Annotated in this window: 48 protein-coding genes (1 of these 48 only partly in view); 22 read left to right on the forward strand and 26 right to left on the reverse strand. The window is 73.3% G+C overall.

Features of this window, described 5'->3' with window-relative positions:
- Positions 1-147: 147 nt before the first annotated feature.
- The gene (locus tag ACZ50K_RS15730) at positions 148-1,587 is read right to left on the reverse strand and encodes a pyridoxal phosphate-dependent decarboxylase family protein (RefSeq protein WP_468902889.1); all 1,440 of its coding nucleotides are present in this window, start codon (positions 1,585-1,587) and stop codon (positions 148-150) included.
- A gap of 377 nt (positions 1,588-1,964) precedes the next feature.
- Between ACZ50K_RS15730 and ACZ50K_RS15735 the strand changes: the two genes are divergently transcribed.
- The gene (locus tag ACZ50K_RS15735) at positions 1,965-2,399 is read left to right on the forward strand and encodes an ATP-binding protein (RefSeq protein ID WP_468902892.1); all 435 of its coding nucleotides are present in this window, start codon (positions 1,965-1,967) and stop codon (positions 2,397-2,399) included.
- Positions 2,400-2,437: 38 nt separating this feature from the next.
- Here ACZ50K_RS15735 and ACZ50K_RS15740 read toward each other — a convergent pair whose 3' ends face one another.
- From ACZ50K_RS15740 to ACZ50K_RS15750, 3 genes are all read right to left on the reverse strand, one after another.
- Positions 2,438-3,619, reverse strand: a complete 1,182-nt coding sequence (locus tag ACZ50K_RS15740) for a helix-turn-helix transcriptional regulator (RefSeq protein ID WP_468902894.1) — start codon at positions 3,617-3,619, stop codon at positions 2,438-2,440.
- Entirely contained in the window at positions 3,616-4,431 is an 816-nt protein-coding gene (locus ACZ50K_RS15745; RefSeq protein WP_468902895.1) for an AAA family ATPase, read from the reverse strand. Before ACZ50K_RS15745 ends, ACZ50K_RS15740 begins: the two co-directional genes overlap by 4 nt.
- Positions 4,432-4,505: 74 nt before the next feature.
- Positions 4,506-5,225, reverse strand: a complete 720-nt coding sequence (locus tag ACZ50K_RS15750) for a hypothetical protein (protein ID WP_468902898.1) — start codon at positions 5,223-5,225, stop codon at positions 4,506-4,508.
- 367 nt (positions 5,226-5,592) lie between these two features.
- Between ACZ50K_RS15750 and ACZ50K_RS15755 the strand changes: the two genes are divergently transcribed.
- The 3 genes from ACZ50K_RS15755 to ACZ50K_RS15765 all read left to right on the forward strand — a co-directional run bounded on the left by ACZ50K_RS15755 (position 5,593) and on the right by ACZ50K_RS15765 (position 9,042).
- Positions 5,593-6,822 (forward strand): styrene monooxygenase/indole monooxygenase family protein, encoded by a 1,230-nt coding sequence (locus ACZ50K_RS15755; RefSeq protein ID WP_468902901.1) that lies wholly within the window; start codon positions 5,593-5,595, stop codon positions 6,820-6,822.
- Positions 6,823-6,915: 93 nt separating this feature from the next.
- Positions 6,916-8,238: a cytochrome P450 gene (locus ACZ50K_RS15760; protein ID WP_468902903.1), complete on the forward strand. Its 1,323-nt coding sequence runs from the start codon at positions 6,916-6,918 to the stop codon at positions 8,236-8,238.
- Positions 8,239-8,370: 132 nt separating this feature from the next.
- On the forward strand, positions 8,371-9,042 hold the full coding sequence (locus tag ACZ50K_RS15765) for a hypothetical protein (protein WP_468902904.1): 672 nt from the start codon (positions 8,371-8,373) through the stop codon (positions 9,040-9,042).
- Between the two features lie 38 nt (positions 9,043-9,080).
- Here the strand turns inward: ACZ50K_RS15765 and fabI are convergent, their stop codons facing one another.
- The 9 genes from fabI to ACZ50K_RS15810 form a co-directional block, all read right to left on the reverse strand.
- Positions 9,081-9,848, reverse strand: a complete 768-nt coding sequence (fabI, locus tag ACZ50K_RS15770) for an enoyl-ACP reductase FabI (RefSeq protein ID WP_468902907.1) — start codon at positions 9,846-9,848, stop codon at positions 9,081-9,083.
- Positions 9,845-10,102: an acyl carrier protein gene (locus ACZ50K_RS15775; RefSeq protein WP_468902909.1), complete on the reverse strand. Its 258-nt coding sequence runs from the start codon at positions 10,100-10,102 to the stop codon at positions 9,845-9,847. Before ACZ50K_RS15775 ends, fabI begins: the two co-directional genes overlap by 4 nt.
- A 69-nt stretch (positions 10,103-10,171) precedes the next feature.
- Entirely contained in the window at positions 10,172-10,441 is a 270-nt protein-coding gene (locus tag ACZ50K_RS15780; protein ID WP_468902911.1) for a MoaD/ThiS family protein, read from the reverse strand.
- Between the two features lie 5 nt (positions 10,442-10,446).
- Entirely contained in the window at positions 10,447-11,286 is an 840-nt protein-coding gene (locus tag ACZ50K_RS15785; protein WP_468902913.1) for an acyl-CoA thioesterase family protein, read from the reverse strand.
- 13 nt (positions 11,287-11,299) lie between these two features.
- Positions 11,300-12,307 (reverse strand): HpcH/HpaI aldolase/citrate lyase family protein, encoded by a 1,008-nt coding sequence (locus tag ACZ50K_RS15790; RefSeq protein WP_468902915.1) that lies wholly within the window; start codon positions 12,305-12,307, stop codon positions 11,300-11,302.
- A 14-nt stretch (positions 12,308-12,321) separates the two neighbouring features.
- The gene (locus tag ACZ50K_RS15795; RefSeq protein WP_468902916.1) at positions 12,322-13,551 is read right to left on the reverse strand and encodes an acyl-CoA reductase; all 1,230 of its coding nucleotides are present in this window, start codon (positions 13,549-13,551) and stop codon (positions 12,322-12,324) included.
- Complete coding sequence (locus ACZ50K_RS15800) at positions 13,548-14,594, reverse strand: LuxE/PaaK family acyltransferase (protein WP_468902919.1); 1,047 nt, start codon at positions 14,592-14,594, stop codon at positions 13,548-13,550. Before ACZ50K_RS15800 ends, ACZ50K_RS15795 begins: the two co-directional genes overlap by 4 nt.
- Entirely contained in the window at positions 14,591-15,997 is a 1,407-nt protein-coding gene (locus ACZ50K_RS15805; RefSeq protein WP_468902921.1) for an AMP-binding protein, read from the reverse strand. The genes ACZ50K_RS15800 and ACZ50K_RS15805 overlap by 4 nt, the downstream gene beginning before the upstream one ends.
- Positions 15,994-16,809 carry an SDR family NAD(P)-dependent oxidoreductase gene (locus ACZ50K_RS15810; RefSeq protein WP_468902923.1) on the reverse strand — a complete coding sequence of 272 codons (816 nt, stop codon included), beginning with the start codon at positions 16,807-16,809 and terminating at the stop codon, positions 15,994-15,996. The genes ACZ50K_RS15805 and ACZ50K_RS15810 overlap by 4 nt, the downstream gene beginning before the upstream one ends.
- Positions 16,810-17,235: 426 nt before the next feature.
- Between ACZ50K_RS15810 and ACZ50K_RS15815 the strand changes: the two genes are divergently transcribed.
- Positions 17,236-17,961, forward strand: a complete 726-nt coding sequence (locus ACZ50K_RS15815; protein WP_468902926.1) for a hypothetical protein — start codon at positions 17,236-17,238, stop codon at positions 17,959-17,961.
- A gap of 55 nt (positions 17,962-18,016) precedes the next feature.
- Here ACZ50K_RS15815 and ACZ50K_RS15820 read toward each other — a convergent pair whose 3' ends face one another.
- From ACZ50K_RS15820 to ACZ50K_RS15835, 4 genes are all read right to left on the reverse strand, one after another.
- A complete protein-coding gene (locus tag ACZ50K_RS15820) occupies positions 18,017-20,776 on the reverse strand; it encodes a LuxR C-terminal-related transcriptional regulator (protein ID WP_468902928.1) in 2,760 nt (919 codons plus the stop codon).
- 59 nt (positions 20,777-20,835) lie between these two features.
- The gene (locus ACZ50K_RS15825; RefSeq protein ID WP_468902930.1) at positions 20,836-22,062 is read right to left on the reverse strand and encodes a cytochrome P450; all 1,227 of its coding nucleotides are present in this window, start codon (positions 22,060-22,062) and stop codon (positions 20,836-20,838) included.
- A gap of 62 nt (positions 22,063-22,124) precedes the next feature.
- Positions 22,125-22,565 carry an SsgA family sporulation/cell division regulator gene (locus ACZ50K_RS15830; RefSeq protein ID WP_468902932.1) on the reverse strand — a complete coding sequence of 147 codons (441 nt, stop codon included), beginning with the start codon at positions 22,563-22,565 and terminating at the stop codon, positions 22,125-22,127.
- 163 nt (positions 22,566-22,728) lie between these two features.
- On the reverse strand, positions 22,729-23,373 hold the full coding sequence (locus ACZ50K_RS15835; protein ID WP_468902933.1) for a hypothetical protein: 645 nt from the start codon (positions 23,371-23,373) through the stop codon (positions 22,729-22,731).
- A 286-nt stretch (positions 23,374-23,659) separates the two neighbouring features.
- Between ACZ50K_RS15835 and ACZ50K_RS15840 the strand changes: the two genes are divergently transcribed.
- From ACZ50K_RS15840 to ACZ50K_RS15850, 3 genes are all read left to right on the forward strand, one after another.
- Positions 23,660-26,530 (forward strand): helix-turn-helix transcriptional regulator, encoded by a 2,871-nt coding sequence (locus tag ACZ50K_RS15840; protein WP_468902935.1) that lies wholly within the window; start codon positions 23,660-23,662, stop codon positions 26,528-26,530.
- A gap of 214 nt (positions 26,531-26,744) precedes the next feature.
- A complete protein-coding gene (locus ACZ50K_RS15845; protein ID WP_468902938.1) occupies positions 26,745-27,947 on the forward strand; it encodes a cytochrome P450 family protein in 1,203 nt (400 codons plus the stop codon).
- A 5-nt stretch (positions 27,948-27,952) separates the two neighbouring features.
- The gene (locus ACZ50K_RS15850) at positions 27,953-28,330 is read left to right on the forward strand and encodes a hypothetical protein (protein ID WP_468902939.1); all 378 of its coding nucleotides are present in this window, start codon (positions 27,953-27,955) and stop codon (positions 28,328-28,330) included.
- Here ACZ50K_RS15850 and ACZ50K_RS15855 read toward each other — a convergent pair.
- The 5 genes from ACZ50K_RS15855 to ACZ50K_RS15875 form a co-directional block, all read right to left on the reverse strand.
- Positions 28,323-31,148, reverse strand: coding sequence for a helix-turn-helix transcriptional regulator (locus tag ACZ50K_RS15855; protein ID WP_468902941.1), 2,826 nt, complete (start codon positions 31,146-31,148; stop codon positions 28,323-28,325). The genes ACZ50K_RS15850 and ACZ50K_RS15855 overlap by 8 nt on opposite strands.
- An 83-nt stretch (positions 31,149-31,231) precedes the next feature.
- Entirely contained in the window at positions 31,232-34,096 is a 2,865-nt protein-coding gene (locus tag ACZ50K_RS15860) for a helix-turn-helix transcriptional regulator (protein ID WP_468902943.1), read from the reverse strand.
- Positions 34,097-34,186: 90 nt separating this feature from the next.
- Positions 34,187-34,996: a hypothetical protein gene (locus tag ACZ50K_RS15865; RefSeq protein ID WP_468902945.1), complete on the reverse strand. Its 810-nt coding sequence runs from the start codon at positions 34,994-34,996 to the stop codon at positions 34,187-34,189.
- A gap of 72 nt (positions 34,997-35,068) precedes the next feature.
- Entirely contained in the window at positions 35,069-35,593 is a 525-nt protein-coding gene (locus ACZ50K_RS15870) for a flavin reductase family protein (RefSeq protein ID WP_468903228.1), read from the reverse strand.
- Positions 35,594-35,642: 49 nt separating this feature from the next.
- Positions 35,643-36,521, reverse strand: a complete 879-nt coding sequence (locus ACZ50K_RS15875; RefSeq protein WP_468902947.1) for an LLM class F420-dependent oxidoreductase — start codon at positions 36,519-36,521, stop codon at positions 35,643-35,645.
- Positions 36,522-36,884: 363 nt separating this feature from the next.
- On the opposite strand from ACZ50K_RS15875, the gene ACZ50K_RS15880 reads away from it, so the two are divergent.
- Positions 36,885-37,622, forward strand: a complete 738-nt coding sequence (locus ACZ50K_RS15880) for a class I SAM-dependent methyltransferase (RefSeq protein WP_468902949.1) — start codon at positions 36,885-36,887, stop codon at positions 37,620-37,622.
- 123 nt (positions 37,623-37,745) lie between these two features.
- Positions 37,746-38,726, forward strand: coding sequence for a hypothetical protein (locus ACZ50K_RS15885; protein ID WP_468902952.1), 981 nt, complete (start codon positions 37,746-37,748; stop codon positions 38,724-38,726).
- A gap of 3 nt (positions 38,727-38,729) precedes the next feature.
- Here ACZ50K_RS15885 and ACZ50K_RS15890 read toward each other — a convergent pair whose 3' ends face one another.
- Positions 38,730-39,161 carry an SsgA family sporulation/cell division regulator gene (locus tag ACZ50K_RS15890; RefSeq protein ID WP_468902955.1) on the reverse strand — a complete coding sequence of 144 codons (432 nt, stop codon included), beginning with the start codon at positions 39,159-39,161 and terminating at the stop codon, positions 38,730-38,732.
- Positions 39,162-39,671: 510 nt separating this feature from the next.
- On the opposite strand from ACZ50K_RS15890, the gene ACZ50K_RS15895 reads away from it, so the two are divergent.
- Entirely contained in the window at positions 39,672-40,955 is a 1,284-nt protein-coding gene (locus ACZ50K_RS15895; protein ID WP_468902957.1) for a S1 family peptidase, read from the forward strand.
- Positions 40,956-41,168: 213 nt separating this feature from the next.
- On the opposite strand, the gene ACZ50K_RS15900 is transcribed toward ACZ50K_RS15895, so the two are convergent.
- Together ACZ50K_RS15900 and ACZ50K_RS15905 are read right to left on the reverse strand one after the other, a co-directional pair.
- Complete coding sequence (locus ACZ50K_RS15900) at positions 41,169-41,600, reverse strand: DUF6197 family protein (RefSeq protein ID WP_468902959.1); 432 nt, start codon at positions 41,598-41,600, stop codon at positions 41,169-41,171.
- Positions 41,597-41,803: a DUF5999 family protein gene (locus ACZ50K_RS15905; protein WP_468902961.1), complete on the reverse strand. Its 207-nt coding sequence runs from the start codon at positions 41,801-41,803 to the stop codon at positions 41,597-41,599. The genes ACZ50K_RS15900 and ACZ50K_RS15905 overlap by 4 nt, the downstream gene beginning before the upstream one ends.
- A 226-nt stretch (positions 41,804-42,029) precedes the next feature.
- Between ACZ50K_RS15905 and ACZ50K_RS15910 the strand changes: the two genes are divergently transcribed.
- From ACZ50K_RS15910 to ACZ50K_RS15945, 8 genes are all read left to right on the forward strand, one after another.
- Positions 42,030-42,734 carry a hypothetical protein gene (locus ACZ50K_RS15910; protein WP_468902963.1) on the forward strand — a complete coding sequence of 235 codons (705 nt, stop codon included), beginning with the start codon at positions 42,030-42,032 and terminating at the stop codon, positions 42,732-42,734.
- Positions 42,735-42,975: 241 nt separating this feature from the next.
- Complete coding sequence (locus tag ACZ50K_RS15915; RefSeq protein WP_468902965.1) at positions 42,976-43,440, forward strand: hypothetical protein; 465 nt, start codon at positions 42,976-42,978, stop codon at positions 43,438-43,440.
- Positions 43,441-43,796: 356 nt separating this feature from the next.
- Positions 43,797-44,957: a cytochrome P450 gene (locus ACZ50K_RS15920; protein WP_468902966.1), complete on the forward strand. Its 1,161-nt coding sequence runs from the start codon at positions 43,797-43,799 to the stop codon at positions 44,955-44,957.
- Entirely contained in the window at positions 44,954-45,226 is a 273-nt protein-coding gene (locus ACZ50K_RS15925) for a ferredoxin (RefSeq protein ID WP_468902968.1), read from the forward strand. Before ACZ50K_RS15920 ends, ACZ50K_RS15925 begins: the two co-directional genes overlap by 4 nt.
- Positions 45,223-46,458, forward strand: a complete 1,236-nt coding sequence (locus ACZ50K_RS15930) for a cytochrome P450 (RefSeq protein ID WP_468902970.1) — start codon at positions 45,223-45,225, stop codon at positions 46,456-46,458. The genes ACZ50K_RS15925 and ACZ50K_RS15930 overlap by 4 nt, the downstream gene beginning before the upstream one ends.
- A gap of 500 nt (positions 46,459-46,958) precedes the next feature.
- Entirely contained in the window at positions 46,959-49,808 is a 2,850-nt protein-coding gene (locus ACZ50K_RS15935) for a helix-turn-helix transcriptional regulator (RefSeq protein WP_468902972.1), read from the forward strand.
- A gap of 163 nt (positions 49,809-49,971) precedes the next feature.
- On the forward strand, positions 49,972-50,673 hold the full coding sequence (locus ACZ50K_RS15940) for a M24 family metallopeptidase (protein ID WP_468903230.1): 702 nt from the start codon (positions 49,972-49,974) through the stop codon (positions 50,671-50,673).
- 161 nt (positions 50,674-50,834) lie between these two features.
- The gene (locus ACZ50K_RS15945) at positions 50,835-51,860 is read left to right on the forward strand and encodes a hypothetical protein (protein ID WP_468902974.1); all 1,026 of its coding nucleotides are present in this window, start codon (positions 50,835-50,837) and stop codon (positions 51,858-51,860) included.
- Positions 51,861-51,946: 86 nt separating this feature from the next.
- On the opposite strand, the gene ACZ50K_RS15950 is transcribed toward ACZ50K_RS15945, so the two are convergent.
- On the reverse strand, positions 51,947-53,362 hold the full coding sequence (locus tag ACZ50K_RS15950) for a hypothetical protein (RefSeq protein WP_468902975.1): 1,416 nt from the start codon (positions 53,360-53,362) through the stop codon (positions 51,947-51,949).
- 223 nt (positions 53,363-53,585) lie between these two features.
- Here ACZ50K_RS15950 and ACZ50K_RS15955 point away from each other — a divergent pair, with 223 nt between their 5' ends.
- The 3 genes from ACZ50K_RS15955 to ACZ50K_RS15965 all read left to right on the forward strand — a co-directional run.
- A complete protein-coding gene (locus ACZ50K_RS15955; RefSeq protein WP_468902976.1) occupies positions 53,586-54,590 on the forward strand; it encodes an ACP S-malonyltransferase in 1,005 nt (334 codons plus the stop codon).
- An 81-nt stretch (positions 54,591-54,671) separates the two neighbouring features.
- Positions 54,672-56,645 carry an acyl-CoA dehydrogenase family protein gene (locus ACZ50K_RS15960; RefSeq protein ID WP_468902978.1) on the forward strand — a complete coding sequence of 658 codons (1,974 nt, stop codon included), beginning with the start codon at positions 54,672-54,674 and terminating at the stop codon, positions 56,643-56,645.
- Positions 56,646-56,689: 44 nt separating this feature from the next.
- Positions 56,690-57,170, forward strand: the 5' end (the start) of a protein-coding gene (locus tag ACZ50K_RS15965; RefSeq protein WP_468903232.1) for a 3-oxoacyl-ACP synthase III family protein. Its footprint extends 608 nt past the window's final position; the window shows 481 of its 1,089 coding nt (coding positions 1-481); the start codon lies at positions 56,690-56,692; its stop codon lies off the right edge, out of view.

Here is a 57,170-nt window from a genome sequence, read left to right on the forward strand (position 1 = left end):
GGGGGGGGGGGGGGGGGGGGCCCGGCGGGGGGGGCGGGGGGGCGCGGGGCGGCCCCCCCCCCCCGGGGGGGGGGGGCGCGCCCCCCCCCGGCCCCCCCCCCCCCCTCCCCGTGCGCCGCACGCGCCGCGCGACGGAGCCCCGCGGCGCTAGGCCGCCCGCAGCCCGGTGTGCCCCGTTCCGGGGGCGGAGGTGAACTCGCCGAGCACCCGCAGGACGAGGTCCACACCCGCTTCCATGTGCTCCCGGTCGAGCCGCTGGTTGAGGAAGGCCATACGGAGCGTGTAGACCCCGCCGATGTCCACCCCGGAGAGGAAGAGCTCTCCCGACCGGTTGACGCGCCGCAGGAACGCGCGGTTGTCCTCGTCGCTCCGGCCCCGCATCCGGAAGGTCACGATGGAGAGGTCGGGGGCGGCACCGACGTCGAGATCCCCGGCGGCGGACAGCAGCCGGTGGGCCTCCGCGGCGAGGTCCAGCATCCGGTCGAGGGCGCCGGTGAACGCGGCCGTGCCGTGGAGGTGGAGCGGCAGCCAGAGGCGCAGCCCGCGGAAGTCGCGGGTCAGCTCGGGGCCCAGGTCCGCGTAGTCGGGCAGGGCGTCCGGGGGGCGCACGGCGCAGAGGTCGGTGAGGCAGGTCCCCTGCTGCGCGAACGCGGCACGCAGCAGGGCAGGGCGCCGGGTCAGCAGCACCCCGGTGCCGGCGGGGAGGAAGAAGCTCTTGTGCGGGTCCACCGTGAGGGTGTCGGCCCGTTCGATGCCGGCCAGCCTGCGGCGCCCCCGCTCGGTCAGCTGGAATCCGCCTCCGTAGGCGGCGTCCACGTGGAACCAGAGGCCCTCGGCGGCCGCGAGGTCGGCGAGGGCGCCCAGCGGGTCCACGCGGCCGTCGGCCGTGGTGCCGGCGGTGCCGACGATCAGGAAGGGGCGCAGACCCGCCGCGCGGTCGGCGGCGATCAGCGCGGCGGCCGCCGCGGGATCCATTCGGCGGTCGGGTGTGCAGTCCACCAGCCGCAGCTGCCCGGCGGTCAGCCCGGCGATCCGCAGGGCCTTCGCCACCGTGTGGTGGGTGTGGACGGTCGCGTAGACGGTGCCGCCGCGCAGGTCGTCGCCCAGATGGTGCTGGCGGGCGGCCACGACGGCCGTCAGCAGGGCCATCGAGGTACCCGTGGTCATGGTGCCCGTCGAGCCGGCCGGCATCCCGAAGAGGTCGCACAGCCAGGTCATCACCCCGTGCTCCAGGGCCACCAGCGCGGGCGCGAACTCCGACAGGCCGGTGTAGGGGTTCACGCCGGTGCTCAGGAGCTGAGCCAGGGCGGCGGAGGTCAGCCCGCCGGTGGGGACGTAGGCCATGAAGCGCGGTGAGGAGAGGTTCTGGGAGGCCCGCGCGGCTTCGAAGAACAGGTCGAGGAGGTCTTCCCCGTTTCCGGGTTCGGCCCCCGGAGGACTCGCCACCCTTTCCCTGAGGTCTCCGCAGATCTCCGGGGGGACCGCTGCCCGGGGGGTTTCCGTGTCCAGGTATTCGCCCAGCAACTGCAGCCCGCGCTGTGCCAGTTTCTCCATCGGGGGCCATGCGTATCCCAGGTCGTCGGCCATCGAGCAACACCCTCCGTCTGTCCTCCGAGGACACCGGTCCTCCGCCGGATCCTCGGTGGCCCAGCCTCCCCGATCGGGCCCGGGGACAGCATTGGGGGCCGCCCCGTAACGCAGCTCCTTGGGGGTGCCCGCGGGCCGGTGCCCGTGCAACGGGAATATGTCGAAAGGAAATTCGATATCAGACGGGTCATCCCTGAGAAAACCCGGTGAATTCACACTAGGGGTCCCCCCTGATGCACCACCGCCCCCGGCGTTTGTACAACGTAAGGCAAGGGCCCGTGCGAGTGCTGGGCCACCGACCTCCTCTCCCCGGACGTGATGGTCAGATGACTGCGTACGCCACGGAAACCGCACAGATCGACGAATGGAACGCGCCCATGAGCCCCACGGCCGTTTCGCAGGAAGACCACGACGGGGACATGGATCCGCTGGGATCCTGGGAACTGCCCCATGAAGCCAGGGCGGCCGGCATGGCGCGCCGCGTCACCCGCCTGGCACTGGAGGGCTGCGCCGTCGCCCCCGACACCGTCGACCAGGCGGTCCTGGTCGTCTCCGAACTGGTCACCAACGCCGTCCAGCACGCCCTGCCGCCGGTGCGGCTGATACTCGGCCTGGCGTACGCCGCCGGGGCCGTCCACATAGCCGTGGTCGACGGCGGGGCGTCCGAGGTCAAGGGAGCCTGGTCCGCCAGCTGCTCGGAGGACGAGGGCGGACGGGGCCGGAACATGATCGCCTTACTGACCGCCGACCGGGGCACCGACAAGTCGGAGGACCGGGTCACCCACTGGGCGCAGCTCCCTCTCGCGGGGTGAACGCGTGGTCCGCCCCGCCGGGGATGCCGGTCCCGGCGTCAGGACTGGGAGGCCGGCGCGTGGAGGGCCTCGGTGAGGTACTTCCGGCTGGTGACCCGCAGTTTGCGGTAGACGCTCGTCAGATGCGCTTCCACGGTCTTCGGCGTGATGAACAGGACCTGGGCGATGTCGCGGTTGTTGTGCCCGGTGCCGGCCAGCTCCGCGACCCGGCGTTCGCTGGGGGTCAGGGAGTCGGGCCCCGACACCTGGACGCGCCGCGGCCGCCCGCCGGAGGCGGCCAGCTCGGCGGAGGCCCGTTCGCCCAGGGGAAGCGCTCCGCACATCTCCGCGAGGGCACGCCCCTCGCCCAGCAGCTCCCGGGCATCGCCGCGCACCCCCAGGTGCCGCAGGGCCGAGCCGAGTTCCACCAGGGACTTGGCGTGCTCCAGTCGGGCGGGACCGGACGCCGCCACCCGGAGGGACTCCCGCAGGTGGTCGAGGCCTCCCTCGTGGCCGGCCACCAGGCCGCGCACGCGCAGGGAACGGGCCGGGGCCCGAGGCGCGCCCCAGCGACGGGCGAGCACCAACTCGGCCTCGGCCAGATCGGCCGCCTTCTCCGGCCGGTTCATCGCCGCCAGGTTCACGGCGGCCTCCGAACGCCACGGCAGGGCGGCGGGGTTGTCGCCCCCGTGTGCCGCGTAGACCGCTCCGGACCGCAGCGCGCAGGCGAGGGCGCGTTCGTGGTCGCCTTTCAACCGGTGGAACTGGGCCTTGGCGTCCAGGAGCCAGAACACGAGGCCCGTCGTCGACGGATCGTCTGCGTCCACCTGCGCGACGATGCCGGCGGCCTCGTCCGGGCGGCCCTGCTCGATCAGGGTCCACGCCAGGACGGCGAGCGCCACCGGCCGGGCCATCCCGTGGTGCATCAGGTCCATGAGCCGCAGGATGTCGCGGGCGACGTCCTCGGCTTCCGCGAGCTGGCCCCGCCACAGCCAGCCCGTGGAGCGGTAGAGCGAGGCGATGGGCAGGGCGGCCAGGGAGCCGCTCCGCCGGGCCTCGTTCACGGCGGTCTCCATGGCGTCCATCGCCTCGTCGTCCTGGTCCGCCATGAGCAGACTCAGCCAGGCCCCGGTCATCACGGCTTGCGCGTTGGACAGTTTGAGCCGTCCGTCGGCCAGGGCGGATCGCGCGTGGCCGACCGCCGCGGGGTCGCACTGCCAGGCCTCCAGGCCGGCGATCATCGCCTCCAGCGCGTGCGCCCCGACGGTTTCGGCCGGGGGGAGGTCGATGAGCTCCTGGAGGGATTCCCCACCAGGGATTCCAGCAACAGCGGATTGCCGCCGGTGGCGGTATGGCAGGCATCGAGGAACTCCAGATCGGCCCCGCGGCCCTGCCGGGAGCGCAGCATCCGGGCCGAACCGATTCTGCTGAGCGGCCTGGGACGGAACGGGCGGGTCAGCTGGTGACCGCTGATGCGGTCGAGCAACTGCTTCTCGGCACCCGGCTCGTCGGGTCGCCTCGCCACGGCGACCAGGACCGCGAGGTCCTGGACCCGGGGCAGGAGATGGGCCAGGAACCGGAGGGACGCCGGGTCCGCCCAGTGCGCGTCGTCCACGACCAGGGCCAGCGGCCGGTCCTGGGAGGCGTTGGCCGTCAGCCAGTACAGCCCGTGCAGGATGGCGAAGTCACCGGCGACGGCCCCGTCGGCCGCCCGAGGGGCGGTGGCGCCGATGACCGCGGCCGCGGGCGCCGCGGCACCCGAGAGCCACCGGGCGGCCTCCTCCCGGACGCCCTCGTCCAGCAGCGGCTCGAACAGCTGCTGGACGAGGCCCATCGGCAAGGACCGCTCCAGCTCCGTCGCGCGTGCCGACAGGACTCGGGCGCCGGCCTCCCGGGCGGTGGAGGCGAGCTCGTCCAGCAAGCGGGTCTTCCCGATGCCGGCCGGACCCTCCACCGCCGGCAGCCCGCCCGTCCCGAGCCGCAGCTCCTCGACCGCGCGCCCGAAGGCCGCGGTCTCCTCGTCCCGTTCGACCAGCGCCCCAGAAGACTTCATCCCGTGTCCGTAGCCGTCGGGAGGAGGGCCACCGGGGCGGCGGGGGTTGCCCCCGCCCGCCGCCCCGGGGCTGATCAGTAGGCCGAGATGTACGCGGGGTACACGTCGCTCTGGCCGATGCCGAGCTTGCTCTGGGGCATGTTGTAGGCGTAGCAGCCGACCTGGGGCACGCACATGTCGACCCGCCTGGCCAGGTGCGAGATGTACGGGGACTTGATCCCGGAGTAGAAGCTGGCGATGGGCCCCCCGACCGGCGCGATGACCATGTCCGTGTTCGGCAGCGCGGCCGGCTGGGCCACCGAGCTCTTGTCGGTGAAGTAGTCGTAGCGGTTGTAGGGGCTCGCGCTGATGACCCGCGTCGACTCGATACCCGGCACGGTGTTGGCGGTGCACCAGCTGAACTTGTGGTGCCACACGTACAGGACGGTGCCGAGGTAACTCGTCGCGGTGACCGGGTAGTCGATCGTCAGGCACTTCTGGTTGTAGACCGGCAGCCCCGCCTGACCGGCCGGAGCGGCGGCCTTGGCCTGCTTCTGGCCCGCCGGCGGTGCGGCGGAGGTGAGGGACGGCTGACCCGGCCGGAGCGAGGCCGGCAGGGATCCGGCGACCCGCGGGTCGGTCCTGATCAGCCTGATGTCGGCGGCGGTGGCCCGCCCCGCGACCGAGTGGGAGATCGCTGCCCTCATCCGTGAGTCCCCGGCCGTCTGCTCCGCTCCGGCGGCGAGCGCCGGCGAGCCGAGAATCCCCAGCGCCGCGGATATCGCCGCGGCGGTTGCGCCGATCCTGAACTTCATTCCTGAACTCCCATGTTCAAGCAATGACCAATGCGTGACGGCGATGACGCTAGGCAGGGCGGCTTTCCCGGGTCAATGAGTAATCGGCGGTGCCCGCTGAGTAGCGGGGGTCGCTATCGGCACACGCGCCGACGCTCCGGAACACCCCAGGTCCCGGGCGTCGTCGAGGTGTCCGCCCGAGGTGCTTCCGGCTCCTTACCCCCCACGGAACTGCGAAGACGCCGATGGCGCCCTGAGTACATAGGGTCAATTCCTGGGGTTCGGCCCGAATATCGAAGACCCCGGGCGGATGCTAATTTCAGGCCCGAATTTCCATTCCGGATGTCTGAATCATCTGCCGCTCGAACCGGCGAAGGAGCATCCCGCCATGCGCAGAATCCTGGTCGTCGGAGCCGGTCAGTCCGGCCTCCAGCTCGCCCTGGGCCTCCAGGGCCGCGGATACGACGTGACCGTGGTGTCGCCGCGCACCGCGGACGAGGTGCGCGGGGGCCGGGTGATGTCCACCCAATGCCTCTTCGGTCCGGCTCTGGGGCACGAGCGCGACCTCGGCCTCCACTTCTGGGCGGAGCGCGCCCCGAGCATCGAGGGGGTCGGTGTCTCCGTGGCCGCCCCGGAGAGCGGTCGTGCCGTCGACTGGCTCGGAGAACTCGACCGGCCCGCCCAGTCCGTGGACCAGCGCGTCAAACTCGCCGGTTGGATGGAGACGTTCGAGGAGCGCGGCGGGAAACTCCTCGTCCAAGGGCTCTCGACCGGCGAACTCAACTCCTGTGCCGCCACCTACGACCTCACGGTCGTCGCGGCGGGCAAGAGCGAGTTCGTGTCGCTGTTCCGACCGGACGCGGACCGGTCCGTCCACCTCGTGCCGCAGCGCGCCCTCGCCGTCGCCTACGTGCACGGCCTCGCACCGCGTCCCGAACACCCCGACCGGCACGCCGTCCGGTGCAACCTGGTGCCCGGTGTCGGCGAACTGTTCGTCATGCCGACGTTCACCCGCTCCGGCCCCGCCGACATCCTCTTCTGGGAGGCCCTGCCCGGCGGCCCGGCCGATGTCTTCACCGGGATCACCGAACCGGGCGACCACCTGGCCCTCACCCTGGACCTGATGCGCCGGTACGTCCCCTGGGAGTTCGACCGGACCCGCGGCGTGGAACTCACCGACGCCGGCGGCACCCTGTCCGGCCGACTGGTGCCGACCGTGCGCGAGCCGGTCGCCGACCTCCCCGGCGGAACACCCGTGCTGGGCATGGCCGACGTCGTGGTGCTGAACGACCCCGTCACCGGCCAGGGGGCCAACAACGCCGCCAAGAACGCCGCGGCCTACCTGGAAGCGATCACCGAGCGGGGCGACGGACCCTTCGACCGGGCCTGGATGAGGTCGGCGTACGAACGCTTCCGGCCCACCGCCGACGCGGCGACGAAATGGACCAACGCCATGCTGGGACCGCCCCCCGAGCACGTCCTCCGGCTGTTCGGCGCCGCGGCGTCCCACCAACCGATAGCGGACCGCTTCGCCAACGCCTTCAGCGCCCCCGCCGATCTGGAGGAGTGGTTCTTCGACCCGGTCAAGGCAGAGCACTACCTCGGCACCTTCGCCTGACCGCGGGCCCGGACCGCGCACCTCCCCGGCGGTCCGGGCCCGCCACGCCGACCGGGCACGCCGACCGGGCACGCGGCACACGGAGAGGCCCACGTGCACACATCGGACGACATTCCGCGGGCACCCCGTGGCCGGCCCCTGGTCGGCCACGCCGTCTCCCTGCTGCTCGACCCGCTGGGGCTGTTCCGCACGCTGGCCGAACACGGAGACCTCGTACGGGTCGACGTCGGCCCCGTCCCCGTGGTCGTCGTGTGCGATCCCGACCTCACCCGCCGGGTGCTCACCGACGACGCGACCTACGGCCAGGGGGGCCTCTTCCCGGAGCGGACCCGCGACCCGCTCGTCCACGGGGTGGCCGGCTGCCCCGCGCACCGGCCCCGGCGGCACGACCGTCCGGCCCGGCCCGCCTTCCACCGGGCCCGGCTTCCGGAGTACGCCGCGATGATGACGGACCGGAGCGTCGCCTTCGCCGGCACATGGCGGGACGGCCGGGAAGTCGACCTCGTCGCGGAGTTGCGGCGCCTCGCCACGGACATCGCCATGGAGACCGTGTTCGGGGGCACCCTGCCCCCGGCGCTGCTCCGGCAGGTCTCCGCGGACATCTGGACCGTGGCCGACGGTGCGTTCGCACGCATGGTCCTCCCCTCGGCCGCCGCGCGCCTGCCGATCCCCTCCGTACGCCGCCACGACGCCGCACGGAATCGGCTGCGCCGTGCGGTCGCCGGGCTGCTGCCGGAGCGGCGGGCGGCCGGGACCGACCACGGAGACTTCCTGTCGACGCTGCTCGGCGCGCGGGACGAGGAGGCCGTCGACCAGGTGCTCTCGTTCCTCTCGGCAGGGACGGAGAGCCTGGCCGCCCTGCTGGGATGGACCTTCCACCTCCTGGCCGCACACCCCCGGGTCGATGACCGGGTGGGCGCGGAAGTGGGCGCCGTACTGCGGGGCCGCCCCGCGACGCACACCGATCTGCCCCGTCTGGGCCTGCTCGGCCGGACCATCGACGAGAGCCTGCGGCTGTACCCGCCGGGCTGGATCCTCTCGCGCGTCACCACCGTCGACACGACCCTGGGCGGCTACCGGCTGCCGGCGGGAACAGCCCTGGTCTACAGCCCGTACCTGCTGCACCACCGCGAGGACCTCTTCGAGGAGGCCGAACGCTTCGACCCCGACCGCTGGGACACCCGGAGGAGGCCGCCGCCGGTCCACGGCTCGTTCCTGCCGTTCGGGCACGGAGCCCGGAAGTGCGCCGGGGAGGAGTTCGCCCGTACCGAGGCCGGGGTGGTGCTGGCGAACGTCCTCGCCCGCTGGCGGCTGGAGCCGGCTCCGGGCCACGAGGTCACGGCACTCGCCGCCTTCGGCCTCCAGCCCCGCGGCCTGCGCATGCGGGTCACCGCCCGCTCGAACCCCGGGTTGTGACGGGACGTCGGACGGATAGGGTCGCCGCGCTCTTGGGGGAGACCCCTGATGCGCGTGGTGCCTCCCGGCGGTTGAATCCAGAGCAACAGGAATCACCGACCCTGACGACACGGAGGTCCCGAGATGACCGGAATGACGCGTGGACGAGCCGCACGACTGTCCCTGGCCGCACTGGCCGGATCGGGACTGATGTTCGCCGGCCTGTCCGCACCCGCCCAGGCGGCGCCCAGCGGGTTCCTCGTGGAGGTCACCCTGGAGAACGTCACCTTCAACCAGCTCAGCGACTGCGCGATCCTGGACGGCTGCCCCAACGCCGAGCTGTACGGATCTCTCTACGGCCAGTCCCTGAAGACGGACGGCGCACTGCGCACCTCGCGCGTGCGGAACATCGGCAAGTGGGGCAAGGGCTGCGGCACGACCCCGAGCTGGGACTACGGCTTCCTCGGGCAGTGCCCGGTGGGCGTGACCGACAACCAGTGGGAGCAGCCGCACGTCTACAAGTTCGCCGACCGTCCGATGTGCTCCTCGCACACCTACAAGTTCTGCGAGAGCGACTACACGAAGGCGAACAACCGGTTCCTCGTGACGGTGATGCCCAACGAGAAGATCAAGGTGGCGGCCCACCTCAAGGACTTCGACTCCGACTCGGCGCACGACGACATCTGCTTCGCCGAGAAGACCACCGGCCCGCTGAACGCCGCCACCCTCGCCGGCCTCGACCTGACGGACAAGCTGAAGCAGACGTACAACGGGGACGGCTCCTGCGAGGTCACCTTCCGGCTCAGGAAGGTCGGCACCGTCTAGCCGGTGCGGAGGGCGCACACCAGCCGTACGCCCGGCGCTCACATCCCCCGCAGGTGCGCGCCCCCGTCCACGTGCAGGATGTGCCCGGTGGTCGCGGGCAGCAGGTCGGACAGCAGGGCGACGCACGCGCTGGCCACGGGCCCCGGGTCCCGGGGGTCCCATCCCAGCGGCGCCCGCTGATGCCAGGACCCGGCGATCCGGGCGAAGTGGGGCTCCCCGTGGGAGGAGACCGTGCGGATCGGACCGGAGGCCACCAGGTTGACCCGGACGCGGCGCTCGCCCAGGTCGTCGGCCAGGTAGCGGGAGCAGGCCTCCAGACCCGCCTTCGCCACGCCCATCCAGTCGTAGCCCGGCCAGGTGCGGGTGCTGTCGAAGTCCAGCCCCACCACCGAACAGGGTCCGGTCATCAGGGGCAGCACGGCGGAGGTCAGGGCCGCCAGGGAGTGGGCGGACACCTGGAGCACGGGCCCCACGTGGTCCCAGCTGGCTCCGGTGAACCCCGGATAGTCCGGGCCCCGGGGTGCCCAGCCGATGGCATGGACCACCCCGTCCAACCGGTCGGTGTGCTCTCCGACCCGTCCGGCGAGCTTGCGCAGGTCCCCGGCGTTGTTCACGTCGAGGGTCACCAGCGGCGGTACCGGGTCCAGGGTGGCGGCGGTCTCCTCCACCAGTCGCGGCCGGTGGTGCCGGGTCAGGATCACCCTCCCGCCCGCCTCCTGGACCGCCCGGGCGGTCGCGAAGGCCAGTGACGCCTCGTTGAGGACGCCCGTGACCAGGACGGTCTTGCCGTCCAGCAGGCCCTTCACCGGCCCTCCCGGGCCTTCCTGACCATGGCCAGGGCCACGCCGAAGCTCTCCATCTCCAGGGCCTTCTCGGTGTCCAGTTCGATGTCGAACTCGTTCTCGATGCTCGACACCAGGAGGACGTGTCCCAGGGAGTCCCAGGTCGGGGTGGACTGGTAGTGGGTCTGCTCCACGGCACTGCCGGGGGCGAGCTCCAGCGAGCGGACGAACACCTCGCGCAGTCGGGTTTCCACGCTCGGATCGGATTCGGCGGTCACTCTGATCTCCTCGGGTCGGTTCGGCAGGGGGCGGGCAGGGGCGGTGGGGCGGGGAGGGAACGGCGCGGATCAGCCGCCGGCCACGGCGGTGAGCAGTTCGACGCTCGTGGCGGGCGTCACCACCAGGTCCGGCACCGCGCGCGGATGCACCAGCTCCCCGTCCACGCACAGCCGGACGGTGCGCCGCACCCGCCCCGACTCGTCGACCACCAGGGGCCGGAGCGCCGGGTGGTCGGCGAAGAGCGCGGACAGCGCCTCGGTGAGGTCGACCGCGTCGTAGGGGAGGGTGCGGCGGTAGTCGGTGTAGCGCAGCAGGAAGCCGGAGAGGACGAACTGCACGGGGCTCACTCCTTGGCGGAAAAGGTTTCCAGGGCATGGCCGACGGTGTCCCCGCCGGCGGTACGCAGTCGGTGCAGGAACCGGATCCGGTCTGCCGACCCGCGCACGGTGGTGTCCACGGTGCCGGTGTCGAGGAAGGTGAAGGGCCGCCGCAGGCCGTACTCCACGGCCGCCAGCGGTCGGGCCAGCCCGGGAAGCAGGTCCGCGTTGTCCTGGAGGTGCCCGAACACCAGGCTTTCCCGGGCGTCGCCCAGCAGGTCGGGCACGCTCTCGAAGTACCACTGGTCGCCGATCTCGCACATGCCCCGATGGACGGTGAAGGGGTGGGTGTGCCCCTCGTGGACCAGGGTGCTGCCGTCCTCGGGCGGCGGGGTGCGGCAGAAGAACCGCGGGGGCGGGCCGCCGGCCCTGGCGGGGTCGAGGAGGATCGGCTCCAGCGCCTCCGGGACGGTGCCGGGCGTGGCGGCGAGGCTCGCCGCGGATTCGATGCGGACACAGATCTGCTGGAGGGTGACCCTGGCCAGCACCTTCGGCCCGACGGCGACGGAGGCCTCCGTCTGCTGGCAGGTGGGGAACCTGCGCGGCTGCCAGGTGCTCACCCGGGTCGACACGGTGAAGGTGTCCCCGTCCGTGAAGTCGTGCGGCTGCTCGTAGACGACCCGGACGCCGACGGGGACGAAGCCGGTGGCGTGCTCGGTGATGAGCGCGGCATGGCTGAGGCCGTGGCGGGTGAACCAGTGCGCCCAGCCGGTGAACGCCAGGGACACCGCCGTCCGCGGTTTGACCTGGAGCGAGGTGAACATCCCGCTGGTGTAGGCGAGTTCGAATCGTGTGGTGACGGCCATGCGTCCTCCCGGTTCAGCGCGCGTTGCTCGGTCCGGCGGCGGCGGACATGGTGAGATCGCGCTCGGGGACGAAGGACTCGCGGCGGACGAGTCCGGCGGCGCGGCCCCGGGCGGCGGTCAGCGCGGCGACCTTGCGGGAGGCCTCGTCGATCATTTCCGAGCCCAGCATCGCCGCCCCGAGCCCCATGACCCGCCCGCAGTGCTCGTGGGCGTCCAGGACGGTCTCGGCGTGGTCGTACTGGTGCTGGGTCGGGACGTACACGCTGTTGGCCGCGGCGATCTGCCGGGGGTGCAGCACCACCTTGCCGTCGAAGCCCAGGGCGGCGCTGGCCCGGGCGCTGCGCCGGAACCCGTCCAGGTCGTGGATGCGGAAGTAGGCGCCGTCCACGGCCTGGAGTCCGTGTGCGCGGGCGGCCAGCAGCAGGGCGCTGAGCGGATGGTGGAAGGCGTCCGCCGGGTAGTCGGGCGGTTGGTCGCCGACGGACAGGTTGGCCATGCCCACCGAAGCGGAGTAGTCGCCGGTGCCGAAGACCAGTGCTTCCAGCCGGGGCGAGGCGGCGGCGACGGAGGCGGCGTTCAGGATGCCGGACGCGGTCTCCAGATGCGCCTCGATACCGATCCGGCCCGGCGGCAGGCCGTTGTGGAGTTCGAGCTGGGTCAGCGTCAGGTCGAGCCAGTGGATCTGGGCGGCGGTCTCCGTCTTGGGCAGCATGACCGCGTCGAGGTGCCGTCCCGCGTGGTCGAGGAGCTCGGTCAGGTCCCGGTGCACCCAGGGGGTGTGCGGTCCGTTGACCCGCACGGAGGTGGTCTTCCCGGACCAGTCACCGGCGCGCAGCGCCTTGACGACGTTCTCCCGGGCGAACGCCTTGAGGTCGGGGGTGACCGAGTCCTCCAGATCGAGGAAGACCTGGTCGGCCGGGAGCCCCTGGGCCTTCTCCAGGAACCGGGGGCTGCTGCCCGGCACGGACAGACAGGATCTGCGGGGGGAGCGGCAGCGGTCCCTGCCGGGGGACGGGTCCATGGGTGCCTCCGGGGTTACGTGTTCGGCGGGGGAGTGACGGTGGTGATGCGGGAGAACTCCCTGAGCAGGTCGTAGCCGTCCCATACGGGGGCGAAGGCGAGGGCCTGGCCCACGGGGACGATCCGGTCGATGCCGCGCGGCCCCAGGAGATCGGCTAGCCCGGACAACTCGGCCGCGGTGAAACCGAAATGGGTCAGGGTCTGGTCACGCCGGCGGATGAGCGGGGCGAGGTCCGCCGCGCCCGGCAGGGCGAGTTCCACGAACGTGGCCACCCCCGCCCAGCCGCGGAACAGGCCTCCGCCGGGGCGCAGCTCCACGAAGGACGGTGCGGGGTCGTCGCCGAACGACAGGGTCAGGGCCTCGCCGTCGGCGGCCAGGGCGTAGGCGGCCACGCGCTGGCGGATCGCCAACGACGCCTCCTGGCGCGGTGGCCGTCCTGCCGCGCAGGCGTCGAGCAGCCGGTGCAGTTCGGCGCGCGCCCCGAGCACCGCGGCCGGATCGCCGCCCGCCCAGACCAGGGTCCGCGGGGACGCGCAGGCGTCCTGGTCGAACCAGACGGCGTCGCGGTAGAGGCCCTGGGCCGCCCGCCGCCGCTCCTCCGCGCCCGCGGCGTGCCAGCCCGCGGTCGAGAAGAGGGCGAACGAGGAGCGGTCGGGGAAGGTCAGGTCACGGGCGTGCGGGCGGAGCGGGTGCCGGCGCAGTTCGGTGACGGTGGCGTCCCCGCCCCACAGCACACGGAGGTCGCAGGCGGCGGACAGTGCCGCGGTGGTCGCCTCGTCGTGGCCGTACTCCCAGAGGTGCTGGGTGTGGGCGACGGCCGGGTGGGCCGCCGCCACGGCCTCCCGTAAGAGCGAGAGCAGCTTGCCGGCGGCCGGACCGGTCCGGGTGGGGATCCGGACGATGTTGCGGTTGCCCGCGAGGGCGGACAGGGCCCAGGCGTAGACGAACAGGGTGTCGACGTTCGACGGGGGGACGTGCAGGACCAGCCCGCGCGGGTTGAACCGCGAGGGCGTCGGCAGGGCCCGTTCCGCCAGCAGCCGGGCCAGCGCGGGCCGCCGCAGGAAGGAGCCCAGCGGAGCCAGTTCGGGGTGCGGCCGGACCGTCGCGGGGTGCAGCAGCAGGCCGGCCAGCCGGTCCAGGCAGTCCAGCACCCGGGGATCGCCGTGGACCGGCGGCCCGCCCGGCGGATCCTCGCCCAGGCGGTCGAGCAGCTCCGCCACGGACGGCGGGAGGCCGGTGCTCACACATCCTCCGCAAGGGTGTCGCTGCAGCCCCGGGGACGGGACCGCGGCAGCCGGCCGAGGACGGAGAAGCGCTTTCCGGGCCAGGTGCCGTCGTCCACGCCGTGCACGACCCCCCAGTCCTCGGTGAGCAGCAAGTGCCCCGGATGGGACCGGGGGACGGTGCTGAGCACCTGGACGACTCCGGGGACGCCGACCGGGTTGGGCCGCCAGGTACGGGGGTCCCGCACGACCACGTCGGCATGGTCGGGGCAGTAGAGGCCGTCGCCCTCGGGGCCCTCCAGGAACACCGTCCCGCCCTGCTCGGTCATGCCGTAGTAGTCGTGGACGCGTTCCAGGCCGGTGTCCTCGCGCAGCCGGGACCGGAACACGGTGCGGTCGACGGCGGCCTCGGCGAGCTTCTTCCAGCCCCCGCCGTGCAGCACGATTCCGTGCGACAGGTCCAGCCGGTGCGCGAGCGCCGCCTCCCGCACGCAGCTCCAGACGAGGAAGGTGGCGCCGCACAGCAGATAGGGGCGGCCGCCGTGCCGTGCCAGGAACTCCCGGACCGCGGGGGCGTCGACGCGGCCCCCCTCGTCCCGCATGAACACGTGGTCGCGGCCGAGGTTCATCAGGGCCAGCACCAGGGCGGTGCGCATCGTCATGGAGGTGCGCTCGCGCACCACCCCGGGGCTGTCGGCGATCAGCATGGGCAGTCGGCGCGGCCCGGTCGCCTGCTTGAGGGTGCGGACCGCCGTGGCGCGCTCCCGGGCCGCCGAGGCCGCGTCGAGACGGATCCGGGTGGCCGCCCCGGTGGTCCCGGAGGAGGACAGGGAGCGGGTGGCCGCCGCCTCCGGCAGACTGCTCAGCGGGCGTTCGCGGAGCAGGTCCACGGGCAGCCAGGGCAGATCGGCGGTGTGCGCGGGGCGCACGCCCCGGCGGTGGCCCAGTGCGTCCAGGACGCGTGCGTACGGCGGGCAGGCCGCGCGGTGGTGTTCGGTCAGCTCGGTCAGCCGCTCCAGCAGCAGGGACTCGCGCTCCGGCTGGGCGAGGGTGAAGACGCTCACACCGCCTCCAGTGTCCGGTAGTCGACCTTGCCGGTGGGCAGCAGCGGCAGCCGGTCCACCGGCCGTACGACGCAGACCCGGCTCGGCAGCCGCACCCGGGCGGCGAGCTCGGCGGACAGGGCGTTCCAGTCCAGCCCCTCGCCGCCCTCGCACCACACCACCAGCCGGTCTCCCGCGCACACGGCCGCGCACTGGCCGGCGGGCGGGCAGGGAACGAGGGACTGCACGACGGCCTCCACCCGGTCCAGGTCCAGCCGGATGCCCAGGACCTTGCCGATCCTGCTGTTGCGGCCGGTCAGGTGGAGGAAGCCCTCGGCGTCGAGCCGGCCCCGGTCGCCGGTCGGCAGCACCCCGCGCATGAGGTCCCCGAGAGCGAGGTCGGCGGCATGGTGCGCGTAGCCCATCATCACGTTGGGCCCGTGGAAGACGACCTCCCCGTCCTCCTCCCCGCCCGCCGGTTCGGTGACCGTGAAGCGGGTACCGGGCAGGGCCGGCCCCACGGAACCCGGCTTGTCCGCGAGCCGGTCCGGCGGCAGCACCGACATCCGCGCGGTGGCCTCCGTCTGCCCGTACATCAGCGCCAGCCCCGCTCCCGGAGGCAGGGCGGCGGCCAGCGAACGGGCGAGGGCGGGCCGCAGCCGGCCGCCGGCCTGCGTCAGACCGCGCAGCGACGGGTGGGCGGCAGGGTTCCACCGCAGCCTGGCGAGCATCTCGTACGTCGCCGGGACGGCGTCGAACGTGGTGCCCCGATAGCGGTCCAGATCCCGCCAGAACCCGGCGGAGAGCGGGGAGTGCGGGGTGACCACCAGGGTGGCGCCGGCCAGCAGATGGGTGTGGGTCACGGCCACGCCGTAGCCGTAGAACAGGGGCAGCCCGGTCAGGGCCACGTCCTGCGGACCGATGCCCAGCGCGGCGATGACCGCCTCGGCGTTGTGGCGCACGGCGGTGTGCGACAACCGGGCCAGCCGCGGACTGCCCGTGCTGCCCGAAGTCGCCAGCAGCAGGCACAGATCGGGGTGCGGCACCACCTCCGGGGGCCTGCGGCGCAACCAGCGGCCGGGCTCCGGGGCGTAGCCGTCGGGCGGGCCGGTCGGCGCGCGCCGCCGCCCGGTGCCCAGGACCGCCGCCGGGGCGTGCAGGCGCAGCAGTTCGGCGACGGCCGCGTCCGACTGCCCCGGATCCAGGAGGACGACCGGCCGCTCCGCCCGCAGCGCCGCGGCGTGGTCCAGGACCGTGTCGACATCGCGTCCGGCGAACAGTGCCAGCAGCCCGCCCGGCAGCGAGCCGAACTCCCGCACCCGCTCGTCGAGCCGCCGGCCGATCTCCGGGGCGTCCAGCACGGCCCCCGTGGCGGCGTCCACGATCCGGGTGCTGCCGGGCAGCGGTCCCAGCGGCCCCGTCACGTCCATCCCCCGTCGACCGTGACCACCTGGCCGGTGAGGTAGCCGGCCCCGTCACCCGCGAGGAAGTGCACCACGGAGGCGACCTCGTCCGCCGTCCCCACCCGGCGCATCGCACACCGCGCGGTGTGCGCCTCGGCGGCGGGCCCCGGCAGGGACCGCGTCATATCGGTGTCGATGAGTCCGGGAGCCACCGCGTTCACCCGTATCCCCCGCGGCCCCAGTTCCGCCGCGGCCGACCGGGCCAGCGCTCCCACCGCGGCCTTGGACGCCGCGTACGCGCTCTGCCCCGCCGCGCCCCGCTCCCCGACGGCCGACGCGAGCAGCACCATCGCGCCCGCCCGGCGGGGCAGCATCAGCCGGGTCGCTGCCTGCACGCAGGCCAGCGTGCCCAGGACGTTGACGTCCATCAGACGCCGCGCCTGCCGCTCCCGGATCGTGCCCAGCGGCCCCTGGAGGAGTTCCCCCGCGTTGGCCACCAGGACGTCCAGCCCGCCGTGCCGGGCGCGGACCCGGGAGAACACGGCCCGCACCGACTCGGGGTCGGTGACGTCGAGCGCCAGCCCCTCCACCCGGACCGGACCGCCGTAGCGCGCCGCCGCGGTGACGGCGAGTCCGCCCGCCAGCTCGTCGGCCCGCCGGCCCGCCGCCTCCTCCGTACGGGCGGTGAGCACCACGTGGTGGCCCGAGCGGGCGAACGCGCGCGCCGTGGCCCAGCCGATGCCCCGGGCACCTCCGGTGACCAGGACCACCCGCCGGTCCGGGCCCGTCCGCTCGTGGACCCCCTCGCCGCCGGGGGGAGGTGGAGAGTTCATGGGTCTCCCGTGGATCGTGGATCGTCGGTACCCGCGCCCGGGCGAACGCCTGGGGAATGGACATCACCCGGGCGCGAGTACCGGGGTGGGAGGCGGCCGGTACACGATCGGACCGCCACGCCACACGGTGGCACCGGACCCCGGCCGGAGGCACCAGGGGTGACCCCGGGAACGACCCCTGAGGATGAGGGACGGGGTGCGGGGGTGGTGGGGGTGCGCGGGCGCTCCGCCCGAAGACGGCCCCGGGTCCGCAAACCATGGGGTGCACCTCTGATACGGCCGGGCCGTCCCGGCCGTGAGGGTGGACCCGGCGGACCAGGACGGTCCGCACGACCCACGGCAGCGACAGACGGGGTGGAGACCATGCGACAGAGCACTCATCCGGTTCCGGGCCGCGCCGGGCACCGGCCGACACTGGGCCCGGCGATGCTGGCACGGACCCTGGGACAGCTGTCCCACACCGAGCTCACGGTCCTTCGGCTGCGGGGCTCGGAGGACGGACTAGGCCCGGAACAGCACCGATTCCTGCACGAGATCCGCGCCTTCCGGGGACGGGTCTTCCACGCGGACGGCCGACGTGCGCGCTTCGCCGACGGAGACCGGCCGGCCGCCGACGTCCAGGCGGTGGACCTCACCGCCTACCACGTGCTTCTGCGCGACACGCGATCCGGCCGGCTGACGGCCGTGTGCCGGGGCATCCCGCGCGACTGGGTCGGGGCCGGGGCGGTGGAGCGCTACCTGGGGCCCGCAGCGGCGGCCCGTCTCGCGGCACTCGGCCGGACCCCCGCCGACACCCTGGAGGTGGGCAGGCTGGCCGTGGACGGCCGCGCCCAGGGCTTCGGCGCGGGCCCGCTGGCCTGCATGGCGACCTTCGCGCTCGCCGGCGTGATGGGCCGTTCCGTCACCGGGGTCGTCGGCACGAGCGGAGCCCAGGACCGCATGTGCGAACGCGTCGGCGGCACAGTCCACCACGGCTTCCGCAGGACGATGGAGGGCTACGAGGACGAATGCGTGCTCTTCACCTTCGACCGCCGGAGCGTCGCCGCACCGGAACTGCGCGAGGCCTACGCCCGGCTGGCGGACCTCGTCCGCCCCCTGGTCGACGACACCGACACCGAGGACCGCACACCACCGGCCGCCCGAGCCGCGTAGGGGGTGCCGTGGAAGTGGCGTCGGCCGCCCGGGAGGCGGGCCGGGGCCCGCCCGGTCACCGGCGTGTCGGCCCGCCCCTCGGCCCGAGGACCGAGGGGAACGGGAAGAGGACCGGCATGAGTTCCTGCCGGGTCGACACCGACAGCTTGTGGTAGACCCGGTACAGATGGTTGTCGACGGTCCGGGTCGACAGCGTCAGCTGCTCCCCGATCTGCGCGCTCGACATCCCGCCGGCCGCCATCGTCGCGATCTCCCGTTCCCGGGTGGTCAGCGAGTACGTGGCGGCGGACAGCAGCCCGGGAGTCGGTGCCAGCCCGCCGCACAGGACGTGCATCCTCTCCAGCAGCGCGCTCATCGCCGCCGCCCCCCGCCGGTCCGAACCGCGGCCGAGGTGCATGGTCGACGAGGAGACGATCTCCGCCGCGAGCAGGTGCATGCCCGCCTCCGCGCAGGCGTGCGCCGCCTCCGCCAGCCGGTTGCCGTCCCGGTGGGCCAGCGCCCGGGCGGCCTCCGCACGGACCTTCGCCAGCGAACCCTCCCGCGCCGGAGCGGACTCGTCGAGCCGCCGGTACACCTCCTTGGCGCCGCCCATCCGCCCGCATTCGCCCAGTAACCAGCTGCGCATGCTCCGGTGCCCGGCACCCTCGGCCGCCCGGGCACCCTCCTCCAGACGGGCCCGGGCCTCCGCGAGGTTCCCGGACGCCGCCGTCACCCAGGCGTCGGCCAGCACGCACAGGGCGCGCACCGCGTCGAGGTCGCCGACCAGCCCCCGCCGGGCGGTCTGCCGGGTCCGGGCGGCGACGCCGGCCCCGTCCCCGCTTCCCGCGGCCATCGCCGCCAGGGCGCGCCCGGCCTCCTCGGCGGCGCCGAGCTGCGCCGAGGCGGCCGCCGTACCCGCGCGGGCCATCAGCAGGGGCACGGCGTCCCCCTGCTCGTCGGCGAGGGCCGCGGCCTCCGCGAACCAGTGCAGCGCGTCCTGGAGATGACCCGCGAGCAGCTCACAGACCCCCAGGTGGCAGGCGATCTCCACGCGGGCGGTGGACTGCTCCGCGTCGATCGCCCGCCGGTGGGCCGCCTCGCCGATCTCGCGGGCCCGGTCGATCCGGCCCGCCTCGATGTACGCGACCATGAGGGCGGCCGCCGGACCGTCCCCCCGCGGGTCCGTGGCGCCGGCCGGAGCCCCGGGCCCCGCCCGCAGGGCCTCGGCGACGGCCACGGCCGGTCCGGTCCGGCCCGTGACCGCGAGGGAGTGGGAGAGCGCCTCCCGCACCCAGGCCCGGACCCGGGGGGCGAACCCCTCACCGGTGTCGGCCAGGAACCGCTCCATCGCCACGGTGTCCCCGCGGGCGCCCAGGAGCCCGGCGCGCACGGCGGCGAGGCCCTGGGCCGCGGCCCCGTCGCCCAGCTCTCGTTGGGCCTGTTCGCACATCCGGTCCGCGCGGACGGCGTCCCCCAGCCCCCAGCGGAGGTTCAGGGCCCGCTCCAGCACGGCCACCAGCACCGCCTCGTCGTCGGGGGCGGCATCCCGGGCCAGCCGCAGATGGGCGTCCGCCGCGTGGCAGTCGCCCAGCCGGTTGCTCGCCTCTCCGCGCAGCAGATGGACCTCGTAGGAGGAGCCGTCCCCGGCGATGTCCTCCAGCAGGTCGACGACCAGCCGGTGGTCGCCGGCGTCGAGGGCCAGCCGCGCCGCCCGCACCGCCTGGTCCTCGGTGATGTCCTCACCGGCCATCAGCCTCCAGTGCACGGCCCGCAGCAGTTCGCGGTCCCGTGCCGGGCCGCGGTCCAGGACCGCGGCCGACTGCGTGCGCCAGATCGCGCGGCGCCGGGTCTCGGGGAGGCCGTCGCTCAGTACTTCGGCGTACAGCGGGTGGGCCAGCGCGACCCGGGCCCTCCGCTCCCGCGAGACGCGGACGGCGCCGGCCCGCTCCAGATGCCCGATCCGCTCCGCCGTGTGGGAGGCCTCCAGCCCGGCCAGCGGGAGCTCCCCGCAGACCGCCAGGGTCTCCAGCAGGTCCCTGGAGGCGGGCAGCAGGTGGTCGAGCCGCCGGCGGACCGTCTCGCGGATCCGGTCGGTGATCGCCGGCGGGCCGGTCAGCCGCCAGAACCCCTCGCGCTGCACGAGGGACCCGGACCGCAGTGCGGCGACGACCAGTTCGTGCAGCACCAGGGCGTTCCCGTGGGACAGCCGGGTCAGTTCGCCGAGGGAGTCATGGGTGAGGGGGCCGCCGAGCACCTCGGTGAGGAGCTCACCGACCTGTTCGGAGGTGAACTCGGTCAGGGTCACCCGGTGCGTCCGTTCGCCGAGGTCGAGGGCCGCGACCGTCTCCGCCCCCGTCGCGGTCGGCTGGGCGCCGACCGTTCCCACCACGACCACCTCGCCGGACAGGGCCAACCGTCTCAGCAGCAGGGCCGAGTCCTGGTCCAGCTGGTCGATGTCGCGCACGGTGAGCACCGGCGGGGCCGAGGCCACCGGGCGGGTGCCGGTGCCGCCGAAGTGCCCGAGCACCGAGGCCAGTACGCGGGCCGTGCGCGCGGAGCTCCCCGTCTCGGCGTGGAGGTCCGCCAGATGGGCGAGCGCCCCGAAGGGCACGCGCCGGGCGATGGCGGTGGCGGCCGCGGTGAGGACGGGACGGCCCATCCGGCCGGCGGCCTCGGCACACGCCCGGGCGAGACGGCCCTTGCCGACGCCGGGGGGCCCCTGGATCAGGAAGGTCGCGACGCTCCGACCGCTCAGCAGGGCCTTCCATGTCTCCAGGTCATCCTCCCGGGCGACGAGGGGCCACGGGGCGAGCGGGTCGAAGGGGGTGGTGGTCACGGTGAAACCTCAAGGTGTGCTCGGCGGCGGCGGGTTGGCGGCCGCCGCGACGGTCGCGGCTAGAGGGTGATCGGGATCCGCTCGTACCCGCGGAACACCGCTCCGGGACGGCGTACCGGCGGTCCGGCGAGAGCGATTCCGGGGAAGCGCTTGAGCAGCGCCGGGAACCCGGTCTCGCCCTCCAGCCGGGAGAGCGCGGCCCCCACGCAGTGGTGGGCGCCGTGGCTGAGGCTCAGATGGCGGTTCGGCGAGCGCCGCACATCGAGCCTGCCGGGGTCGGCGAACACTCCGGGGTCGTGGTTGGCGGCACCGACCAGCAGGACCAGCGGGGTGCCGGCGGGAACGTCGACGCCGCCGATCCGCAGGTCCTCCAGCGCGATGCGCATCAGCATCTGCCCGGGGGCGTCGTAGCGCAGCAGTTCGTCGGTGACCGTGCGGGCCACGGCCGCTTCGGAGCGGACGGCGGCGGCCTGTCCGGGGTCTCGGAGCAGAGCCACCAGACCGTTGCCGAACAGGTCGCTGACGGTGTCCAGCCCGGCACCGTACAGGGAGGCCAGGGTGTTCAGCAGGTCCGGCCCGGAGAGGCGCTCACCGGGACCGGCGGTCAGGAACGCCGAGAGCAGGTCGTCGCGGGGGTGGGCCCGCCGGTCGGCGACCAGCTCGCCCAGGTAGGCCCAGAGCCCTACCGCCGCCGTGTCGGCCCGCTCCACCTGCTCCGCGGTGGGTGCCGATTCGAAGACCAAGGCCCAGTCCCGTACGAGGTCCCGCAGCAGCAGGTGGTCGGCTGCCGGCACCCCGAGCAGATCGCCGATGACGACGGCGGGCACGTGGAAGGCGAACGTCTCCATGAAGTCGACCGTGCCTCCGTCGGCTCCGCTCTCGGCGAGGGCGTCCAGATAGCGGTGCACCGTCGCGTCGACCGCGTCGCGCAACTGCTCGACGCGGCGCGGGGTGAAGGCCTTCATGACGGGCTTGCGGAGCTCGGTGTGGAGCGGCGGGTCCTGGGTCAGCATGCCGCTGTAGGCGGTCGTGTAGGCGGGGTGGACCCGCCAGTCGTCCCGGGCCGCGCCCAGTTGCCGGGCCCCCCAGGTCCCGACCCGGGGGTCGGTCAGGGTGCGCTCGCACTGCGCGTGTCCGCTGATGTGGCACGCGCCGTTGCCCGCCAGGTGCACGGGAGCCGCCGCGCGCAGCCGGGCGTAGTGGGGGTAGGGGTCGTCCAGGGCCTCGGGCGACAGGGCCAGCGCCAGCAGGGTGTCGGCGTCTTCGGCGACGGGGTCGGTCGGCATGGTCTCCTCCGCGGATGCCCGCAGGCTCGGTCGGCAAGGGGTATGGGGTGAGCGGGGTCCGGTCACGGGGTGCATTCGGGCGGCGATCCGTCGAAGAGCGCGTCCCAGTCGATGGCCAGGGCCTCGGTGCCCTCGGGGACCAGTTCGTAGGTGCGCTCCAGCCATTCGGCGATCCCGTAGTAGTCGCCTTCGAGCACGGCGGAGCCCAGGGTCGTCCGCAGCCGGATGAACAGGGCGGCGCCGTCGTCCTCGTCGAAGCAGGGCCAGGCCGCCACATCGCCTTCCCCGGTGCGCGCGAACATGCCGTAGCTCAACAGCTCGCGGGCGAAGGTCCAGGAGGTGAGGTGCCGTTCGAACAGGGTGAAGTTCACGGTGACGGCGAAGGGGTCGGCGGCGTCGTACCGGAACGCGGCCGAGACGGGCGTCCTGCCCCCGTGCTCCTCGCGGACGTAGAGCACGGTGTCAAGGGACTCGTGGCTTCGGGTGGGGTGTCGGTCGGTCATGGCTCACCTTCAAGGCCTGAGGAGCATCGGCAAGGGGAATATCCGTCATCTCGGTTCTACCGGCGGCCGGCGGGCCCCTACATCAGGGTCGATCCCCAAACCCGTCCCCCGGGCCCCTCGGCCCCGCCCCGGCCACGCGTCCCGGCGAACCGCCCGGGCAGGGTCAGCGCGGGCCCCTGGGCATCAGGCCGGCGCGCCGTGCCGCGGCGTCCGCCGCCGCCGTGCCGCGGCTCGGGTTCGGTTTCGTGCGGGTCACGTACCGGAACGGCAGCCCGCCGGGCGCGGCGAGCATTCCGCCGAACCGGGTGTCACCCGCGAACCACACCCGGTCCCGGCCCGGGGCCGGTGCCGGTGTGCGCGGTCCGTCCCACCCCTGCTCGGGGGGCGGGAAGGAGCAGGCGCTCCCCCCGTCGGGCCGCAGCAGGACCACCCGCTCCTCGGTGCCCCAGCGCCGGCCGCCTTCACGTCGCCCTTCCGCCGCGACCACCCGCGTCTCACGGACCGCGCAGGGCCACACCTGCCACGGATAGGTGGCCATGATGCGCCGCTCCTTCACCCGGGCCCGGTGCCAGAGCAGCGTCAGCGCCACTGTGGCCAGCACGACGGGGGCCAGGAGGGCGCCGGCCACGGCGGTGACGGAGGAGGGCCCCACCACCAGGAACAGGAAGCAGAACAGCACCGCTTCCACCGCCAGCGCGATCACCCCCTTGTACGTCCCCCGCTCGCGCAGCCGCAGGACCTCCTCCACCCCCGGGGTGTCGATCGCGACCCCCGGCAGCTCCTCGTGACCGCTCTCGTGACCGGACATCGGCTCTCTCCCGCCTCGCTCGCCCCTAAACCCTTCCGGCGCCGGTGGGCCGCACCCGTACGCCTGATGATCTTGATGCACGAGGCGGGACCCGCGCATCAGGGTTCGACCCGCAGAAACCGGGGTCCGGCCCTGGACACGCGGGGTCGGGGTCGGGAGTACGGACCGGCGCGAACCCTTGGGGGTGTGGTCGGGGCGGGCCCCCGAGGCAGGTGGAGCTGTTGCGGCGGATGGTGAGGGTGCCCGCCGTACGCGGAGCGGGACGTGTGACAGGAGTGACGAGGGAATGACACCGGAGACCTTGCCCGTACTGGAACGGGACGACGACGTGGCCGTGTTCCACCAGGCCCTCGACGCGCTCGCGGAAGGGGCCGGCGGCTGCGCGTTCGTCTACGGCTCCCCGGGCATGGGCAAGAGCGTCCTGCTGGCGGCCGTCCGGCAGGAGGCGCGCGCCCGCGGGCTGCGGGTCCTCACGGCCCGGGGCTCCGTCATGGAACGCAGCTACGCCTTCGGTGTGGTCCGCCAGCTCTTCGCCCCCGTGGCCGGCGGCCGGTCCGGACCCCGGGGCCGGGACGTGTTCGACGGACCGGCAGGCGCGGCCGAAGAACTCCTGGTGCGGGGCACCGGCGCGGAGGAAGCCGCCGGAGGCCTCGCCGGACTGGACGCCCTCCACCACCTCCTCGCCCGGATGAGCCGCGACGAGCCGCTCGTCCTCACCCTCGACGACCTCCAGTGGGCGGACGAATCATCGCTGCGGTTCCTCAGCTACCTCCAACCCCGCCTCGGCCACCTCCCGGTCCTCGTCGTCGCAGGCCTGCGGCCCCCCGCGCCGGGCGCCGACGCGCACCTGCTGGACCGCCTCCTCACCAGGGAAAGGGTCCAGGTGGTGCGCCCCGCCGCCCTGAGCGAGCAGGCCACCGAGACCCTCCTGTCCGTCCTGCTCGGTTCCCCGCCGGAAGCGGAGTTCACCCGGGCCTGCCACCGCAGCACCGCCGGAAACCCGCTGCTCTTGCGCGAGCTGGCGCTCGCCCTGACGGCCGAAGGGCTCCTCCCCGCCGACGGCAACGCCCACCGGGTCCTGGAGATCGGCTCGGCCGCCGTGCAGCAGCGCGTCGCCGTCGAACTGGACGGAGTGCCGGACGCCTCCCTCCGCCTGGCGGAGTCGATCGCCGTACTGGACGGGCAGGCCACCCCGGCCAACGCGGCCCGGCTGGCCGACCTCACCACCCTCGAAGTGGGCCGGGGAGCCGCCCGCCTCGAAGAGGGCCACCTCATCCGGACCCTGCGCCCCGAACGCGAGGGCATCCGGTACGCCTACGTCCACCCGCTGGTCCAGGCGGCCGTGTACGAGCACATCGCCCCGCCCCGCAGGGCCGAGTACCACCAGCGGGCGGCCGAACTCTTCACCGACAACCACGAACTCGCCGAATCCGCGGCCGCGCACCTGCTGCGGATACCGGCCACCGGGGATCCGGCGGCCGTCACCACCCTGCGGCGCGCGGCCCACGACGCCTGGGCGCGGAGCTCCCCCGACGAGACGCACGCCTACCTCCGGCGGTGCCTGGCCGAACCCATGGAGGACGACGTCCGCCGCTCGGTCCTGCTCAGCGCGGCCAGCGCACGCCAACTGGTCGACCTGGGATCGGCCGTCGGATACCTGGAGCAGGCCCTGGCCCTGACGCACGACCCACGGGAGGCGGCACGGCTGAACTGGGTCCTGGGGGGAGTGCTGCTGCTGTCGCAGCAGGCGGACCGGGCCTACCGGGTGTGGCGGGAAGCCCTGTCGGCCCTGCCGGAGGACGAGACCGACCTGCGCGGCCGCCTCCAGGCGAGCCTCGTCAACATCCCCCTGGTGATGCCCGACCGTCCGGACCTCCTCGCCTACGCCCGGGACCTCGCCGAGCCGCCCGAGCACGACAGCCTGGGCGCACGGGGCCTGGCCTGCGTCCGCGCCGCCGTCGAGGCGTACGACGGGAACCCGAACGCGGTGTCGCGCCTGGGCGGCTGCGACGTGCTGGTCCACGAGACCGACCCGCGGCCCGCCGACGAGTTCTCCGTACCGGAGGCGAGCACCGAGAGCTGGCAGGTCTGCTCGTGGCTGACCCTCCTCATGGCCGACGACCCCAGGGTCCTGGACCGCCTGGCCGAGAGCGTGGACATCGGACGCCGGCTCCGCGCCCCGCGCGCCCTGTCGGCCGCCTACTGCTTCCGGGGAGTGGCCCGGCTCTGGCGGGGCGAGCTGGCCGAGGCGCGGGAGGACCTGATCGACGCCCTGGAAGCCATGGAGCTGGCGAACGTCGACGTCGGACGCCCCTTCATCGCCGCCTACCTGGCCGAGACACTGCTGGAGACCGGGGACCTCGACGGCGCCGGAGCCGCGATCGACGCGGCGGGAATACCGCTGCTCTCACCGCCGCCCGGCGGCCAACTGTCCTTCCTGCTCCACGCGCGCACCCGGTGGCTGAGGCTCTCCGGTCGGCACGACGAGGCCGTGGAGGCCGCCGTTCTCGCCGGGCGGCGCTGGGCGGCGCACGGCGGGCGGAACCCGGCCGGCGTGCCCTGGCAGTCGGAAGCCGCCCTGTCCTTCCACTCCCTCGGCCGCTACGACGAGGCCCGCCGCCACGCCGCCGACGAACTGGCCCTGGCCGTCCGCTGGGGGGCACCGCGCGCCCTCGGCCGGGCCCTGCGGGTCTCGGGCATCGTGGAACCCGAACGTGTGGGCACCGGCCGGCTGCGGGAGTCCGTCGCCGTGCTGCGGGGCTCGACCGCCCACCTGGAACTCGCGCACAGCCTCGTGGAACTCGGCACGGTCCTGCGGGAACGGGGCGACACGGACGGCGTCCACTGCCTGGACGAGGGCCTGCGGCGGGCGGTCCGGTGCGGTGCCGGACCACTGGCGGCCAGGGCGCGTCGCGAACTCGCGGCGGCCGGCGGCTCCACGGGGCGAACGCCGGGCGGCCCGGAGGCGCTCAACCCCAGCGAGCTCCGGAGCTGCGAACTGGCGGCGAGGGGAGTCACCAACCGGGAGATCGCCCACCAGCTGCTGGTGACGGTCAAGACCGTCGAGGCCTACCTGTCGAGCAGCTACCGCAAACTGGGCATCGCCGGCCGGAAGGAACTCGCGGTCGCCCTGGCCCGGGCAACGGAATCCGGATGAGGCACACGGGGCCGGAGTGACCCCCGGACACCGGGGTGATGTGCGGCGGCAGCCACATCAAGCAAGGGCCCGGTGCGCCTCACCCTGGGATTCGCAAGCCTCTCCTCAGGGTCCTCCCCCGATGCGGGACGCCGTTCCGGAATCCACAATCGGAGCTGCCGACGCCCCGGTCCGACCGTCCCGGGGCTCCACGCCCAAGAAAAGAGGCGCCCGCTTGAGCGACCCCACCGTGGTGGACCTCGCCGCACTCGGCGAGGACTTCACCCGCGACCCGTACCCCGTCTACGCCTCCTTACGGGAGCGCGGTCCGGTCCACCGCATCCTGATGCCCGGCGGCACCGAAGCCTGGCTCGTCGTCGGATACACGGCGGCGCGCACCGCTCTCGCCGACCCCCGCCTGACCAAACGCTGGGGGAGCGCCGCCCCCGGACTGGGCGTCCAGCCGTTCTTCTCCGCCGTCACCATGCTCGGCGCCGACCCGCCCGTCCACACCCGGCTGCGCCGGCTGATCGCCCGGGAGTTCACCCCCCGCCGGATCGAACGGCTGGCACCGCGCATCGCCGAGACCACCGACACCCTCCTCGACGCGATGCTGGCCACCCCCCGCCGCACCGCCGACCTGGTCGACTCGCTCTGCTTCCCCCTCCCGATCACCGTCATCGGCGAACTGATCGGCGTACCGGTACCGGACCGCGAACGCTTCCGGGCCTGGTCCCGCACCACCGTCACCGCGGCCGCCCCCGCCGCGCGCGCGGCCGCCTCCGAGGCCCTCACCGGCTATCTGACCGCACTCCTGGACGACAAGCGCGAGAACCCCGGGGACGACCTGGTCAGCGCCCTGCTGCACACCGCGGACGACACCGAGGACGAGGCCCTCTCCAGCGAGGAACTCCTCGGCATGGTCTGGCTGCTGCTCGTCGCCGGCCACGAGACCACCGTCAACCTGCTCACCAACGGAGTCCTCGCCCTGCTGACCCATCCCGACCAACTCGCCGCGCTGCGGTCCGACTTCTACGGACTGATCGACAACACCGTCGAGGAGGTGCTGCGCTACGACGGGCCGGTGGAGACGCCCACCTACCGGTTCACCGTGGACCCGTACGAACTGGCGGGCACCATCATCCCCGGCGGCGGGCAACTCGTCCTCGTCGCACTCGCCGACGCCGACCGGGACCCGGCCCGCTTCCCCCTCCCCGGCCGCTTCGACATCCGCCGCGACACCCGGGGCCATGTCGCCTTCGGCCACGGCATCCACTACTGCCTCGGAGCTCCGCTGGCCCGGCTGGAAGCCCGCATCGCCCTGGGCGCCCTCCTCACCCGCTGCCCCGAACTCGCCCTGGCCGTACCCCGGGAGGACCTGGCCTGGCGCCCCGGCATGATGATGCGCGGTCCCGAGCACCTACCGGTCCGGTGGTAGTGCCGGTGGAGCCGAACTGCGGCCATTTCGACGATCCGCGACACCGCGACCGCATCCCCGTCGGGTGCGGCTGCGCACGGGGCTGCTGCCTGTGGCCCGAGCGGGAGGCCCGGGAGCTGGACCGGCTGGGCGCGCCCCGGGTGGGGGAGTCCCGGCTCGTGGTGGAGCCGGGAAGCCCGGCCCACGGCGAGGTCGGCACCGTCCTGAACCGCTTCATGATGTGGGCCGCCGACGCCGAGGAGACCGGAGGCGAGGAGGGGGCCTGGCTGACGCTGTCCCTGCCCGGCCGCGACCGGCGGGACCGGAACCGGCGGCGCCCCAAACCGCCCCGCCCCACCTGGTGGACGGGCCCGCTTCGCGCCACCGCGGAGGTGGTCAGCTGAGGGCCCCCTTCAGCTCCCGCCGACTGGAGACCCCCAGCTTGCGGTAGGCGTTGGTGAGATGCGCCTCCACCGTCTTGGTGGTGACGAAGAGGTGCTGTGCGATGTCCCGGTTGCTCATGCCCCCGCACACCAGTTCCGCCACCCGCCGTTCGCTGGGGGTGAGGGAGCCGGGCCCGGCGACCTCCGGCTGCCGCGGTCCGACCCCCGTGGCGGCCAGTTCGGCGGAGGCCAGCCCGGCGAGCGGTTCGGCTCCGCGGGCCCGCGCCAGGGCATGGCCCTCCCCGAGCAGGGCGCGGGCCTCACCGCGCAGACCGGTCCGACGCAGCGCCGCCCCGAGGTCGACCAAGGCCTTCGCGTACTCCAGTCGCGCCGGGCTCGGGGCCAGGACCGTCACGGCCTCCCGGAGCAGCTCCCGCCCCCGCTCACCGCCGGTGGCCCGGCCGGTGATCCGCAGAGCCCGGCCGAGGGCTCTCGGCGCCCCCCAGCGCCGGGCCAGCACCAGTTCCTCCCGGGCGAGGACGAGGGCCTCCTGCGGACGGTGCAGGGCGAGCAGGTTCAGTGCCGCCTCGCCGCGCCAGGCCACCACCGCGGGGTTGCGGCCGGAATTGGAGGCGAAGCGGTCCCCGGCGGCGAGTGCGGCCGTCAGCGCCTCCTCCGGGCGACCCTGGGCGCGCAGCAGGCTCGCCCGGGCCTCCAGGAACCAGTAGAGGAGCCCCGCGGCGGGCAGTGGATCGCCGGGGGCGCCGCGTTCCAGCACCTCCGCCGCCTCGGCCCGCCGTCCCTGTTCGACGAGCGTCCGGGCCAGGATGGCCACGGCCACGGGTCGGGCGATGTCGTGGTGCGTCAGCTCGATCAGCCTCAGCACCTCCGAGCTCACCGATTCCGCCTCGGAGAGCTGTCCGTGCCACAGCCAGCCGAGGCCCTGGTAGATCCGGGCGATGGGGAGCACGGCCAGCGAGCCGCTCCGGCGGGCTTCCTCGACCGCGGCGTCCATCGCCGCCATGGCCTCGTCGTGCTCGTCGGCGACCAGCAGGGCGAGCCAGGCACCGAGGACGACCGCCTGGGAGTTCGCCAGCCGCAGCCTGCCGCCGGCCAGGGCGGACCGGGCGCGGGCCACCGCCGACGGATCGCCCCGCCAGGCCTGCTCACCCGCGATCATGGCCTCCAGGGCGCGCGCGCCCAGGGTGTCGGCGTAGGGCAGCCGCGCGAGTTCCGGCAGCGGCGCGGCGAGGTGCTGCCATCCGCTCACGGTCGGCGGGAAGCAGAGGAGGTTCCCGTCGAGCATGCGGCGCAGGTCGTGGTCGTCGGCCGGCAGCGCGTCGCGGGCCTGGGTGATCACGTCCACCGCCTCGGCGGTACGCGCCATGTAGTGCAGGGCCATGCCCAGCGGTGCGGCGAGACCGGCGCGCTGCCGAGGATCGTCGGTGAGCGCGAGCGCCCGCCGGAGGTACCCGGTGCAGGCCCGCAGGTCCACCATCGCCGCGACGGACCCCGCCTCCGCCAGTACCTCGGCCAGGATCCCGTCGCGGGGCGGCTCCGCCAGCGCCCTCCGCAGGTAGGCGTGGGCGCTCTCGGCGGAACCGCGCCGCGAGGCCTCGGCCGCCGCCCGGCGCAGCAGGCCGACGACCTCCGGATCGCCGACGGCCGGCAACTGCAGCAGATGGGTGGCGACCCGGAGCGGGGACGCCCCGGCAGCCGTCAGGAGGTCCACCGCACGCCGGTGGGCGGTCATCAGCTCCGACCAGTCGATGATCTCGTGCACGGCGGTGCGGATCAGCGGATGGGTGAACCTCAGCGGCCGGGAATCCGTGTCCTCGGTGCCCTGCCCGGGCTGGAGCAGCCCGATGCGCCGAAGGGCCCCGCACATCTCGGCGCAACGGGACCGGGACAGGCCCGCCAGGTCCGCGGCGGCCGCCGGACCGGCGTTCTCTCCCAGCACCGCCACGGCCCTCGCCAGCGCCGACGCGTCCGCCGGGAGCCGGGCGAGCCGGAGCTTCACCCGCTGGGTCACCGCCCGGGCCCCGGCGTCCACCACCAGTGCCGCGTTCTCCGCGACGGGCTCGATGTCCTCCCCGACGACGTCCGCCAGCGATTCCAGCAGCAGCGGATTCCCGCCCGTGGCCGCGTGGCAGGCCCGCAGGAAGGCGGCATCGGCCGGCTTCCCGATCCGGGAGCGGAGCAGCCGGGCCGCACCCTCGGCGGACAGCGGTCCGGGACGCAGCACCCGGCGGTCCGCGTGCCGGGTGATCAGTTCCGACAGGACCTCCTCGGCGTCCGGCTCGTCGGAACGCGCCGCGATGAGGAGCAGGACCCGCAGATCCCGGATCCGGGGGGCAAGATAGGCCAGGAAGCGCAGGGATCCGGCGTCGGCCCAGTGCAGGTCGTCCACGACCAGCAGCAGCGGCCCGTCCTGGCTGATGTTGGCCGTCAGCCAGTACAGCCCGTGCAGCACCGCGAAGTCGCCGGTGCCGCCGTCGGCGGCCCTGACCGCCCCGCCGGGCCCGGACCCGACCACGGGCACGGCCCGCCGCGCCGCGCCCGCGAGCCATTCGGCACTGCGCTCCGGGGCGGCCCTGGCCACCAGCCCCTCGAACAGCTGCTGCACCAGCCCCATGGGGAAGGAGCGCTCCATCTCGGATCCGCGCGCCGTCAGCACCGTTCCGCCGAGGCGGCCGACGGCCCGGGCCCCCTCCGCCAGCAGCCGGGACTTCCCGATCCCGGCCGGCCCCTCGACGGCCACCAGCCCGCCCACGCCCTCGCGGAGGCTCTCCACGGCGTCCCGGATGACCGCCACTTCACCCTCGCGTTCGACCAGCATCCCGCCGTCCCCCTTCACGCCCTCCGCAGTGCCGGACCGGCGTCTCGGCCGCCCCGCCACGGAACCCGATCCCGGGCGAGCCGTCAACGCGGCCCGTCGGACCCCTCGGCCGTGTGTGCCGTGAGGGCCTCGGTCAGCTGCCGGCGGTTGGTCACCTGAAGCTTCCGGTAGGCGCTGGTGAGATGTGCCTCCACCGTCTTCGGGGTGACGAAGAGGGCCTGGGCTATGTCACGGTTGTTCATCCCCCCGGAGGCGAGCTCCGCGACCCGCTGCTCGCTGGGAGTGAGCGACTTCGGCCCGAGGACCTGGATCCGGCGGGGACGCGCACCGGCGGCGTTGAGCTCCGCGGCGGCACGGTCGATCAGCCGGGTCGCACCGCACTGCTCGGCCAGGGCGCGTCCCTCCGCCAGCAGGTCGCGGGCCTCCAGCCGACGGCCGTGGCAGCGGAGCGCGGCACCGTGGTCGACCAGGGCCTTGGCCAGTTCCAGGCGGTTCGGGCCATCCGCCAGCACCTCCACCGCCTCGCCCAGCAGCGCGAGCCCGTCAGCGGATCCGGATCCGCTGACCAGGCCCGCGACGCGCAGCGCGTGCCCCAGCGCCCGTGGGGCCCGCCACTTCCGCGCCAGCTCGACCTCCGCGTGCGCGTGGGCGAGGGCCTCGTCCTGCCGGTCGAGCGCCCACAGGCTCAGGGCCGCCTCGGAACGCCAGGCCACGACCGCCGGGTTGCGGCCCGAGTTGTCCTCGAAGCGCCGCCCCGCCGCCATCGCGGCCGCGAGGGCCTGCTCCGGCCGCCCCTCCGCGCGCAGCAGATGGGCCTCCGCCTCCAGGAACCAGTACAGACGCCCGTACGCGGGCAGGGGGCCGTTCCGGCCGGACGAGTCGAACTGCTCGCGCGCCTCCGCCAGGCGGCCCTGCTCCACCAGGGAATGCGTGAGGATCGCCAGACCGATGGGTCGGGTGACCACGTGCCCGGTGATCGCCATCAGCCTCAGTGACTCCTGGACGTCCAGGTCGGCCTCCGCCAGCCGCCCCCGCCACAGCCAGCCGAGGGCCCGGTACATCAGGGCGACCGTGAGCTCGGACAGCGAACCGCTCCGACGGCCCCGGTCCACCTCCGTGTCGATGGCGGCCATGCCCTCCGTGTACCGGTCGGCCACCAGGAGCCCCAGCCATGCCCCGATCACGGTGACCTGGCCACTGGACTGGTCCAGGGAGCCGCCGGCGAGCGCCGCGCGCGCCTGCACCACGGCCGAGGGGTCGCCGGCGAACGCGTCCAGGGCGGCGAGGACCCCCTCCAGGGCGCGGGCCCCCACCGTGTCGGAGGCGGGCAGCCGGCGCAGCTCGGGGGACCGCCGCGCCAGATGGCCGTGGCCACCGGTGGTCATCACGATGTTCAGCAGCAGGCCCTCCAGCTGCCGCCTGAGGTCGTCGTCCTCCTCGGGCAGGCCGTCCCGGGCCCCGCTCATCACCAGCACCGCCTCCGACGTACGGCTGAGGTACAGCAGCACCACTCCCAAGGTGCAGGCGAACTTGGCGCGTTGCCGGACGTCGGCCGTCAGGGCCATCGCCTCGGTGAGGTGCTCCGCGCACTCCTCCAGGTTGACCATCTGCGCGGCGGAGGCGGCCTCCGTCAGCACCTCGGCGCGCACGCCCTCCGACGGCGGCTCCGCCAGGGCCCGCCTCAGGTAGATGCATGCGCTGTCGCTGGACCCCCGGTGCAGCGCCTCCACCGCGGCCTGACGCAGGGTGGTCACCCCGGCCTGGTCCCCCCGCGGGGGGACCCGCAGCAGGTGGGCGGCCACCTGCTCGGCCGGAGCCTTCATCCAGGTCAGCAGGTTCGCCGCCCGCCGGTGCCCGGTCATCCGTGCGGCCGGGTCGATCGCCTCGTACACCGCCGACTGCACCAGGGGGTGGACGAACCTCCACAGCGCGGCCGGATTCCCGTCCGTGGGATGGGCCCGGAGCAGGTCCATCCGCTCCAGGGCCCTCATCGTCTCGGCAGCGGCCAGCGGGGAGAGCCCGGCGAGTTCGGCGACCGCGTGCAGGCTCGCGGGCACGCCCCAGATCGCCACCGCCCGTGCCAGGGCGGTCGCCCGGGGCGGAAGCTGCGCCAGCCGCAGCTCCACCCGGTGGGCCACGGCCCGGCCGCCTACCTCCAGCACCGACCGGGAGTTCCCGGCCACCGGTTCGATGCCCCTCGCCGCGGCCAGTGATTCCAGCAGCAGCGGATTGCCGCCCGTCGCCGTGTAGCAGGCGTCCAGGAAGGGCTGGTCGGCCGAACTGCCCAGGGTGTGCCGCACCACCTGTTCCGAACCGGTCCTGCTCAGTGCTCTCAGGGCCAGCAGCCGGCCGGCCGGGTGGGTGGCCAGCTGGTCCAGCAGATGCGTCTCGGCCCCTGGTTCACCGGGCCGCACGCCGACGACGACGAGCACCGGCTGGCTCGTCACCCGGGGGGCGAGAAAGGCCAGGAACCGCAGCGAACCCGCGTCGGCCCAGTGCGCGTCGTCCACCAGCAGGACCAGGGGCCGGTCCTGGCAGACGTTGGCCGTCAGCCAGTACAGGCCGTGCAGGACGGCGAAGTGACCCGATACGGGCTCCCCGTGCGCTCCTTCGCCCGCCGGGCCCAGGAGCGCGGCCGCCGGCACCGCGGCCCCCGACAGCCACTCCGCCCGCCGCCGGGGGTCCTCCTCGGCCAGCAGGCCGGTGAAGAGCTGCCGGACGACGCCCATCGGGAACGCGCGTTCCATCTCGTTCCCGCGCGCCGAGAGCACCCGCGCCCCCGCCGCGAGGCCGGCCGCCTCGGCCTCGCGCAGCAGCCGGCTCTTCCCGATGCCGGCGGGCCCTTCCACCAGGAGCAGCCCGCCGGAGCCGCTCCCGAGCTCGTCGACGGCCCGGTGGAGGAGCGTCACCTCCGAGGTCCGTTCGAGGAAGAGACCAGAACTGTGCATGCAGCGGAGTCCGTTTCACTTCGTTGGGGCCGGGGCCGGCGGCCCCGGCCCCGGCGGGGGAACGGCTTCAACGACGCGTCCCCGGCAGGATCAGTAGTTGGTCACCGAGTCGCAGCCGTGGCCCAGATGGGTGATCGGGCCCGGATAGGTGCCGCTGGTGTGCTGCACCAGCACATCGTTGGAATTGCGGTGCACCGCGTCGCCGAGGTGGACGGGAATGTCCGCCACGTCGTCGCAGGTGATCTCGTCCTCATCGGTGGAACTGCCCGCGGTGTAGAAGGTGTCGTTGCCTGAGCCCCCGCTGAGTTTGTCCTCGAACACGGTGGCGTTGGGCCCGCCGGGCCCGCTCGTGAGGATGTCGTTGCCGGGGCCGCCGACGAGATGGGACGTCCCGCCGGCGGCCGTGATCGTGTCGTTGCCCTCCCAGGCGCCGACGGAGACGATGATCGGTGCCCAGGTGTTGCCGCTGAGGTAGCTGCTGCCGTTGAGGGTCACGGTGTCGTCGCCGGCCCAGGTGACCACATCCACCTGGTACACCTCGCGCGGTTCGGAATAGATGTCGTTCGCGGCCTTGGGGCAGCTGATCGTGGTCGAGCTGTCGAGCGTGCACTGGGTGCCCGGCAGGGCACTGTCATCGATGATCATCGACGAGGCATTCGAATCGGTGAACACGATGCGGTCTCCCGCGCCCGACAGGTCGACGGTGATCGTGTCTGCGGATCCGGTGCCGTAGTAGGTGATCCCCAGGTCCGCGTACTGGTAGCTGAAGACCAGCTTCCCCTCCGTCCGGACGGCCGCAGCGGGCCCCCCGGAGACCAGGACGGCCGCGGCCGTCCCCCAGATGACCAGGGCCATCGCCATCAGAAGGCGACCTGCCCGGGCCTTCGGCTTCGTGACCACCACTGCCTCCAAGACCGATCGGGTGCGGGGCCACATTCTCGAACGGTCGCGAACCGCCCAGAAGAGTAGCCGCTACTCCATCGCGCGGAACCCGCCGAACCGTCCCCGGTGGAAGAGGAGCGGCTCCTGGTGGCCGGGCCGGGCGCCGAGGGCGACGACCCGGCCCACCACGACCAGGTGGTCGCCCCCGCCGTGGACCGCGTCGACGAGGCAGTCCACCCAGGCCGGCACCCCGGACAGCAGGGGGGAACGCGTGACGGGCGCCGGACCGTGCTCCACGCCCGCGAACTTGTCGCCGCCGTCCGAGGCGCTGACGGCGAACCGCCGGCACAACCCGCCCTGGTCGGCGCCCAGTACGTTCACGCAGAATCCCCCGGAACGCTCGATGAGCGGCCAGGTCGCCGAGGCGCGCCCCACCGCGAACAGCACCAGGGGAGGATCCAGCGAGAGCGCGCTGAACGACTGGCAGGTGAACCCCAGGGCCTGCCCCCCGCGGGTCCCCGTCACCACCGTCACTCCGCTGGCGAAGTGCCCGAGCACCCGCCTGAACTCCGTGGCCTGCCCGGCCTCCGCCGCGGCTCTTCCGGTGACCCCCATCGTTCCTCCCTCGAACATCTCGCTCATCCGTTGAGGGAGTGGTCCGGTCTCATGCCCCGGACACCCCCCTCAGTCCCGCGATCTCCTCCAGCACGTCGAGCCCGTCCCGGTCCGGCACCGCGGGAAGGACCGCCACCTCCTGCGCTCCGTGGGTCCGAGCGGCCTCCACGTACCGCAGGAAGTCGTCGGCGCCGGTGTAGGCGAGGATGTGGTACTGCTTCAGCTCCTTCGGGTCGCGGTCCACGGCGGCGCACTCGGCCTCCAACCGCCGGACCGTGTCCGGCATGTCGGCCGGGGAGAGCGCCGCGCTGATCCACCCGTCGCCCCGCCGGGCCGCCCTGCGCAGGGCCCCGGGGCTGTTCCCGCCGATCAGGACGGGGGGCCGCGGACGCTGCACGGGGTGGGGGAGCGCCACCACGTCGCGGAAGGACACGAACTCCCCCTCGTACGTCGCCGGAACGTCCTGCCACATCCTGGTCATCGCGTCGATGTACTCGTCCGCCCGCTTTCCCCTGCGCTCGAAGGGCACACCGATCGCCGCGTACTCCTCCTCGGCCCAGCCGACCCCCACCCCCAGGTCGAGCCGGCCCCGGCACAGGTTGTCGAGGGCGCTGACCTGGTTGGCCAGGACGAGGGGGTTGCGCTGCGGAAGGATGAGGATGTTGGTGCCCAGCCGGATGGTGGTGGTCGCGGCGGCCACCGCGGCGAGGCTGATCAGGGCGTCGTGGAACACCTGCCGGGGGGCGAACGGCGGTTTCCCGTCCGGGCTGTAGGGATAGGGGGAGCGGTAGTCGTCGAAGAAGACGACGTGGTCCGAGGTCCACAGATGGGTGAATCCCATGTCCTCGACGGCCTTCCCGGTGCGGGGTGCGTCGGCCAGGGTGTTTCCGGGGGAACCGTCGAACAGCCAGATGACACCGATGTCCATGGGGGTCTCCGTCCGGGTCAGCGTGATCGCGGGGCGGATGCCGGACGTCTGAGGCCCGCCCGTCCGCCGGCAGCGCTCGTCTTCCGGAACAGGCTAGGGACCCGGTGGCGGCGCACAAGAGTAGTCGCTACTCAGGCGCGCGCCACCACGGCTGCGGGGCGGTGACCGGAGCGGCGGTCCCCGCGTTCCGGGACCACCGGGCCGCCGCTGTCCCGGGGTTCCCCGCACATCCGCGCGGCGCCCCAGGCCTTCTTGTAGGCACCGCTGCGCGCGGTGTAGGACTGGGCCCCGCACGCGAGCTGTTCGGCGGACGCCCCGAGACGAGGAGTCCCGACGAGGAGCGCCCCGAGGAGAGGGAGCCCGATGGAGTCCCAGTTCGATCAGTTGGCCGATCTCTACGAGCAGACCATGGAGGCGCTTCCCTACCGGCGCATGATCGAACAGCCGTCGATCCTGGAGGCCCTCGGGAGCGTGCGGGACCGCACCGTGCTCGACTTCGGATGCGGCAGCGGCCTGTACGCACGCACCCTCGCCCGCGAAGGGGCGGGACGGGTGGTCGGGATCGACCAGTCCGAGGGAATGATCCGGTACGCCAGACGCCGGGAGAGGGAAGAGCCCCTCGACGTCCGCTACCTGCGCCACGTCACCGAGGACAAGCTCCCCGACCCTGCCCTGGCCGCCGCCTTCGACGTGGTCCTCACGGTCTACGTCCTGCCGTACGCCCCCTCCGAAGCCGCCCTCACCACGCTCTGCACCGTCCTGCGCAGCGCGCTCAAACCCGGCGGCCGACTGCTGGCCGCCACGCTCAACCCGGACTTCGACACCTCCCCCCACTACTACCGCGAGCACGGGTTCGACCTCACGGCACCGGACGACCTCCACGACGGCGCTCCCGTCCACCTGCACAGCGACATCGGCGGCCAGGGCATCGACGTCACCGCCTACTACTGGTCGGCGGCCGCGCACGAGAGGGCCCTCGCCGATGCCGGCTTCACCGGCGTCACCTGGACCGCGCCCCGCTGCCGGCCGGGTACCGACCCCGAGCCCTTCGCCACCTATCTGGCCAGCCCCCACACCCTGCTGCTCTCCGCCCGGGCCTGAACCCGCCGCGACGCGTGACGCGTGATGCCAATGTTGGGGTCGGTTCCTGGTGCGGGACGGCCCCGCCGCACGGGATTCTTCGACGACCGAAGCGATCACCGATGCAGGGAAGGGCCGAGCGCCATGGAACGCAGACAACTTCTCCGAGCCGCCGTCGCCGGAATAGCGGGGACGGGGCTGGCCGGTATCCAGGGGGTGGCCCGGGCGGTCCCGGCCACCCCGAACTTCTCCCTCGACTTCAGCCCCCACATGGAGCAGTGGTACGGCAACGGGGAGCAGGAGTACGACCACACCTGGTGCAACTACTTCCAGGGCATGGCACCGGGGTCGGAGTACTGGTACGTCACCAGCAACCAGACCGGCACGGGGCGCGGGCTGTGGCGCCTGAACCACGACTTCAAGAGCGCCAAGTGGATGAAGGAGCTCTCGCTGCCGGCCGCCAAGCACATCGGCGCGCCGACCTTCGACGCCGCCAGGAAGCGCTTGTACGTGGCCCTGGAGCCCGGGGTGAAGGCGCAGGTATGGGAGGTGCAGCTGACCGGTACCGACGGCTGGACGGGGCACACCGCCCGGGTCCGCGATCTGGACCACGGCGGGTCGCGGCCGCAGGGGTACTCGGCGCCCTGGTGCGCGCTCAACCCCGCCGACGGACTGCTCTACAGCTCCGTGTTCGGCTCGCCCGTGGAGACCCCCGACCGGGTGGACCGGATCTTCGCCTACGATCCGGACCAGAACTTCAAGCACGTCCGCACGGTCACGATTCCCAGCGGTTTCTCCATGCACCGGGTCCAGGGCGGTGCGTTCGGCGTGCTGAACCACCTCTACCTGTCCAGCGACCGGGACGACAAGCCCGGACAGAAGAAGATCCACGGCTTCCGCGTTCCCGAGCAGGGCTCCGAGGCCGTGCCCCTGGGCACGGTGGGAATCAACGCTCCGGACCTCGAAGTGGAGGGACTCGCCGTCGGGGTCCCCTCCAACCACACACCCGCCTTCTCCCAGGTCGCGATGGACTGGGTGACCGTCGGGTGCGTACGAGTGCACTGGTTCAGCCTCGACGACGTCTACCTCAAGCGCTACCACGTGCCCAACAGGCTCAAGGTCTGACGGTCACGCGGGCGGTGAGCCGTTGAAGACCTGGTCCCAGTCGATGAGCGAGGACTCCGTGCCGTCGGGGACGAGGTCGTAGGTGCGTTCGAGCCATTCCGAGATGCCGCGGTAGTCGCCTTCCAGCAGCGCCGAGCCCATGGGGGAGCGCAGGCGGATGAGGATGCTCGCGCCCCTGTCCTCGTCGAAGGTGGGCCAGACCGTCACATCGCCCTCCCCGGTGCGGGCGAACATGCCGTGGCTCAGCACGGTCCTGGCGAAGGTCCAGGAGTTGACGTGCCGGTCGAGCATCGTCAGGTCCATGGTCACGGCGAAGGGTTCCGCCATGTCGTAGCGGAACGTGGTGGGGATCGGTTTTCTGGGCCACTGCCCGTCGTGCACGTAGACCTCCGTGTCCAGTGATTCACGGCTTCCACTGTTCTGCTGATCGTTCATCGCTCACCTTCGTGTCCTGGGGAACAGCGACAGGCCGGGCGCCAGGGGAACCTGTTCCGGACGGCTTTTGCTTCGTCTTGGTTCTACCGAGGGTCGGCCGACCCTCACATCAGGGTCCGTCCCCAACCCTGGCCCTCGGCCTAGGGGGTGCTGTCAGGGGTGGGTGCGGTGCAGGTCGGAGCCGGTGCGGCGGGCCCCGGACCCCCTCAGTCACCTGGCCTTGCTCCATGGCATATGCGCCGCCGGGCGGACGGACGGGTTCCGTCGACATCGCGCGGGCCGATGGTTTCCAGCCTCGCCGAGCCCGGCCGTGCTCACCCGCCCAAGGGTGGGCCCTCGGGAGCCGAGCAGAGGGTCCGGGTGCGATTCGCCCGGGGTTCACCCGCGTGCCCGACACCACACGTCCTGGTGAAGGTTGCCTTGCCGCCGGCACATTCGAGAGTCGGGAATCTCGGAACCGGCGGCTCCGCAGTTCACCGACCCGATTCGTCTTCCCTTGAGGAGAAGGACGTGAAGAAATCGCAATCGAGGGCCCTGCCCGCGGTCCTGGCCGGATCGCTCTTCCTCGCCGTGATGCTGGGAGGCCAGCCCTCCGCAGCCGCGACACCGCCTGAACCGGCGCCGGTCTCCGGCGAGGCCCTGATGATGGCCCGGTCCTTGAAGATCCCGGCTCAACAGGCCCAGCAGCGAATGGACCGGGAGAGCGCCCAGTCCGTTCAGGCCGCACGCCTGGAGAAGGCCCTGGGGGCCCGCTCGGGCGGCAGCTGGATCGCCCCGCAGGACGGCGCACTCACGATCGGCGTACTCGACGAGGCGGACGCCAGGACCGTCCGGTCCGGCGGAGGGCGCCCCCAGGTCGTCTCCTACAGCCAGGACGAACTGGACAGGACCAAGGCCGAGCTGGACGCACTCGCCGAGGTCCAGGGGGCAGGCAAGGCCGTCTCCTGGGGCGTGGACGTGATGAGGAACCGCGTCACCCTCGCCGTCCCGGACGGGCGGCTGGACGCGCGGACCGCCTCGTTCGTACGGGCGAGCACGACCTCGCGCCCCCAGGTGCGGGTGGAGCGGACCAACGGGACCGCGGTGGCTGCCGGCCTCGAAGTCCGGGGCGGCGAGCAGATACAGACCGCCCCCCTCGCCGTCGGCCCCACCATGCTCTGCTCGGCCGGATTCAGCGGTCGTGAGAAGGTCTTCCAACTGCCCTACCTGATCACGGCCGGACACTGCACCGAAGGAAAGGTGAAGGCGCTCAGGAACGGGATCGCGCTGGGCACGATCGCCCCCGAGGGCAGCTACCCGACGAACGACTACGGCCGGATCCTCATGACCAATCCGGCGTCCTGGGACCCTTCCGGCTACGTGTCACGGCACGGAGCGGCGGCGGACATTCCGTTGAAGGGGTACCTCGCCGGAAACCCGTTGGTCGGCTCTCAGGTCTGCAAGTCCGGGAACACCACCAAATGGACCTGCGGAATGGTGAAGCAGACCAACCGCACGGTCAACGTCCTGAAGCCCTCGGGCGAGGTGCTCGGCACCGTCTCGGGTCTGACCGAGGTGGACCTCTGCGGAAAGCCGGGCGACAGCGGCGGTTCGGGCGTCCAGAACTCCGGGACCGCCGCCAGCCCCAACTGGAAGGCGGTCGGCGTCCTCTCGCTCGTCATCCTGCGTCCGACCAGCCCGGGCGGGCCCAAGACCGCCTGCGGGAACGAAGTGGGCAAGCCCAGCGAGACCTTCTTCCAGCCGATCAAGGAGGTCCTCGACGCCTACAACCTCAACCTGGTGACGGTCCCCTGATCCGGTAGCGGGCACCCTGGTCCCCTCGGCGGTCCGTGTCACCCGCACGCGGACCGCCGACGGCCCGGGTGGTGAGGCCGGAAACGCGACCGGATCCGGGCTTCCCGGGAAGCCCGCCTCGGTGCGAGGACTACGAGCCGGTGCCGAGCAGGGCGACCGGCCGGCGGCACGGTGCCCGGCAGCCCCGCACCCGCCGTGCACACCGGGCCGGCCTCAGACGAGGTCGCGGGTCGCGCAGGAGAGGAGGTCGAGGACTTCGTCGACCGTCCTGCCGTGGGCCTTCTCCCAGGTGTCGACGGGAGTACGGCAGAGCAGGGCGCTCCGACGGGCCACGGCCTCGTCCAGCCGGTCCAGCGCATGGTCGCGGAGGGCCCGGGGGAGGGCGGTCTCGGTGCCGACGGCCGCGTCGAGGGCCTGCCTGATGGTGCAGGGGTGGTTCACGTCGTCGGGGAAGACGGGAGCACGGTAGTAGGGGGTCCAGCCGCGGGCCCTGAGGATCAGCCGGGCCATCCCGATCAGGGCGGCCACCGCCAGAGCGACCTCGGGGACGCTGGGATCGGTGGCCTCGTCACCCGGCAGGGAACTCCGCTCGCCCACCGGGCCCGCGGGCACCACCACCCGCGGGACCGCCGGCGCGCCGCTCATGCGGCCACCTCGAATGAAGGGAGCCGGATCGCCCGGTGCGGGCTCACGATCTCCCCGCCGGGCAGCAGTTCACCGGTGTCCTCGAAGAAGAGCACGCCGTTGCACAGCAGGCTCCAGCCCTGCTCCGGTCGGTGCACGAGGACCCGTGCCGCCTCCCGGTCGGCGGCGTCCGCGGGCGGGCAGACGGGAATGTGATGGCACATTTCGGTTCCTCGCTTCCTCGACAGGGCGCTCGCCGCGCCCACCCCATCGTGTGTGCCGCACCACGTGCCCCGCCTCAGGGGGAGTCCCCTGTGTTGGGGGCGCACCACATTCAGGGGGAGGGATACGGACAGGCCCTGCACGATGTCTTTGGGGGTCACCCCTGATGTGGCCGGCGTGGTGCTCGGGGACTGTAGTGGCACACGACGCCCCCAAGGGAGAAATGCAATGAGAGGTACCGGACGTGCTGGACGCATACTGAAGTCCGCCTGGTTCCGCGGAATTCTGGGGACCGTCGCGGTCTCCTCCCTGGCGGGCGGCGCGTTCGCCGCGCCCGTCCAGGCCGCCGAACCGAAGAAGTACGCCGTCGAAGTGACCTTCAAGAGCGTCATCTTCAGTTTCCTGGACGACGGCGACATCAACGGCCCCGTCGGTCGGTCCAATATCTACGGATCCCTGTCCGCCGGCACCAGCGCGGCGGACCAGGGCACCTTCAAGTCCGGGGTGCGCAACATCGGGACCTGGGGCGCGAAGCCCTCCGGCTGCGGCGGCTTCAACGGGGACGTCCACTGGGTCGCGACCGGGGAGGGCAAGTGCACGGTGATCGTGCACAACTCCCTCGTCTATTCCTTCGAGCAGCGCGAGATGTGCACCTCGGACACCTACAAGCGCTGCAACCTCAAGTACGCCGTCAAGAACAACAAGGTCCTGATGACGGTCAGGCCCGACGAGAAGATCAGGGTCGGTGCCCACATCCGTGACTACGACGAGACCTCCGGTGACGACGACGTCTGCAACGACTCGCACACCACCGAGAAGCTCGGTGAAAGCACGCTGAAGGGACTGAACCGCTCGGGCAAGCTCGAAAGCTTCCACGAGAACGGCTCCTGCGACCTCTTCTTCAGCATCAAGACCCTCGGCCCCGTCGGCTGACCAAGAACCGGAAGGCACAGCAATGCTCGCATGGACGCAAGGACGTTTCACACGCACCTCACTGGCGGCACTGACCGGCCTCGGTCTCGCGGTCTTCGGGACCGGCGCACCCGCCCAGGCCGCCACGCAGACGTTCGTCGTGGAGGTCACCTTCGAATCGATCAATTTTCCCAAGCTCGATGACTGCGACGTCTACAGCTGCCCCTGGGCGGGGATATACGGATCGCTTTACGGTCAGACGGTGAAGAACGGAGTGACCGGCGCTTCCCGGGTCAGGAATATCGGCGAGTGGGGGAACGGCGACTGCGCCTACAGTGCGGCCTGGGACAACACCAACACCTTGTGGAACAAGTGCACGGTCTGGGTCCAGGACGACACCGTGAACAAGCTGGGACCCTACAAGTTCGCCGACCGGGCCATGTGCGAGGCCCACACCTATTCGGCCTGCGACGGACCCTACAAGAGGGGGAACCACAAGGTCCTCCTGCCGGTGAAGGCGAATGAGTCCGTCAAGGTGTCCATCCATGTCCGCGACTACGACGAGACCTCGGGCGACGATGACATCTGCTTCTCCTCGGTGACCAGCGCCCCGCTGAATGCGACGACCCTCGCGAAGCTCGACCAGAAGGGCGAGGTCACCCAGAAGTTCAACGGGGACGGATCCTGCCGGATGAACTTCCGCATGCGGACGGTCGCCGTTCTGTAGCACGCCCCACGCCCCACGCCCCACGCCCCGTCGGACAGGCCGAGCGGCCGACGTGAAGGCCGGCGGCGGCCGCCGGGGCCCGGAGGGCGCAGACACCACCGCCTGGCCGACGGCGACCGCGGTCCTGGAGTGACACCTGGGGGCAAAGTTCGGGGCTACCCCCTCGGTCGCCGCCGACCCGGGGCCCCTAGCGTGTCCGCGACGGGCCGCTCGAACCGGCGTCCCGCGCCCACCACCCCCGCTCGCACACCGGGTCCGGAGCACCAGGACGTCCCCTCGCGCCGGCCGGAACCCAGGACACACCGCCATCGAAGTCACCAGGCAGCGCCCCTGCGACGAACGATTCGGAGCCCGCCGTGCCCACTGAACGGCCCACCTCGCTCATCCCCGAACTGGACCGGCTCTCCCTGGAGGTCGGACCGCCCCTCCCGGTCGACCTGCCGAGCGGACCCGGCTGGCTGGTCCGGCGCTACGAGGACGTGCGCAGCGTCCTCTCCGACCGGCGGTTCTCGGCGGACGACACCCGCCCCGGCTTCCCGCACGTCGCCAGCATCCCGAACCCGCCCGGCGGGCTGTCGATCGTGCGGATGGACCCGCCCCGGCACGATGTGCTGCGGCGCGTCCTGACGCCCCTGTTCACCGTGCGCCGCATCGAGGAGATGGCGCCGTCGGTGGCCCGGGCCGCCCGGGACCTCATCGGAGGGATGGCGGAGGCCGGTCCTCCGGCCGACCTGGTCGCCGATCTCGCCCTGGCGCTGCCCTCCCAGGTGATCTGCCTCCTGCTGGGCGTGCCCTACGAGGACCGCGCCATGTTCCAGGCCCACTCCCGGACCCTGGTCGCGGTGTCGACGCCCCCCGAGGTCGCCGGGGCCGCCTTCGGCGCGCTCGGCGACTATCTGGGCGAACTCGCCGAGACCAAGAGGAGCAGACCGGCCGACGACCTCCTGACCCGCATCGTCCAGCAGCAGCACGACGTGGACATGAGCGACGAGGACGTCATCGCGATGGCCCGGCTGATGCTGATCGCCGGGCACGAGACCACGGCCAACATGCTCGGCATGATCGTGCTCACCCTGTTCCACCGGCCGGCCGTGCAGGAGGCACTGCGCGCCGACCCCGCGCGGATCCCTCCGGTCGTCGAGGAGATGATGCGCGAGCTGTCGATCATCCGCAGCAATGTGACCCGGCTCGCCCTCGAAGACGTCGAGGTCGGCGGAGTCACGATCCGTGCCGGCGAGGGCGCGGTCCTCGCCCTCAGGAGCGCCAACCACGACCCCTCCGTCTACCCGGCTCCCGACACGATCGACATCGACCGCGACGCACGCAACCACGTGGGATTCGGATTCGGAATCCACCAGTGCCTGGGCCAGGCCCTCGCCCGCCTGGAACTGCGCGTCGCCCTGGAAGAGTTGCTCGACGCCTTTCCCCGGCTGCGGCCGGCGGTGCCCCTCGAAGAGGTCCGGCTCAAGGAAGGCTCCGCCGTCCGCGGTCCCGAAACCCTCCCCATCTCCTGGTGAACGGGAGCGAGGTGTCCCAGAACTGGTCCGTACGGGCCGACCGCTCGCTCTGCTGCTCCGCCGGGCTGTGCGCCTCGACCGCACCGCTCCTCTTCGACCAGGACGACCGGGACGGACGCGTCCGGGTCCGCCGACAGGACGTCCCGGCCGACCAGTTGGCGGCGGCCCGGCTGGCCGTCGACCTCTGCCCCAGCCGAGCCCTCGGCCTCGCACCGGCCCCGGTCCCGGACCGGCGACCCCGTCGGCCACTCCTTGAGGAGGGTGCATGACCACGCCCGACGCCCTGAGCTACGACCTGGCCTCCTACGACCCCTTCGGAGCGCACCGGCCGGTGACGTACGACGTGCTGCGGCAGGCGCGGTCCACCCGGCCCGTCTTCTTCTCCGAGCCCCTCCAGGCCTGGTGCGTCTCCACCCACCAGGACACCAAGGCGGTCGCGTCGGACACCGCGACGTTCTCCTCGGCGGGCGTCTTCCCCCGACCGCAGGGCCTCCATCCGGCGGCCCAGCGTGCGGTGGACTACCTCTTCGACCACCCGATCCTGACGATCCAGGACCCACCCGAGCACGGGCGGGTCCGCCGGATCACCCAGCAGGGCTTCGGGACCGGCGCCATCGGCGCGTTCGAACCCGCCGTGCGCGAGATCATCGAGCGCGCCGCCGAACGGCTCCCGACCGACGCGCGGTTCGACCTGGCCGGCGAGTTCTCCGACCGGATCAGTCTGGCCTCGGCCATGAAGGTCGTCGGCTACGCCGACTCCGACTACGACATGCTCGCCCGATGGGTGCACGACCTCATCACCCTCGTCTTCGACGGACCCAACCTCAGCCGGAAGGACCAGGAGGAGTACGGCGCCTACGTCAACGACGGCTTCGCCTACGTGTCGGAGCTGGTCGACGCCCGTCGGGCCGAACCCCGGGACGACCTCATCAGCAAGATCGTCCACGGTTCCTTCCAGGGCAAGACCCTCAGCCGGCCCGAGGTGGTCAATGTCGTCACCGGCCTCATCGGCGCGGGCTGGCACACCACCGGCGGGGCGCTCAGCAACATCGTCGCCGCGCTCCTCGAACGGCCCGAACGCTGGGACGCCCTGGTGAACGGCACGCACAGTGCGGCGGACACCGCCGCCGAAGGGCTCCGCCACGACAGCTCCACCGTCGGCTTCTTCCGCCTGGTCACCCGGGACGTCCGGATCGGCGGCGCCCGACTGCGCCGGGGCGACCGGATCTTCCTCTCCTACGCCGCCGCCAACCACGACCCGGCGCAGTTCCCGGAACCGCAGGAGTTCGACCCCTCCCGCGGCAACGCGACGGCGATGCCGTTCGGGCACGGGATCCACTACTGCGTCGGAGCCCCGCTCGCCCTGATGGAACTCCGGATCTCCCTGGAAGTCCTGTCCCGCAGGTACCCGGGCCTGCGCTCCACGGGCGAGCCGATCCGGTACAGACGCCTGAGCCAGTTCAAAACCCCGGAGCACCTCTGGGTACTCCCCGGCACCTGACCGACGAGCACCGCGGCGTACCGCGGCCCGTCCTCCCCCTCCGACGAAGACCCGAGACCCATGACCCCCGACCGCACCATGGACACCGCGCTGCCCCCCGGCACCCCACCCGGACCGGGTCCCACCACCGGGGACCACGTCCGGCTCCCGCTCCGGCCGGCGGCCACGACCGCTGAACCGCCCGGCCCCCGTACCGCGCCCCTGCCCCGGACGGCGGAACTCACCGCTCGTCCGGAGGCGACCGGCTCCCCGGCCGACACCGCCCGCCCGGATGCCGCACCTGCGCCCGCCCGGCCACAAGGACTGCCGGCAGCCGCCGTGGTGAGCTCCCGCTCCCGTCGCACCGGGCGGCCCCCTCGACGGACCTGCGCCGACCCGACGGTGAATCGGTCACGATGCGTGAAGCGGACCGGATACATGACACGAGTAATGATGTGACCTGGATCAAAGAGGCCGGTCGGACGGGTGAGTTCCGGCACGTGGCGTCACATACTGCGGGGATGAGTTTCTCCGGTGTGTTCGTGGAGCGGGGTGCGGAAGTCGCCGCCCTCGGCCTCGCGGTCGAGAGGGTGCGGAGCCACGCGGGAGGCTTCCTCGTGATCGAGGGGCCCGCGGGCGTGGGCAAGACCCGGTTGCTGGAGGAGGCGGCGGCGCTGGCCGACCGGGCGGGGCTGCGGGTGCTGTCGGCACGGGCGACCGAGCTGGAGCGGTCGCAGCCGATGGGCCTGATGCAGCAGCTGTTCGGACCCCTGCTGGCCGGCTGCGCGCAGCACGAACGGGAGTACTGGCTCTCCGGTGCCGCACGGTCGGCCGGCCCGGTGGTCGGCCTCCCGGCGACCCCTTCCGCGGACGAGGAGTCCGCGGGAGATTTCGCGATCCTGCACGGGCTGTACTGGCTGACGGCCAACATCGCGCAGGACCGGCCGCTGCTCCTGGTGGCCGACGACACGCACTGGGCGGACCCCGCCTCCCTGCGGTTCCTCGCCTACCTCCTGCCCCGGATCCTGGACCTCCCCGTCCTGGTGGCCGTGGGCATGCGTCCCAACGAGCCGGGGGCCCCCGCCCAGCTGCTGGGGCGCATCGCCGAGCACCACCTCTCGGTGCTGCTGCGACCCAAGCCGCTCAGCAGGGCCGGTTCGGCACGGATGCTCCGATCCCGGCTCCACGAACCCGACGAGGAGTTCCTCGACGCCTGCCACGCCGCGACGGCCGGCAACCCCCTTCTGCTGGAATCGCTGGTGAGCGTGTTCGGCGAGGACTGGGATCCCACCGCGGCAAACGCTCCCCTGGTGGTCGAGGTGGGTTCGCACGCGGTGGCCAACCGGGTGGAGACCGGTCTGGTGCGGCTGGGCGCGGACGCCGTGCGCCTGGCCGAGGCGGTGGCCGTACTGGGCGAGAGCGCCGACCTCGCGACCGTCGCCGCCCTGACGGGGCTCTCCCCGATGGCGGCGGCCTCCGCGGTCGGTGCCCTCCGGCGCGCCGACCTGCTCCAGCACCCGGCAGCCGAGGCCGGGACTGCCCACGGCACCAGCGCCCCGCTGCGCTTCGTCCACCCGCTGATCCGCTCCGCCACGTACGAACGCATGGACGACGCGGAGCTGGTACGCGCGCACACCCTGGCCGTCGAGGTGCTGAAGCGCTCGGGAGCCACGGCCGTCCAGATGGCCACCCATGTCCTCCGACTCCCCTTCCGGGGTGACCAGGAGGCCGTCGACCTCCTGCGGCGGGCCGCCCGCGAGGCCCAGCAGCGAGGCTCGGCCGAAAGCGCGCACCGCTACCTCCAGCGGGCGCTGGCCGAGCCGCCCTCGGACGCCACGCTGCCCCGGACCCTGACCGAAGCCAGCGACGCGGCCATGCAGGTGGACCTCCCGGCCGCCGCCGAATACTGCGCCCGTGCCATGGAACTCACCACCGATGTCCACCAACGGGCAAGGATCGCGGCCACCCTGAGCATGGCCCTGCACTACCTCTCGCGCACCGCCGAAGGGGTGGAAGTCGCCCGCCAGGCCCGTGACGCCCTGCCCGCCGACGACACCGACCTGCGGCGCCTGCTGGAGGGACAGCTCCTCTGCCTGCCTCCGAACGACCCCGACCGCCTCTTCGAGTCCCTCCCCGAGGTCGTCGGTCTGCCCCCTGCCGACACCATCGGCGCGCACGCCCTGGAAGCGATGATCGCCGGTGCCGAGAGCTGGCGGTGCGACCCGGCGTCCGTCCGCCACGCCCGGTCGGCCCTGGCGGACGGACGACTGCGGCTGTCCAATGCCCAAGCGGTGATCACCGGCCCCTGGCTCGCCCTGCTCCTGGCCGACCACGACCACGAGGCCATGGCCGCCATGGACAGTGCCGTGGACGAGGCGCGCCGCAGCGGATCACTGGCCGCACTGCCGATCGCCTCGGTCTACCGCTCCATGGCCTGGCTGTGGCGAGGCCAGCTCGCCGAGGCCGAGGACGTGGTCCGCGATGTCCTGCGGCTGATGAGCCTGATGCACCACGGCATGGCACAGCGCGTGGCCCATTCCATCCTCGCCTGGATCCTCATGGAACAGGGCCGCATGGGGGAGGCCGCCGAGGCCCTCGGGTGCGTCGACGCGAGTGAAGGGCAGCCCACCGGGCTCCTGTACTGGTACTACGACGCCGAGGCCCAGTACCACCGGCACGGCGGTGACCACGAGCGGGCGTACGACAGCGCCCTGAAGTCCGGCCGGAACTTCGCGGAGCAGGGAGGGGACAATCCCGCCGCCGTTCCCTGGCGTTCGGAGGCCGCTCTGAACCTGTCCGCCCTGGGCCGCCGGAGCGAGGCGCTCGCCCTCACCGACGAGGAGACGGCCCTGGCCAGGCGATGGGGGGCACCCCGCGCCATCGGCCACGTCCTGCGGGTGGCCGGTGTGGTGGCGGGCCCGGGAGAGGGCCTGGACCGCCTCCGCGAAGCCGTCCAGGTGCTCAAAGCCGGCTTCGCCCGCCTGGAGTACGCCAAGGCCCTGGTGGATCTCGGCGCGGCCCTCCGCCATCTGGGACAGCACCACGAAGCCCGGGTGGTGCTGGGGGAGGGCCGCGCGATCGCCGAGCTGTGCGGAGCCCTCCCGTTGAGCGAGCGGGCTGCCACCGAACTCGCCGCTTCGGGAGGCCGCCCCCGCCGAGTCGAGGTGTCGGGGCCGGATTCCCTGACGCCGAGCGAGCGGCGCATCGCCGAACTGGCGGCCACGGGAACCGGGAACCGCGAGATCGCCCAGGCCTTGTTCATCACGACCAAGACCGTCGAAGCCCACTTGACCAGCATCTACCGCAAGTTGCAGATCACGAACAGACGACTCCTCGCCGAGGTGCTGGATGCGCGGATCCCGCAGCCCTGAGGAACCGTGCCGTCGCGGTACCCCTCCGAGCGCGGTTCCTCCTCGTCCGCGCCGCCTCCCGACCCGCGAACCGAACCGAACCGAACCCGAGCGATCCTCAGCGCACCTCGGCGAACCGAACGGAACCACCACCATGGCCGCATCGCACCCGACACCCGCCCCGATGCCCGGGAGAGGGGACGAGGAGGAGCAGCGCGTACGGGGGCTCGTCCAGGCGCAGCGCAAGGCGGAGCTGCTCTTCGCGGAGGTGGAGTCACGGGGGCTGGTGGCGCCGGGGGTGGGGGAGCGGGAGGCCAGCGACCGGATCCGGGACCTGGCGAACGAGCTGTTCGGCACGACGAAGCACTGGCACAAGCGGATCGTGCGCTCCGGGCCGCACACCCTGTTCCCGTACAAGGAGAACCCGCCGGACCGGATCATCGGCGAGGACGACATCGCCTTCGCCGACTTCGGCCCGATCTTCGAGGAGTACGAGGCGGACTTCGGCCGCACCTTCGTCTTCGGCGACGATCCCGTCAAACACCGGCTGCGCGAGGACCTGGCGAGCGTGTTCACCGCCGGCCGGGAGGTCTTCCACGCCGGTGCGGACATCACCGGCCGCCGCCTGTACGCGGAGGTCGAACGCCTGGCCGCCGACCGCGGCTGGACCCTGGGCGGCTGGCACGCCGGGCACCTGGTGGGGGAGTTCCCCCACGAACTGATCGACGGTGCCCGTGTCGAGTCGTACGTCACCCCGGACAACACCCACCCGCTCCGCCGCACCGACCGGGCGGGCCGGCGCTGCCACTGGATCCTGGAGATCCATCTCGTCGACCGCCGGGGCGGGTTCGGCGGCTTCTACGAGCAACTCCTCGACCTCGCCTGACACCCCGCCCGAAGGGTCGGGCTGGGACGATGTGGGCCGGACGATCAGCCCCAGGGGTGGCGGACTTGAACAGAACTCGTAGGACAGAGGTATTCGGCCACCGGGCGCAGGACCTCACCGATGTCGTGGTGGCCTCGCGCTTCGTTCATCCAGGCAGGGGCGTGGTCCTCTGTCCCGCCGCACCCCTGCTGGGAGAGTGGTTGGCGGCCCGGCTGCCGCGGGTGAGGATCGGGGACCTGTCGGACGGGGTTCCGCTGCCGCTCGATGCCGCCGTGGACGAGGATGACGGGCGGATTCTGGCCGCGGTCACCTATGTGGACCGGGGTGTGGCGTTCGGGCTCGCCGTGGTGGCCGGTGACCCCGGGAGCGCCCGTGTCGCGCGGGAAGCCGTCTCCGCATGGGCCCCGGCCCTGCGGACGCGCCGTGTCTTCCTGCCTCCGACGGCGGTGCCGTGCGGGCGCCCGGCTGCGGCGACGGTACCGGCGGCACGGTCGGCGGGACCGGGCGCCACCGATCATCTCGTCTGCCCCGCCGTTCCGCTCGCCGAGCGGGCGGTGCTCTCGTTCCAGGACCGCGGGGATGCGGTCGTAATGATCGAGGGCCCCCGTCAGGGTGCTCGGGACGACGCGTGGCCCCTGGCCGGGGAGGGCCTGCTCCCCGTATCGACCGCGGACGACGTCGAGGCCCTGCCGGACGTCGACGGGAGCCGGCTCTCCTATGTCGTCAAGCCCTGCGCGTCGATCGAGGACGTCGTCGGGGTTCTGGGGGTGCTGAGGGAGAGGTTCCCGCTGCTGCGGGGGCAGCACCCCGACGAGTGGTGCTACCGGGCATCCGATGCGGCCGAAGGGGTCCGGTCGGCGGCCCAGGGCAGTGACCTCGTGGTCGTGCTCGGACCGCACGTGCCGCCCGCCGCGGAGTCCGGGCCGGCGAGGGTGATCCGGCCGTCCTCGCTCGCCGACCTCGGGCCGGAGGTACTGGCCGACGCCGCCACGGTGACCTTGCTGGACGCCATCGGAGGAACCGGGCAGCCCGGTGGACAGGCGGCCTCGGGCGGAATGACGGCCGCGGGCCTCGCCCAGGTGCTCGCCGGACTGGGCCCGGTCAGCGTCGTCCGCAGGAGCGTCACCTCCCGGGTCGAGACGGCCCCCGTACCGGCCGTCCCGCACCCCGCCCTTCACGGTGGCTGACCGCGAGGCCATGGCCTCGCGGTCAGAGGGCTACAGGGCGGGGGTCAGGGCCGGAAGCGGGTCGGCCGACGGGCAGGTCCGGCCCGTCAGGGCTCCCGGGGGGCGCGGTGGAGCGCTCGGGCCAGGTCCCGGACCTCCGCCGCCTCCCGGTTCCGGCCGTACGGGCGCAGCCGCGCGATCGCCGTACGCAGGTGATGCCGTGCGCGGGCGCTCTCCAGTTCGGGGTAGTCCGCGAGGAAGGTCCGCCAGGTGTGGCAGGCGAGGTCCAGATGCCCCTGGTTGAGCCGCGCTTCGGCCAGCTGGGCCGTCGTGACCGCGCGCGAGCGCTTCTCCCGGCCCGGCCGGTGCCGCAGCGAGAGGCCCAGCTGGAGGGCCTCGGTCCGGAAGTCCCCCGCCGCGCGGGCGACGGCGGCCCGCTGGACCGCCAGCGAGCCGGGATGGAAGGAGCCGATGGGGGTGTCGGCGGAGGCCGCCCGGTCGAGGGCCTGCTCCGCGGCGCCGAAGTAGTCCAGGGCCGCCGAGCGGTCGCCCAGCGCGGCCCGGGTGACCGCCCGCTGCCCGAGGAGGAACGCCCGCTGGTGCGGCGGGGCGTGCGGGAGCCCTATGCCGACCGCCCGCTCCGCCAGCCGGTCGGCCCGCTCCGCATGGCCCAGCGTCAGCGCCTGGACGCTCATCCCCCGGGCGCAGAGGGCGTATCCGACCCGGTCGCCGGCCTCGCGGGAGAGCGCGGCGGAGACCAGGTAGTACTGCTGCGCCATACCGTGCAGGTCCGAGTCGTAGTGGGTGAACGCGCTCAGGTAGCTCAGCTGGGCGGCGCCGGTCAGGACATGGCCGCGGGTGGCCGGCCGCATGCCCTGGCCGAGCCAGGAGACGACGGACGTGGCGAGGTAGACGCGGATGACCTCGCTCACCAGGCCCCCGCCGAAGGCGGCGTCGTGCCGGGAGAACAGGACCAGCGGATCGCGGACGGGCACACCGCCGCGAGCGGCGCCGGCCCCGGTGGCGCGGCGGGAACGGGGTGAGGGAACCGCGGTGGCACCCGGTTCCCATCCCGGCAGGTCCTGGGCCGCCAGCGAGAACAGATCGAAACCGGTGCCGGCGCCTGCGCGGGGGCAGGGGCCGCTGCCGGTACGGGCGCTCTGGCCCCGGCCGGCGGTGCGCCGCGCGGGGCCGGCGCCGAGCCGTTCCAGATGGGCCGCCGGGTCGCCGTGCCCTTCGAACGGGGCGGGCGGCCGCCTACCGGCCGGCGCGACCAGACCGGCCTCCGCCGTGGTGACGCGCCGCCCCAGCCGGCGCGAGAGGGTCTCCGCCACCAGGGCGGCGACGGCGGGGCGCGGTACCGTCCCGGCCAGCCAGTGCCAGACCCCGCTGCGGTCGCAGCGCGTCACCAGGTGCTGGTCGGCGGCCACGGCGTTCACCGCGCGCGCCAGTTGGGCTCCGGTCCACTGGGCCTCCACGAGCAACTGCCGCAGGGCGTGGTTGGGGGTGCGAACGGGGCACATGGTCTCTCCCGGTGCTGGAGGGGGGCCGGCAGCGCCACCGGTTCCCCGACGAGAGTGAACTTTTGACATTCATCCATCTTCAACACGGCGGACCCGGTCGACAGCGGACAACGGGGCCCGACCGCGAGCAGTCTCAGAGTGTGACCGGGACACCGCGCCGGGAAAGGGCGCACACGACGCAATGGGTGCATACGAAGCGAATGCATCTGAAGGGGGCGCAGCCATGACGTACACGGGCCGTGGGGCGTACACCGTCCACCTGTTCCCGGGGCAGGGGGACTTCGCCGTCGGAGCGCTCCTCCGTGCCGCCACGGCCGGCAGCGCCCTCAGACGGGCCGTGGCCGAAGTGTTCGAGGAGATCGACGAGGTCGCCGCCGCCCGCGGGATCCAGCGCATCGGCGCCCGGTTGCTGGGGGACCGCCCTCCCCGTACGAAGGACCTCGCGGAGGCGGCGGTGCCCGGCACCCCGCAACTGGCCGCCTACGGAGCCTCGCTGGCCGTGCACCGGGCCCTGGTGGCCATGCGGGGGAGTCCTCCCGATGCCGTACTCGGCGTCAGCTTCGGGGAGATCGCCGCCATGGCCGCCACCGGGGTGCTCGGCGTGGCGGACGGGGCGGCCATCGCCCACGACCTCGCCCGGGTCCTGACCGCCTGCCCCGGCGGGTTGACCCTCCTCGCCTGCGACGAACTCCGCGCGCTCACCCTGCTGGAGGAGGCGCGCGCCTCCGGCACCGTCCTGGCCTGCGTCAACGACGACACCGAGACCGTCGTCAGCGGGCCGGTCGAGGAACTCGACCGAGCCGAGGCGTATGCGCGCACCGCCCGGATCGACGCCACCCGCCTGCGCCTGCCCTTCAGTTCCCACCATCCCCGACTCGTCCGGCAGGCCGCGGACTTCGCCGAGCGGATCCGCGCCCGTACCGGACCTGCGGGGACAGCCGCCTTCCCGGAGGCCCTCCCGGTCTACTCGGCGGTCGCGGGCCGTGCCTACACCTCCGCCGACGAACCCGCCCGGGCTCTGGCCGACTGCCTGACCCGCCCCGTCCACCTGCCCCGGGTCCTGCGCGCCCTGCACCTGCGGGCCGCCGGCCGCCCCCTCGAATGCTACGAAGCGGGCACGGGGAGCGCCCTGTCCCGCAATGTCGCCCGGGTGCTCGCCACCCGTGCCGTGACCGTCACGGCGCCCCTCCAGCCCACGGACGGGAGTATCCCCGCCGTCCTGCCCTGAACCCGGCCCGGGCCCCGCGCCCGCCCGGGTTCCCTCCCCGCCGCGGGCCCGTCCGGCCCGCCCGTCCAGCGGAGTTCCCCGATGCCCCCTGAAGTCGCCTCCGATCCGGAAGCGGGTACGAGCGGGCTGCACCGGCTCATCCACGGGTCGTGCACCCCCGCGTACCTCGACTCCCTCCACCACGCGCTGACCGCCTCCGCGACCACGGCCACCGGGCCCCGCGCCCCCGGACCCCGCGCCCCCGGGCGGGAGCAGGCCGTGACCCGTCGCATGCGGGCCGTGGCCGCCGCCCTGCCCCCCGGACGGCTGCTGCTGCGCGACCCCGACCGGCTCGGAGCCCTGCTGGCCTGGACCGCGGTATCGGACCCCTCGCTCTGCATGGCCTTCGTCACCCACACGGTGCTCTGTCTCGGCTCCATGGAACACCTCGCCCCCGAACATGCCGCCCTCAAGGACGAGTTCGAGGCCCTGGAGACGCTGTCGGCCCGAGGCGGATACCTGATCACCGAGGCCGGCCAGGCCAACAGCCATCTCGCGACCGGCACCCGCGCCGACTTCGATCCGGACAGCCGGGAGTTCGTCCTCACCACCCCCGACCCGGCAGCCGCCAAATTCTGCGGCATGGCCACCGACGACGGCCCGCGCACCGTCGCCGTACTGGCCCGGGTCGTCGGGGCGGACGGACAGGAGGGCGGCGTCTTCCCCTTCCTCCTCGACATCACCCACGGACACGGGCCGCTCCCCGGCATCGAGGTGTCCTCCCCGCTGGCCGTGAGCGCCCTCCCGCTGGACTACGCACAGGTGCGGTTCGCGGGCGTACGCGTGCCCTACGACCGCTGGCTGCGCGACAGCGCGTCGCTCGACCGGAACGGCACCCTCCACGACCCGCTGGGCTCGGCCGACGCCCGCCTCCAGCGCACGCTGTGCGTGGGCCAGGTACTGTGGGGCACCCTGCCCTCCGCCGCCGCAGGGACGGCCCGACTGGCCGCGGTCCTCGCCGTCCGCTATGCCCGGGGCCGCCGCACCCAGGCCCGTATGGCACCCGGGATCCCGCTCCTGGACTACCGCAGCCAGCAGCACGCCGTACTGGGCGCACTCGCCGAATCCTTCGCCCTCACCTGCGCGGCGGCCCGCGCCCGGACCCTGCTCGCGGAGGCCGGACCGGCCGCCGCGGCCGCGACCGCTGACTCCGCCACGGCCTCCGGGGCCACCTCCGTCACGGCCTCCGTCACGGACTCCGCCACCGGCTTCGCTCCCTGGACCGCCGTCAGCAGGCCCCTCTCGGCGTACAAGGCGCACACCGTACGGGCCGCCCTGCGCATCGTCGCCGACTGCCAGCGCCACTGCGGCTTCTCCGGCCATCTTGACCTCAACCGGCTGGCGGACTACCGAGGGTTCCTGAACGCCCTCGAACCCGCCGGAGGCGACAGCCAGCTCATCCTCTACGACCTGGGCCGCGCCCTGGCCGCCGACCCGGCACCCCACCGCGATCCCGCCCACCACGCCCCCGCCCACGAACACGACACCTCAGGCCCCGACCCCACCGACCCCCGCTGGTGGCGGATGACGGTGCACGCCCACCGCGAACGGCTCACCCGGCACCTGCGCGAGGCCCGCGACCGCCGATCCGCCTCCGGGCTCGAAGAGTTCGATGTCTGGAACCCCCTGCTCCGCGCCGCCGGCGAACTGGGCGCCCTCTACGCCGAGGGCCTCGCCGCCGACGACGTGATGCGCGCACTGGACGGACCGGACCTGCGCCCCGGCTCCCGGCCCGGCCCGCACGAAGCCCTGGAGGCGCTCGCCGCGCTCGCCGGGGTACGGGCCGCCCAACGCTGGTCCGGCTCCCTGCTCACCGCCGGCACCGTGGAAGCGGAGGTCATCCGCTCCCTCCCCGAGGCCGCCGACCGGCTGTGCGACCGGATCCTGCCCCAACTGCCCGCGCTTGAGGCGGTGTTCGACTTCCCGGCCGACATCGTCGGATCCCCCCTGACCCGCCCCGACTACCACCGGGCCCTCACCGACTCCCTGACCTGGCAGGGCGGGGGCACCCCGTGAACGCCGGTGCGGACGGCACCGGACGGCGGATCGGCATCCGGTCCATGGGCAGCTATCTGCCCGACCGGATCCGCGGCAACCGCGAAGTCGCCGCGGACACCGGTGTCACCGAACAGTGGATCATCGAACGCACCGGGGTGCGGACCCGGCACAGCGCCGCACCCGAACAGGCGGCATCGGACCTGGCGGCCGGAGCCGTACGCGCCGCGCTGGCCGCGGCCGGACTCGACGCCTCCGACCTCGGTCTCCTCGTCTGCGCCTCCTCCACCCCGGACGAGCTGGGCCCCTCGACCGGCTGCCGGATCCAGCACTCGATCGGTGCCGCGCACGCCGTCGCCCTGGACGTCAGCGCGGCCTGCTCGGGCTGGCTCTTCGCCGTCAAGGTGGCCCACGACTGGCTCCGCTCCAGCCGCCACGGCCAGTACGCGGCGGTGGTCGGGGTGGAGGCGTACTCCAAGTTCCTCGACGCCCGGGACCGCTCCACATCCGTCCTCTTCGCCGACGGCGCCGCCGCCTCGATCCTCG

The organism is Streptomyces sp. NPDC033845, from assembly GCF_055576225.1.

What these genes read in the sequence shown, in the direction of transcription:
- ACZ50K_RS15730 (WP_468902889.1), bottom strand. Translation starts at nt 1,587, where the DNA reads ATGGCCGACGACCTGGGATACGCATGGCCCCCGATGGAGAAACTGGCA.
- ACZ50K_RS15735 (WP_468902892.1), top strand. Translation starts at nt 1,965, where the DNA reads ATGAGCCCCACGGCCGTTTCGCAGGAAGACCACGACGGGGACATGGAT.
- ACZ50K_RS15740 (WP_468902894.1), bottom strand. Translation starts at nt 3,619, where the DNA reads ATGATCGCCGGCCTGGAGGCCTGGCAGTGCGACCCCGCGGCGGTCGGC.
- ACZ50K_RS15745 (WP_468902895.1), bottom strand. Translation starts at nt 4,431, where the DNA reads ATGAAGTCTTCTGGGGCGCTGGTCGAACGGGACGAGGAGACCGCGGCC.
- ACZ50K_RS15750 (WP_468902898.1), bottom strand. Translation starts at nt 5,225, where the DNA reads ATGAAGTTCAGGATCGGCGCAACCGCCGCGGCGATATCCGCGGCGCTG.
- ACZ50K_RS15755 (WP_468902901.1), top strand. Translation starts at nt 5,593, where the DNA reads ATGCGCAGAATCCTGGTCGTCGGAGCCGGTCAGTCCGGCCTCCAGCTC.
- ACZ50K_RS15765 (WP_468902904.1), top strand. Translation starts at nt 8,371, where the DNA reads ATGACGCGTGGACGAGCCGCACGACTGTCCCTGGCCGCACTGGCCGGA.
- ACZ50K_RS15785 (WP_468902913.1), bottom strand. Translation starts at nt 11,286, where the DNA reads ATGGCCGTCACCACACGATTCGAACTCGCCTACACCAGCGGGATGTTC.
- ACZ50K_RS15790 (WP_468902915.1), bottom strand. Translation starts at nt 12,307, where the DNA reads ATGGACCCGTCCCCCGGCAGGGACCGCTGCCGCTCCCCCCGCAGATCC.
- ACZ50K_RS15810 (WP_468902923.1), bottom strand. Translation starts at nt 16,809, where the DNA reads ATGAACTCTCCACCTCCCCCCGGCGGCGAGGGGGTCCACGAGCGGACG.
- ACZ50K_RS15815 (WP_468902926.1), top strand. Translation starts at nt 17,236, where the DNA reads ATGCTGGCACGGACCCTGGGACAGCTGTCCCACACCGAGCTCACGGTC.
- ACZ50K_RS15825 (WP_468902930.1), bottom strand. Translation starts at nt 22,062, where the DNA reads ATGCCGACCGACCCCGTCGCCGAAGACGCCGACACCCTGCTGGCGCTG.
- ACZ50K_RS15830 (WP_468902932.1), bottom strand. Translation starts at nt 22,565, where the DNA reads ATGACCGACCGACACCCCACCCGAAGCCACGAGTCCCTTGACACCGTG.
- ACZ50K_RS15835 (WP_468902933.1), bottom strand. Translation starts at nt 23,373, where the DNA reads ATGTCCGGTCACGAGAGCGGTCACGAGGAGCTGCCGGGGGTCGCGATC.
- ACZ50K_RS15840 (WP_468902935.1), top strand. Translation starts at nt 23,660, where the DNA reads ATGACACCGGAGACCTTGCCCGTACTGGAACGGGACGACGACGTGGCC.
- ACZ50K_RS15855 (WP_468902941.1), bottom strand. Translation starts at nt 31,148, where the DNA reads ATGCTGGTCGAACGCGAGGGTGAAGTGGCGGTCATCCGGGACGCCGTG.
- ACZ50K_RS15860 (WP_468902943.1), bottom strand. Translation starts at nt 34,096, where the DNA reads ATGCACAGTTCTGGTCTCTTCCTCGAACGGACCTCGGAGGTGACGCTC.
- ACZ50K_RS15870 (WP_468903228.1), bottom strand. Translation starts at nt 35,593, where the DNA reads ATGGGGGTCACCGGAAGAGCCGCGGCGGAGGCCGGGCAGGCCACGGAG.
- ACZ50K_RS15875 (WP_468902947.1), bottom strand. Translation starts at nt 36,521, where the DNA reads ATGGACATCGGTGTCATCTGGCTGTTCGACGGTTCCCCCGGAAACACC.
- ACZ50K_RS15880 (WP_468902949.1), top strand. Translation starts at nt 36,885, where the DNA reads ATGGAGTCCCAGTTCGATCAGTTGGCCGATCTCTACGAGCAGACCATG.
- ACZ50K_RS15885 (WP_468902952.1), top strand. Translation starts at nt 37,746, where the DNA reads ATGGAACGCAGACAACTTCTCCGAGCCGCCGTCGCCGGAATAGCGGGG.
- ACZ50K_RS15890 (WP_468902955.1), bottom strand. Translation starts at nt 39,161, where the DNA reads ATGAACGATCAGCAGAACAGTGGAAGCCGTGAATCACTGGACACGGAG.
- ACZ50K_RS15900 (WP_468902959.1), bottom strand. Translation starts at nt 41,600, where the DNA reads ATGAGCGGCGCGCCGGCGGTCCCGCGGGTGGTGGTGCCCGCGGGCCCG.
- ACZ50K_RS15905 (WP_468902961.1), bottom strand. Translation starts at nt 41,803, where the DNA reads ATGTGCCATCACATTCCCGTCTGCCCGCCCGCGGACGCCGCCGACCGG.
- ACZ50K_RS15910 (WP_468902963.1), top strand. Translation starts at nt 42,030, where the DNA reads ATGAGAGGTACCGGACGTGCTGGACGCATACTGAAGTCCGCCTGGTTC.
- ACZ50K_RS15930 (WP_468902970.1), top strand. Translation starts at nt 45,223, where the DNA reads ATGACCACGCCCGACGCCCTGAGCTACGACCTGGCCTCCTACGACCCC.
- ACZ50K_RS15935 (WP_468902972.1), top strand. Translation starts at nt 46,959, where the DNA reads ATGAGTTTCTCCGGTGTGTTCGTGGAGCGGGGTGCGGAAGTCGCCGCC.
- ACZ50K_RS15940 (WP_468903230.1), top strand. Translation starts at nt 49,972, where the DNA reads ATGCCCGGGAGAGGGGACGAGGAGGAGCAGCGCGTACGGGGGCTCGTC.
- ACZ50K_RS15950 (WP_468902975.1), bottom strand. Translation starts at nt 53,362, where the DNA reads ATGTGCCCCGTTCGCACCCCCAACCACGCCCTGCGGCAGTTGCTCGTG.
- ACZ50K_RS15955 (WP_468902976.1), top strand. Translation starts at nt 53,586, where the DNA reads ATGACGTACACGGGCCGTGGGGCGTACACCGTCCACCTGTTCCCGGGG.
- ACZ50K_RS15960 (WP_468902978.1), top strand. Translation starts at nt 54,672, where the DNA reads ATGCCCCCTGAAGTCGCCTCCGATCCGGAAGCGGGTACGAGCGGGCTG.